The following is a 52,559-nucleotide window of genomic DNA, read 5'->3' on the forward strand; positions in this document are numbered from 1 at the left end:
GGTGGGGCCGGGGCAGGCGTCGGCGGGTTCGGTCGACCGGCCGACGCGGGCGAAGCTGGCCCGCGGCCGCGTGCCGCTCGAGGCGCGCGTCGACCTGCACGGCATGACGCAGGCCGAGGCGCACGGGCTGCTCCTGTCGTTCCTGCGCCGCGCCCATGCCGGCGGGCTGCGCCACGTGCTGGTCATCACCGGCAAGGGCTCGGCGCCCGGCGACAGCGGCGTGCTCCGCCGGGCCGTGCCGCAGTGGCTCGCCACGACGCCCTTCCGGCCGCTCGTCTCCGGCGTGTCGGAGGCCGGCCGCCGGCATGGCGGCGGCGGCGCGCTCTACGTCCGGCTGCGCCGGACCGGGAGCGAGCGGCCGTGACCCCGTTCGGCGAGCGTGTGCGCCAGTTGCGGCGCGAGCGCGGCATCTCGCAGCAGGCGATGGCCGAGGCGCTCGGCGTCAGCGCCGGCTACCTGTCGGCCCTCGAGCACGGCCGGCGCAGCCCGCCGAACTGGGCGATGGTGCAGAAGGTGATCGGCTTCTTCAACGTCATCTGGGACGAGGCGGAGGAGCTGGAGCGGCTGGCGCGCGTTTCGCATCCCCGCGTCGCCGTCGACACCGCCGGTCTGTCGCCGCGCGCCACCGCGCTCGCCAACCGGCTGGCCGAGACCGTCGGCGAGCTCGACGAGACGGCGCTGGAGCGGCTGACCGAGCAGCTCGAGACGGCGCTGCGCGGCAGCCGCCGGCGGGCCCGGCGCCGTTCATGACGGGGCGAGCAGCGCCTCCAGCTCCTCGAGCTTGTCGTTGACCAGCCAGCCGTAATAGTTCTCCTGCGGCAGCCGCGGCCGGCGGCCGGTCCGCCGGCGCTCGGCGTTCTCGGCGGCCAGCGTGCGGGCGCGCGCCTCCGGATTGCCGAGATTGTAGAGCGTGGCGGTGATGCCCGGATTGCCGGAGATGTCGTAGCCGGCGATCTCCTCATAGGCCTCGATCGCGGCCTTCAGCGTCGCCGCGACATAGGCGAGCGTCATGTCGGGGTCCATGATCGTGCGGTAGACGTCCTGCGGCTGCCGGTGGTCGAGCTTCGGCAGCTTCGAGGTCTCCGCCACGCGGTCGGTCATCTGCAGCGCGGTCAGCGGGTTGAGCTGGCCGATGCCGAAGGTCTGGCCGGCATAGAAGGGCTGGAAGAAGACGGCCGAGAAGCGGTCGTCGGGAAACGCGCTTCCCTCGACGGTCCTGCCGCGGAAGCTCGTCTCCCACACCGCCTCGCGACAGCTCCACAGCGCGTAGCTGTCGTCCATGTCGCAGCCGGCGAACTGCGGCCGCGCGATGAAGTCGTCGATGTCCTCGCCGCCATGGGCGAAGGCGAAGCGGCTGTTCAGGTAGGACACCGCCTTGACGTAGTAGGTCTGCAGCCGGTCGTAGGCGTCGACGTTGTAGCTGTGCTCGCCGACCAGCGCGCCGACGATGTGGATCGGCGCGATGTCGTAGTCGGCCGCCACCGCGCGGATCTTGCCGATCAGCGCCGGGTCGTTTTTCAAAAGGTCGTGGATCTTGCGGTATTTCGCCTCGTAGGTCGTCTTCAGCGCCTGCGTGCGCCGTGCCGAGGCACCGGGCACCGGCGGCTGCTCCGCATTGCGGTTGCCCGGCGGCACAGGGGTCGCCGCCACGGCCGGCGCGGCGGCCAGCCATGCAAGGCACAGGGCGATGAGGAGCGGTCGGATCGGCATCGGCAGGTCGGTTCGCAAGCGCGTCGGGCGCAGCAAACTAGGCGCTGCGCGCCGCCGAGTCGAGGCGCCGGCGCATGCCGGCGGCCGGCCGTGCCCTTTCGGCCACAGCCGGCGGCGAGCCCGCGCTACAGGATGAAGCGCGACAGGTCGGTGTTCTTGGCCAGGTCGCCGACATTGGCGTCGACATAGTCGGCGTCGATCACCACGGTCGTGTCGGGGCGGTCGGGGGCCTCGAAGGAGATCTCGTCGAGCACCCGCTCCATCACCGTCTGCAGCCGCCGCGCGCCGATGTTCTCGACGCTCGCGTTGAGGTCGACGGCGATGCCGGCCAGCCGGTCGATGGCGTCGTCGGTGAACTCCAGGCTCACCCCTTCGGTCGCCATCAGCGCCACATACTGCTTGATGAGGCTCGCCTCGGTCTCCGTCAGGATGCGACGGAAGTCCTTCTTCTCCAGCGCCCTGAGCTCGACGCGGATCGGCAGCCGGCCCTGCAGCTCGGGCAGCAGGTCGGACGGCTTGGAGACGTGGAAGGCGCCCGAGGCGATGAACAGCACGTGGTCGGTCTTCACCGGGCCGTACTTGGTCGCCACCGTCGTGCCCTCGACCAGCGGCAGCAGGTCGCGCTGCACGCCCTCGCGCGAGACGCCGGCGCCGAGCCCGCCCTCGCGGGTGGCGATCTTGTCGATCTCGTCGAGGAAGACGATGCCGTCGTTCTGCGCCGTCGCCAGCGCCCGCTGGATCACCTGGTCCTGGTCGAGCAGCTTGTCGGACTCGTCGTCGATCAGGTGCTTGTAGGACTCCTTGACCGTGGTCTTGACGGTTTTCTTCTGGCCGCCGCCCATCGCCTTCGACAACAGCTCGTTGATGTTGAGCACGCCAATGTTGGCGCCGGGCATGCCGGGAATGTCGAGCCCCGGCATGCCGGGATTGCTGTCCGACACCTCGACCTCGATCTCCTTGTCGTCGAGCTCGCCGTTGCGCAGCTTCTTGCGGAAGCTGTCGCGCGTCGCCGGGCTGGCCTGCTTGCCGACCAGCGCGTCGACCACCCGCTCCTCGGCGTTGAGATGGGCCCTGGCGCGCACGCCCTCGCGCATCTTCTCGCGCGTCAGGCCGATCGACACCTCGACCAGGTCGCGGATGATCTGCTCGACGTCGCGGCCGACATAGCCGACCTCGGTGAACTTGGTCGCCTCGACCTTGATGAACGGCGCGCCGGCCAGCCGCGCCAGGCGGCGCGAGATCTCCGTCTTGCCGACGCCGGTCGGGCCGATCATCAGGATGTTCTTGGGCATCACCTCCTCGCGCAGCCCGGCCTCGAGCTGCTGGCGCCGCCAGCGGTTGCGCAGCGCGATCGCCACCGCCCGCTTGGCGTCCTTCTGGCCGATGATGTAGCGGTCGAGCTCGGAGACGATCTCGCGCGGGGAAAACGTGGTCATGGCTGCGTCTCGTGGTTCGTGTCGTGGTGCATGATGTCGGGCGGCGCGCCGCGGCCGGGCCGCCGGCGCAGGCCGGGCCTACGCGGCATCGAGGGTTTCCACCACGATCGAATCGTTGGTGTAGATGCAGATGCTGGCGGCGATCTGCATCGCCTTGCGGGCGATCGCCTCGGCGTCGAGATCGCTGTCGAGCAGCGCCCGCGCGGCGGCCAGGGCGTAGTTGCCGCCCGAGCCGATGGCCATCACGCCTTCCTCCGGCTCCAGCACGTCGCCGTTGCCGGTCAGCGCCAGGGTGATCGACTTGTCGGCGACCAGCATCATCGCCTCCAGCCGGCGCAGGTAGCGGTCGGTGCGCCAGTCCTTGGCGAGCTCCACGCAGGCGCGCATCAGCTGGTCGGGATACTGCTCGAGCTTGCCGTCGAGCCGCTCGAGCAGGGTGAAGGCGTCGGCGGTGGCGCCGGCGAAGCCGGCGATCACGTTGCCCTTGCCGATGCGGCGCACCTTGCGCGCGTTGCCCTTCATGATGGTCTGGCCCATGCTCACCTGGCCGTCGCCGGCGATCACCGCCTTGCCGCCCTTGCGCACGGTGACGATCGTGGTGGCATGCATCGAGGTCTGACTGTCCATGGGATACTCCGTCGCGCCGACCGGCCGGCTGCCGCGCCGGTCGAGGGCCTTATGTATGTGGCATGGCCGTGATTGCAAACCGCGCCGGCGCGGCCGCCGCGCGCCCGGCGATGGCTCTGGCCATGGCGGGCGGCCGCTGCTAGAAGGCACACCTCCTCGCAACGGAGCGCACGCTTCATGGCATCCGGCAGCACGGCGCGCACGGCCAGCATCACGCGCGGCACCAACGAGACCGCGATCGCGGTGACCGTCGATCTCGACGGCACCGGCCGCTTCGACATCGCCACCGGCGTCGGCTTCTTCGACCACATGCTCGAGCAGCTCTCGCGCCATGCGCTGATCGACGTGACCTTGAAGGCGGAGGGCGACCTGCACATCGACGACCACCACACGGTGGAGGATTGCGGCATCGCGCTCGGCCAGGCGATCGCCCGCGCGCTCGGCGAGCGGCGCGGCATCGTGCGCTACGCCTCGCTCGACCTGGCGATGGACGAGGCGCTGACGCGCGCGGCGATCGACGTGTCGGGCCGTCCCTTCCTGGTGTGGAACGTCGCGTTCCCGGCCGCCAAGATCGGCAGCTTCGACACGGAGCTGGTGCGCGAGTTCTTCCAGGCACTGGCCCAGAACGCCGGCCTCACGCTGCATGTGAGCAATCTCTACGGCGCCAACGCGCACCACATCGCCGAGACCTGCTTCAAGGCGGTGGCGCGCGTGCTGCGCGCGGCCATCGCGCCGGACGACCGCCAGCCCGGCGCGATCCCCTCGACCAAGGGCACGCTCGGCGGCTAGGACATCATGCGAGAGAGCGGGGCCGGGTTTTTCGCAGATAGCGATGCGACCACAAACAGACAGCGCACACGTTCCGATTCCGTCAGAACGCATTGTGCTCGAGAGCGTTTGCAGGCGAAGTGGAAACCGGTTCGCCGTTGGCGAACGCATTGAAACGACAACTCGGAGCCGGTCTGCGTTTCCCTGAAGGGCAGATCGGCTCCGGAGCGTGATCGCGGGCGGTCGTTGCCGCGGCCGGTCGCGGGTGCACCACACAGGCAGAGGCCGGCCGCCGCACGGGCGGGACGGCCGCTGCGCAACGATCGACAGGACGAAGAGATCCATGGCCAGCTACGTCGTCATGGTCCCGCCCGACGGGGCGGCCGCCGCACCAGAGGAGCGCGCCCAAGCGGTGCGCGACGGCTTCGCCGTCTTCGCCTTCCTGGCGCCGTTGCTGTGGTTCCTGTGGCATCGCATGTGGATCGAGGCGCTGGCCACGCTGGTGGTCGCCGTCGGTCTCGGCCTGCTGTCGCGCGTCGACGCCGTGTCGGCCGCGCTGCCGGTGATCTCGCTCGCCGTCTCGGCGCTGTTCGGGCTCGAGGCGCAGACGCTGCGCATCGCCGCCCTGCGGCGCCGCGGCTGGCGGAGCTGGGGTGTCGTCGAGGCCGGCTCGCGCGACGAGGCGGAGGCGCGCTACGTGGCGGAAGCGGTCGCCGCGCAGGAGGCGCGCGCCGCATCGCCCGCGCCGGCGCGGCCGGCCGTCGCCAATCCGCCGGCCGGCGTGCCCGGCCGGCCGCCGCGCACCGGCCCCGCCTTCGGCCTGCTCGACTACCCCTGGAAGCGCTGACATGCGCGTCGCCATCATCGACTACGGCTCGGGCAACCTGCGCTCGGCGCTCAAGGCTTTCGAGCGCGCCGCGCGCGAGGCCGGGCTCGCCGCCGAGATCGAGCTGACGGCCGAGGCCGAGCGCGTGCGCACCGCCGACCGGGTGGTGCTGCCGGGCGTCGGGGCGTTCGCCGACTGCCGCGCCGGTCTCGACGCCGTGCCCGGCATGGTCGAGGCGCTCGACGAGGCGGTGCGCGGCCGCGGCCGGCCTTTCCTCGGCATCTGCGTCGGCATGCAGCTCCTGGCGACGCGCGGTCTGGAAAAGACGGTCACCCCCGGTCTCGGCTGGATCGCCGGCGACGTGCGGCTGATCGAGCCGGCCGACGCCAGCCTGAAGATCCCGCAGATCGGCTGGAACACGCTCGACCCGCGCCGGCCGCATCCGCTGTTCGACGGCATCGCCACCGGGCCGGACGGCCTGCACGCCTATTTCGTCCATTCCTACTGGCTCGATGCGCGCGAGCCCGGCGACGTGGTCGCGGTCACCGACTATGGCGGTCCGCTGACGGCGGTGGTGGCGCGCGACAACGTGGCCGGCACCCAGTTCCACCCCGAGAAGAGCCAGACGCTCGGCCTGGCGCTGATCGGCAACTTCCTGCGCTGGGCACCCTAGAGAGGCATGCGGCCGATCGCCGACGGCAGCCCGGCCTGCCTCAGGGCGTGTGCCGCATGACCGCGCCGCCTGGCCTCGGCGCCCGGCGGCATCGAACGTAAGCGGAGACATGACAATGACGAAAAAGGGCTACTGGATGGCGATGGTCGACATCGACGACGCGGAGACCTATCGCCGCTACGTCGAGGCCAACGCGGCGGCGTTCGAGAAGTACGGCGCCCGCTTCCTGGTGCGCGGCGGCCGGCACGACGACCCGGAGGGCCCGAGCGGCGACCGCCATGTCGTCATCGAGTTCGAATCCTACGAAACCGCGCTCGCCTGCTACCGCTCGCCGGAGTATCAGGCGGCGGCGCGGATCCGGGCGCCGGCCGCGCGGGTCCGCTTTGCCATCGTCGAGGGTGTCTGACCGCATGATCCTGTTTCCCGCCATCGACCTGAAGGACGGCGCCTGCGTGCGCCTCGAGCTCGGCGACATGGAGCGCGCCACCGTCTACGGCACCGATCCGGCGGCCCAGGCGCGCGCCTTCGAGGAGGCCGGTTTCTCCTGGCTGCACGTCGTCGACCTGAACGGCGCCTTCGCCGGCCGCAGCGTCAATGCCGAGGCGGTCGAGGCCATCCTCGGCGCGACGAGCAACCCGGTGCAGCTCGGCGGCGGCATCCGCACCATGGCCGACATCGAGCGCTGGCTCGGCAAGGGCCTGGCGCGCGTCATCCTCGGCACCGTCGCCGTGCGCGACCCCGACCTGGTGCGCGCCGCCTGCAAGGCCTTTCCCGGCCGCATCGCGGTGGGCATCGACGCGCGCGGCGGCAAGGTGGCCGTCGAGGGCTGGGCCGAGGCATCGGAGCTGACGGCGCTGGAGCTCGCCCGGCGCTTCGAGGGCGCCGGCGTGGCGGCGATCGTCTACACCGACATCGACCGCGACGGCGTGCTGACCGGCATCAACTGGGAAGCGACGATCGCGCTCGCCGACGCGGTGTCGGTGCCGGTGATCGCCTCCGGCGGCCTCGCCTCGCTGGCCGACGTCGTGCGCATGACGATGCCCGACGCCGCGCGCCTGGAAGGCGCGATCTCCGGCCGCGCGCTCTATGACGGCCGCATCGACGTCGCCGAGGCGCTGCGCATCCTGCGCGAAAGGCCAACCGGATAAATACCTTGCTGCCTCAGGCTATCTCCTTGAAAGAAATAGCTTATCTTGACAGCAGGCCCTCTTCGTCCTAGATTAGGTGAAATGGATTGGGGTTTCCCGGTCGGCGTCGGGCCTTGGAGTATTCCGAGGCCTTTCGCTTTTCTATGGCACGAAGATGCCCGGCGCCGGCTTCGAGGCTCGTGGGTCGCGATACAGTTTCGGCGCGATGAGGGCGAGGGCGCGGTTGGGTTGGTTGCGTCGAAAGGCGCTGAGCCCGAGCGGACGTGCGGTCAGATCGGCGATCTGCATCCCCGTCGAGTTGTTTTTCTTGTCCACGAAGCGGATGTCGAAACCGGTGAACGGTACCGCCAGATCGTTCTGGCCGTCGACGACGCGACGAAATTCCAACTCCAGTTCGAAGTCTTCCCGTCTGCCCCGCTTCTCGAAAAGGAAGTGCGTGCGCTTGCCGCTCTGCCGCCTGCGCTTTAAGAAGCGGAACGCCTGTTGCAGACATATCCGCAGCGAGATGGCGTAGGGATTCACGGGGAAGAGGTCGAGCTTCAGGTCCGGCTTCAGGATCACGGTGCTGAAGATGGTGAACGGACTCGCCTGAAGGCAAGTGGCCAGATCGTCGAGGAAAGCTTTCCGGCGTCTCACATCCGTCAGGATACGGAAATCCTTCGACTGCTTTCGAATGTCATGTTCATGAAGAACAACCGCATCATGCCCGAAATAGCAGAATTTCAGTCTCTGGAAACGTGGGACGATTCGGGAGCAGTAGATCTTCTTTCTGAACGCACAAAGCGACAAGGAAAAGACCGGATAGTCCGGATCGACGGAAGTCAGCGAATGATCGCCGCTTTCGTCGGCATAGAAAATGAATTCGCTGTCGCTGGAACATGAGTCCATTGCGCAAGTCTATTGGACCGCTCATCCCCATGCAAAGCCGAGTGAATCGCCGAGCCGGCAGCACGATCGTGCCCGTTTCGGCAGGCAGCCCTGCGTGGCACGCGGCCGTCGAAGGCACTGGCCGGCCCGTTGCCACGCCATGCGAGGACACCGCCCGATGACCCTGAAGGCCCGCGTCATTCCCTGCCTCGACGTCAAGGACGGCCGCGTCGTCAAGGGCGTCAATTTCGTCGACCTGGTCGATGCCGGCGATCCGGTCGAGGCGGCCAAGGCCTACGACGCGGCAGGCGCCGACGAGCTGTGCTTCCTCGACATCACGGCGAGCCACGAGGAGCGCGAGACGATCTTCGACGTGGTGGCGCGCACCGCCGAGCAATGCTTCATGCCGCTGACGGTGGGCGGCGGCGTGCGCACGGTGGCCGACATCCGCAAGCTGCTGCTGGCCGGTGCCGACAAGGTGTCGATCAACACCGCCGCCGTCGCCGAGCCGCAGTTCGTCGCCCGTGCGGCCGACAAGTTCGGCGACCAGTGCATCGTCGTCGCCGTCGATGCCAAGCGCGTGTCGGAGGCCGGCGGGGCGCCGCGCTGGGAGGTCTTCACCCATGGCGGGCGCCGCGCCACCGGGCTCGACGCGGTCGACTACGCCCGCCGCGTCGTTGACCTGGGTGCCGGCGAGATCCTGCTCACCTCGATGGACCGCGACGGCACCAAGTCCGGCTACGACATCGCGCTGACGCGCGCGGTGGCCGATGCGGTGCGCGTGCCGGTCATCGCCTCGGGCGGCGTCGGCACGCTCGATCACCTGGTGGAAGGCATCCGCGACGGCCACGCGACGGCGGTGCTGGCCGCCTCGATCTTCCATTTCGGCACCCACAGCATCGCCGAGGCGAAGGCGCACATGGCGGCCGCCGGCCTGCCGGTGCGCCTCGATGCGCCGGCCGTGGCGGAGGCGGGCCGATGAGCGGCTTCGATCTCGCCGCCCTCGAGCGCATCGTCGCCGAGCGCGCCCGCTCCGGCGCTGCGGACTCGTGGACGGCCCGGCTCTATGCCGCCGGCATGGACAAGGCCGCCAAGAAGCTCGGCGAGGAGGCCGTCGAGACGGTGATCGCAGCGGTCGGCGGCGACCGCGACGCGCTCGTTTCGGAAAGCGCCGATCTTCTCTATCATTGGCTCGTGGTGCTGGCGCTGGCCGACGTTCCGCTCGAGGCCGTGCTCGACGAGCTCGAGCGGCGCACGGCCCGCTCCGGCATCGCCGAGAAGGCGGCCAGACCGCGGGACTGACAGGTGGCAGCAGAACCGGAGGTTGCACGCGCGATGGACCAGGCCGCCCCCGCCGAGGCCTATTCGCCCTATCGCGTCTTCTCGGCCGAGCGCTGGGCGCAGTTCCGCGCCGACATGCCGCTGACGCTGACCGAGGACGAGGTGCGCCGGCTGCGCTCGCTCAACGACCCGGTCGATCTCGAGGAGGTGCGCCGCGTCTACCTGTCGCTGTCGCGGCTCCTGTCGGCGCATGTCGAGGCGAGCCAGCTCCTGTTCGAGCAGCGCAAGGTGTTCTTCAACTCCGACAACGCGGTCAAGACGCCCTTCATCATCGGCATCGCCGGCTCGGTGGCGGTCGGCAAGTCGACGACGGCGCGCGTGCTCAAGGAGCTGCTCGCCCGCTGGACGTCGAGTCCCAAGGTCGATCTGGTCACCACCGACGGCTTCCTGCTGCCGAACGCCATCCTGCGCCGCGACAATCTGATGGAGCGCAAGGGCTTTCCCGACAGCTACGACGTCGGCGCCATCCTGCGCTTCCTGTCGGCCATCAAGGCGGGCGTGCGCAATGTGCGCGCGCCGCTCTACTCGCACATGACCTACGACGTGCTGCCCGGCGCCTTCGTCACCATCGACCAGCCGGACATCCTGATCTTCGAGGGCATCAACGTCCTGCAGACGCGCGACCTGCCGAGCGACGGCAAGGTGGTGCCCTTCGTGTCGGACTTCTTCGACTTCTCGATCTACATCGACGCCGACGAGGCGCTCATCCACCGCTGGTATGTCGACCGCTTCATGCGGCTGCGCGAGACCGCTTTCCGCAATCCGGATTCCTTCTTCCACCGCTACTCGCAGCTCTCGGCCGATGCCGCGCACGCCATCGCCGAGGGCCTCTGGAAGAACATCAACCTGAAGAACCTGAAGGAAAACATCCTGCCGACCCGCCCGCGCGCCGACCTGATCCTGCGCAAGGGCGAGGACCATCTGGTCGAGGAGGTCGCCCTCAGGAAGCTGTGAGATACCGTCAGGTGGCGCGCGGCGCCGGCGCCGGCAGCGCCCCCGGCGCGGTGCGCCGGCCGGCCGGCGCGGCGGCGCGGCGCACGGCCAGATAGATCGCCGCGACAAGCGGCACTGCGACGTAGGCATCGATCGCGTAGTGCCAGGCGAGATAGACCGAGCTCGCCGCGATCACCGCCAGATAGGCGCACATGAAAAGGCCGAGCCGGCGCGACACCTCGAAGGCGAAGAAGGTGTTGAGCGCGGTCAGCGCCACATGCACGCTGGGGAAGGCCGAGATGCCGGAGCCGAAGCCGGCGCGGCCCGACTCGTGCAGCCGCCACAGATAGTCCTGCAGCACCACCGCCGCGTTGGCCGCGCTGTCGCTGCGCGCCAGGAAGGCGAGCTGCTCGCCGAAGCGCGCCGCATCGCCGGTCACCAGGCCGTAGAAGGCCGGTCCGGCCGACAGGAAGAGCCCGGCGAGGAGATTGCCGACGACCACCCAGACCAGCATGAAGCACAGCACGTAGCGGCCGCGCAGCGCCGCCGCCCTGGGCGAGGTGGCGACGAAGAACAGCGTCGCGAAGGTCAGCACCAGCCAGCCGACATTGTAGTTCCACTGCACCGCCTCGCGCAGCCAGTCGCGGCCGGCCAGCGCCATCAGCGGCCGCCACGGGTCGACGCCGAAGTGCAGCCATCGGTCGATGTCGGCATGCAGCCGGTCGTACGGAAAGCCGCCGTGCCACACCGGCAGCGCGTTCTTGACCGAGGTGAAGGTGCCCTGGAAGACCATCAGCCCGGTCAACAGCGCGATGCCGCCGGCCATGTGCGCGAAGCGGCGGGCCGAAAAGATGCGCCGGGCGGCGAGCCGGCGGCGCCGGTCGAAGCGGTGCACCAGCATCACCGCATCGAAGACCAGCGCCACCGCCGGCATGAACAGCGCGAACAGCACGGTCCACTGCACGACGTAGCGCGAATAGGCGAGCCGGTCCCAGGCGCCGGCCGCGATCACGAAGGCGAGGCCGGCGAGCGTGTAGAGCGCGATCGCCAGATAGAGCCCGCCGTCGCGGCGCAGCGCGGCGCCGAGCGTCGGGACGAAGCGCGTCTGCCTGCCGTCGGCCTGTGCCATCCTCACGCGTCCTTCACCGGTCGGTCCGGTGTAGGGCGAAAACCTCAAGATTTGCTTAGGGGACGGGGCGGCGGCGCCGGGCCGGAGCGCGGCCCGCGAAGCGGCGCCGCTTTTCAAGCCGGGCGATTTCCGCCATACCGGCCGTCGCCGGCCGGCGCAGCGCCTGCCGGCACGGCCAGCGGAGCGGCGACAATGAGCCTCAGCGAAAAGCGCATCCTGCTCGTCATCGGCGGTGGCATCGCCGCCTACAAGGCGCTCGACCTGATCCGCCGGCTGAAGGAGCGTGGCGCGGCGGTGCGCTGCGTGATGACGGCGGCCGCGCAGCAGTTCGTGACGCCGCTGGCCGCCGGCGCGCTGAGCGCCGATCAGGTGTTCACCGAGCTGTTCGACCGCCAGGCCGAGCACGACGTCGGCCATATCCGTCTGGCCCGCGAGGCCGACTTGGTGGTGGTGGCGCCGGCGACGGCCGACCTGATGGCCAAGCTCGCCAACGGGCTGGCCAACGACCTGGCCTCCGCCATCCTGCTCGCCACCGAGACGCCGGTCCTGATGGCGCCGGCGATGAACCCGCGCATGTGGGCGCATCCGGCGACGCGCCGCAACCGGGAGCGGCTCGCCGCCGACGGCGTCGCCTTCGTCGGCCCCGGCCGCGGCGAGATGGCCGAGGCGGGCGAGGCGGGCGAGGGCCGCATGGCCGAGCCGCTGGAGATCGCCGCCGCTGTCGAGCGGTGTCTCGGTGCGGCCGACCGGCCGCTCGCCGGCCGCCGCGCGATCGTCACCTCCGGCCCGACGCACGAGCCGATCGATCCGGTGCGCTACGTCGCCAACCGGTCGTCCGGCCGCCAGGGCCATGCCATCGCCGCCGCCCTCGCCGGTCTCGGCGCCGAGGTGGTTCTGGTGTCGGGCCCCGTGGCGCTCGCCGACCCGCCGGGCGTCACCGTCGTGCATGTCGAGAGCGCGCGCCAGATGCGCGACGCGGTCGAGGCCGCACTGCCGGCCGATGCCGGCATCTTCGTCGCCGCCGTCGCCGACTGGCGCCCGGAGACGCACGCGGCCGAGAAGATGAAGAAGACGCCGGACGGCGCGCCGCCGGCGCTCGCCATGGTGGAGAACCCGGACATCCTGGCCACCGTCGGCCACCACGCGCAGCGTCCACGGCTCGTCGTCGGCTTCGCGGCGGAGACGCAGAACCTGCTGGAGAACGCCGCCGCCAAGCTCGCCCGCAAGGGCGCCGACCTGATCGTCGCCAACGACGTCTCGCACGACAGCGGCATCGGCCCCGGCGGCGTGATGGGCGGCGCGCGCAACCGGGTCCGGCTCGTTTCGGCCGACGGCGTCGAGGATTGGCCGGAGATGGACAAGCAGGCGGTGGCCGAGCGCCTCGCCCGGCTCGTCGCCGAGCGGCTCGCGTGAGGCAGCCGGCGGCCGGCCGCTGCGCGGCGCCGGTGCTGGAGACCGAGCGGCTGGTGCTGCGCGCCCACCGGGCCGACGATCTCGACGCCTATGCCGCCATGTGGGCCGACCCCGAGATGGCGCGCTATGTCGGCGGCCGGGCCTTCACCCGCGAGGAGGCCTGGACGCGCCTGCTGCGCCATCGCGGCTCGTGGGCGCTGCTCGGCTTCGGCTTCTGGGTGGTCACCGAGCGCGCCGGCGGCCGGCTGATCGGCGAGGCCGGCGTGCAGGAGATGCAGCGCCGGATCGACCCGCCGATGACGGGCATGCTGGAGGCCGGCTGGGGCGTGCTGCCGGAGGTTCAGGGGCGCGGCCTGGCGCGCGAGGCCGCACGCGCCGTGCTCGGCTGGGCCGAGGCGCGGTTTCCCGGCCGACCTTTCGCCTGTCTGATCGACGCCCGCCACGCGGCCTCGATCCGGCTTGCCCGCGACCTCGGCTTCCGCGATTTCGCCCTGAGCCGCTACGAGGGCGACGAGGTGGTTATCCTGCGCCGCTGACCGCCGCGATGCCCTCTCAGCGCGCCTCGAAGATCTGGATGAGGTTGCCGCATCCGTCCTCGAACAGGGCGGTGGCGGGTGACCCTGCGATCTCCGTCGGCGCGCCGCGGAATGTCACGCCTTCGGCGCGCAGCCGTTCATACTCGGCGCGGATGTCGTCGGTGGCGAAGGCGGCGGCGGGAATCCCCGCCTCGAACAGCGCCTTCTGGTAGCTGCGCGCGAAGTCGTGGCCCACCGGCTCCAGCAGCAGCTCCGTGCCGCCGCTCTGCCCGGGCGTCGTCACCGTCAGCCAGCGCGCCGCGCCGACCGGAAAATCCTGCTTCTTCTCGAAGCCCAGAATCCCGGTATAGACTCGCTCGGCCTTCTCCTGGTCGTCGACCGGCACGCTGGTCAGCGCGATTCGCAACATGGTTTCCTCCATCGGCGTGAAGCGGCCGGACGGCCGCGCGAGAGCGTCTGCAGGCGGCGCGGACCCCGCTCCGCCGTCCGAACGCGGTGACACGGCGACATCGGGCCGACCGGCGATTCCGCGGGCGGTGGAGCGGCGCGAGCGGCCGGCCTGGCGTTCTACTGGCGCGAGAAGCGTTCTCTGTAGTCCGCCTCCAGCGCCGTGATGCGCGACCAGAAGGGCGGCGTCGGGGCGCCGGCCAGGACGGCCGCAAGCACGGCGAGATGGGCGTGCCAGCCGCTCGAGACGTTGGCCATCGCATCGCCATCGGCGAGGCGGCTGTGGGTGATCACAAGCAGGGTCCGGTCGCCGTCGGGAAAGAGCTCGAAGCGCACCACGCTGCTCTCGCCGTCGCCCGGCCAGGTCATGGCGAGGACGCGCGGCGGATCGCATTCCAGAATGCGGCCTTCGCAGGCGACGCCGGTCTCGTTCATCGCGCGATAGCGCGCCGGCGGATCCTCGTCGGTGAAGTTGGCGTGGCGGAAGACGAGACGGGCCGTGCCGCCGGGGCGGAGGTCCATCGTGCCGTCGGCGAGCCATTGCCGGCGCTTGTCGGGCTGCGTGAGATAGGCCCAGATCCGCTCGGCCGGCCCCGGCAGGCGACGCTCCAGGCGCACCGTGTCGGAGGCGGTGGCCACGCCGTAGCTGTCATCGGACATCGTCGGTCCTTTCCCGGTTGCGTGAAGGGGCGGAGCGCGCCGGCGTGTCCCGTTGCGCTGCAGCCGGCGCGTCCTCGGCCGCGAGAAGCGTTTCGAGACGGTCGAGCCGGCGGCTCCAGAAGCGCTCGTAGTGCTCGAGCCAGGCCTGCGCCTCGGCCAGCCGTGCGGCCTCGAGCCGGCACAGATGCGTGCGCCCGCGCACCTCGCGCCGCACCAGGCCGGCGCGTTCCAGCACCTTCACGTGCTTGGCCGCGCCGGCGAAGCTCATCGCATAGGGGGCGGCGAGGTCGCCGATGCTGAGCGCGCCGTCGCAGAGCCGCGCGAGCATGCCGCGCCGCGTGCGATCCGAAAGGGCGTGAAAGACGATGTCGAGCGCGTCGCGTTCTTTTTCAACCATGAGGTTGAATTACATCCGGGCGGAGCAATTATCAACCGTTCGGTTTAATGATGGGATCGAGAAAAGGCCGGTGCGTGGACCGGCCTTTCGTCATTTTGCCGGCGCCGTTCGGCTTCTCACGGAAGCGCAGATCGGCTCCGGGCGGTCGTTTCAGCGCGTTTCGCGCGCGGCGGAGCGGCGTCCGCTCGGCTCGCGAACGCGCCCGCGGCGCCGGTTCAGGCGGACGGCTGCTTGGTCTTGCGCAGATAGGGCAGCACGGTCTCGAACGTGCCGAACTTCTCCTTCGCCGCGTCGTCGGAGAACGAGGTCGGAATGATGACGTCCTCGCCGACGTTCCAGTTGGCCGGCGTGGCGATGGTGTGCTTGGCCGCCGCCTGCAGGGCGTCGAGCGCGCGCAGCACCTCGGCGAAGTTGCGGCCGACATTCATCGGATAGGTCATCGACAGCTTGAGCTGCTTGTCGGGTCCGATGATGAAGACCGAGCGCACCGTGGCGCTGTCGTTCGGCGTGCGGCCGTCGGGCAGGTAGGCCTCGGCCGGCAGCATGTCGAACGCCTTGGAGACCTCGAGCTTGTCGTCGGCGATGATCGGGAAGCCGGCCTTGCTGCCGCCGACCTTCTCGATGTCGCCCTTCCACTTCTTGTGGTCCTCGACATTGTCGACCGAGATGCCGATCACCTTGGTGCCGCGCTTGGCCCACTCGTCGGAGAGCTGGGCGACGGCGCCGAACTCGGTGGTGCAAACCGGCGTGAAGTCCTTCGGATGCGAGAACAGGATCGCCCAGCTGTCGCCGATCCAGTCATGCAGCTTGAAGGTGCCCTGGTCGGTCTCGACGGTCAGGTTCGGAATCGTGTCGTTGATGCGCAGTCCCATGGCGCTACTCCTTTGTCGATTTGCACCGGAATATGAGAGGTGGCCCCGCCGGGGGCAAGGATCAACTTTTCAGTCCGCGTCCGGTGGTCGCGGGCGGTCTGCGAAATGCGCCTTGAGCCGCGCAATATCGTTCCCGTCCCAGCCCTGCGGCTCGGTCAGCGAGATCCAGGCGTCGATGTAGTCCTCATGCGCGTAGACGTGGCCGAAACCGGTCGGCGTCGTCGTCGCGAGGGCCATGTCGAGCGCCAGTTGCAGCTGCGTCACCACCGGCGTCCAGCGCAGCGCGTCCGACACGTCCGGCGCGCGCGCCCCCCGCATCCAGGCGGGTTCGCGGTAGACCGCCGTCGGCTCGAAGAAGGTCACGGGATCGCTGGCATATTGCAGGAACACGATGCGCAGCGGTCCCCAGGGCGCGAAGCCGTCGTCGAGGTGGTTCTGCTGGTTGGTGAAGCGCATCACCGAGCCGTCGCGAAAGCGCGGCAGCCAGGCCGGTGAGCCGGGCTGGCGGTCGGCCACGGCGGCGTTCCAGGTCGGCGTGGAGAACGGCGGTCCGCTCCACAGCGCGCCCTGGAACGGCTCGCCGACGATGTCGAACAGGTCGACCGACAGGTCGGAGTTGAGCGCGCCGAGGCTGAGCCCGTGCAGATAGAGCCGCGGGCGCTCGTCCTGCGGCAGGTCGCTCCAGTGCCGGTAGACGGCCGTGAACAGCGCCCGCGTGGCATCGGCGCCGTAGCCCGGCTCGATCAGCAGCGCCAGCCAGCTCGTCAGATAGGAGTACTGCACGGCGACCGAGGCGACGTCGCCGTCGTGGAGATATTCGAGCGGGTCCATGGCGGCCGGGTCGATCCAGCCGGTGCCCGTCGGGGTGACGAGGACGAGCACGCTGCGCTCGAAGGCGCCGACCCGGATCAGCTCGGCGAGCGCGAGCCGCGCGCGCGCGGCGTGCGTCGGCGCCGAGTTGAGCCCGACATAGACGCGGATCGGCTCCCTGGCGGCGCGGCCGGAGACCGCCGCGATGTCCGCGGCGCCGGGACCCGAGGCGACGAAACGCCGGCCCATCCGGCCGAGATCGTCCCAGCCGATCAGCGAGGCGGCGCTGCCGGTCTTGAAGGCCGCGCCGGGCGGCGAGAACTCGCTCTGCATCAGCGCGTCGAGCTGCCGGAAGGAGGTGTCGGCGGCCCGCAGTCCGAAGCGGAATAGCACGCCGTCGACCACCGACCAGAAGACGAGCCCGGCCAGCAGCACCGCCAGCACGTTGGCGATGCGCGGCGGGATGAAGCGCTTCATGCGCCGCGACGAGGTCGCGTGGACGAGCGTGAACAGCCGCGCCACCATCAGGATGGCGAAGAACACGGCGGCGGCGATCAGGCCGACCTCGAGCGGCCGCGCCGTCTCGACCGGGTCGAGCCCCATCGGCACGCGGATCGAGTTCTGCCATTCCGACGCCGTCCACAGGAAGCTGGCGACGACGGCGCCGCCGAACAGCGCCGCCGACCAAGTCGTCAGCCGCTCCGTCCGCGCCGAGAACGGCGGCAGCCCCATGTAGAACCAGAGCCAGCGCAGGAAGACGCCGATCGCATAGCCGGCCGCGAAGGAGCAGCCCGACAGAACACCCTGAAGCAGGAAGGAGCGCGGCACCAGGCTCGGCGTCAGCGACGCGGCGAAGAAGAGCGTGCCGATCAGCACGCCGACCGAGCAGAGCGACCGGCCGATGCGCCAGAACCTTTGGATCATCGTTCTCCCCGCATCGTCGGCGGCGCGCCGTGTCGGCAAGCCTACCGTGCCGACGGCCGCTGGCAAGGCGGCGTGCGGGCGGTCAGGCCGCTTTCTCGCGCGGCTGGTAGTCCTTGACCGCGTCGAAGCGGATCGCCGTCCAGCGCTCGGCCTCGTAGTTGAGGCCGAAGGCGTGCGGTGCCAGGAACACCGGATCGCCGTCGAGGTCGCGGGCGATGTCGCCGCGATGCGCGTTCATGAAGCGCTCGAGCTCGGCCTCGTCCGGCGCCGAGATCCAGCGGCAGACGGAGAACCGCGCCACCTCGAAGTCGACCGGCAGGCCGTACTCCACCCTCAGCCGCTCGCGCAGCACGTCGAGCTGCAGCGCGCCGACCACGCCGACGATGGCCGGCGAGCCGTCCTCCGGCGAGAAGAGCTGCACCACGCCCTCCTCGGCCATCTGCTGCAGCGCTTCCTTGAGCTTCTTGGCCTTCATCGCGTCGCCGAGGCGCACGCGCCGCAGGATCTCCGGCGCGAAGTTGGGCACGCCGCGAAAGCGCAGCTCCTCGCCCTCCGTCAGCGTGTCGCCGATCCGCAGCGTGCCGTGATTGGGGATGCCCACCACGTCGCCGGCGAAGGCCTCGTCGGCGGTGACGCGCGTCTTGGCGAAGAAGAACTGCGGCGCCGTCAGGCTGATCGGCTTGCCGGTGCGCACCAGCTTGGCCTTCATGCCGCGCGCCAGCCGGCCCGAGCACACGCGGGCGAAGGCGATGCGGTCGCGGTGGTTGGGGTCCATGTTGGCCTGGATCTTGAAGACGAAGGAGGTCATGCGCTCCTCGCCGGCCTCCACCTTGCGGCTGTCGGCCTCCTGCGCGCGCGGCCGCGGCGCGAAGCGGCCGAGCGCCTCGATCAGGTCGCGCACGCCGAAATTGCGCAGCGCCGAGCCGAAATAGACCGGCGTCAGGTGCCCCTCGCGGAAGGCCTCGACGTCGAACGGGCGGCACGCCTCGCGGGCGAGCTGCATCTCCTCCACGAAGGCCGCGCGCTCATGCTCGGGCAGTCCGCCGGACACGGCGTCGGCCTCCGGCCCGTTGACGGCGATCGGCTCGACGTCGGCATCGGAGCGGCGCATCGTGTTGTCGGCCAGGTGGTAGGTGCCGGCGAAGGAGCGGCCGCGGCCGATCGGCCAGGTCACCGGCGCGGTGTCGAGGGCCAGCTTCTGCTCGATCTCGTCGAGGATCTCGAACGGATCGCGGCTTTCGCGGTCGAGCTTGTTGACGAAGGTGACGATCGGGATGTCGCGCAGCCGGCACACCTCGAACAGCTTGAGCGTGCGCGGCTCGATGCCCTTGGCGGCGTCGATCACCATGACCGCCGAATCGACCGCCGTCAGCGTGCGGTAGGTGTCGTCGGCGAAGTCCTCGTGGCCCGGCGTGTCGAGCAGGTTGAAGACGTGGTCGCCATACTCGAACGTCATCACCGAGGTGACGACGGAGATGCCGCGCTCGCGCTCGATCTTCATCCAGTCCGAGCGCGTCTGGATGCGGTCCTTCTTCGCCTTGACCTCGCCGGCGAGCTGGATCGCGCCGCCGAACAGCAGCAGCTTCTCGGTCAGCGTCGTCTTGCCCGCGTCGGGGTGCGAAATGATCGCGAAGGTGCGGCGGCGTGCCACCGCGTCGGAAATCGTCTCGGCCATGGGCGGAAATCTCGTGTTCGCGCCGGCTTTTAGCAAGGCCGGCGCCGCGTGTCGAACGCGAAATCCCGCCGGCGGGGCGCGCGCCCCCGGCCATTCGCCCCGGCCTCAGCGCCCGCGGTTGTGCGTGCGCTCGGCCAGCTCGCGCACGATGCGGCTCGCCGTCGTCTCGAACAGGAAGGGCAGCAGCGCGTGCGTCAGCGCCGCGCCGGCGGCCAAGGTCAGACGCGAGCCGAACCACAGCGCGAAGCGCATGTGGCCGAAATAGCTTTCGCCGACCGAGCCGGGGTGTGCGGTGAACAGGCGGGCAAGGCGAGCCGTCACGGCGGTCTCCTGTCGTCGGGTTTTTCGCGAAAGCGCGACGCGATGGCCGAGACTGGCACGCGCGCGCCGGGAATGGGTCCCATTTCGTCCTTGTTATCCGCCAGATATTGGGACATTGTCCCACGAATGGCCGAGGAGATCGACGCAATCGACCGCCGCCTGCTCGCCGAGCTGCAGCGCGACTGCAGCCTGTCGGTCGATCAGCTTGCCGCGCGGGTGAACCTGTCGCGCAATGCCTGCTGGCGCCGCGTGCGCCGGCTCGAGGCGGACGGCGTGATCGCCGCCCGGGTGGCGCTGGTCGACGCCGGCAAGCTCGGCCTCGGCCAGTCGGTGTTCATCCTGGTGCGCACCTCGCGGCACGACCCGGACTGGCTGGCGCGCTTCCGCGCCGCCGTCCTGTCGTTTCCCGAGATCACCGGCGTCTTCCGCATGTCGGGCGATCTCGACTACGTGCTGCGCGCCCGGGTGGCCGACGTGAAGGGCTACGACCGGCTCTACCAGAAGCTGATCGCCGCCGTGCCGCTGTCGGACGTCGCCGCCTCCTTCGTCATGGAGGAGATCAAGGACACCACCGTGCTGCCGACGGAAATCCGTTGATCGCCGCCCCGGCGGCTTGACGCGGGCGCGCGGCGGCGCGATGGGACACCCGCCATGACCGCTTCCGATCTTCCCGTGCTTGGACCCGTCGTCGGCGTCGTGCGGCTGCCGCACGGCGCCGGCCTCGAGCTGCCGGCCTATGCCAGCGCCGGGGCCGCCGGCCTCGACCTGCGCGCCGCGGTGCCCGACGACCGGCCGCTGCTCCTCCTGCCCGGCCGCCGCGCGCTGGTGCCGACGGGCCTGGTGCTGGAGCTGCCCGAGGGCTTCGAGGGCCAGGTGCGGCCGCGCTCGGGGCTCGCCCACCGGCATGGCGTCACCTGTCTCAACACGCCGGGCACCATCGACGCCGACTACCGCGGCGAGGTGAAGGTGCTGCTGGTCAATCTCGGCGACGACGATTTCGCCGTGGAGCGCGGCATGCGCATCGCCCAGCTCGTGGTCGCTCCGGTGGTGCGTGCCCGGCTCGAGGAGCGCGCCGCGGCCGGCGCCTCCGGACGCGGCACGGGCGGTTTCGGCTCGACCGGGCTCGCCTGAGCCGGCGCTTCCTCCGATCTCCCTTTGCCGCGGCGCTGCGCGCCGCGCAGCCATTTGCCGTTCGTGATCGAACCGCGGGCCGGGTGCGTGCGTTGAGCGGGCTGACCTTTCAACCAAAAGCGGCAAGCAAGGAGGCCCGCCATGCCCGCCATCAGCGACGCCAGGATCATGATCCTCGCCACCAACGGCTTCGAGCAGTCCGAGCTCGAGGTGCCGCGCGACCGGCTGAAGGAGGCCGGCGCCACCGTCCACGTGGTCGCACCGCAGGACGGCGAGATCACCGGCTGGGACAAGACCGACTGGGGCAACGCCGTGCCGGTCGACCGCACGCTCGACGCGGTGTCGCCGCAGGACTACGACGCGCTCGTGCTGCCCGGCGGCCAGATCAACCCGGACCTGCTGCGCGTCGAGGCCAAGGCGGTCGACTTCGTGCGCGCCTTCGCCGGCACCGGCAAGCCGCTCGCCGCCATCTGCCACGCGCCGTGGCTGCTGATCGAGGCCGGCGTCGCCGAGGGCCGCCGGCTCACCTCCTACAAGTCGATCGTCACCGACCTGAAGAACGCCGGCGCCGACTGGCAGGACGGCGAGACGGTGGTCGACGGCAACCTGATCACGGCGCGCAACCCCGGCGACCTGGAGCCGTTCTCGCGCGCCATCGTCGAGGCGGTCGAGGCCGGCCCGCAGCGGCAGGCGGCCGAGTAGCCGCCGCCGATCCGCCCGGCAGCGCGCGTGGCTGCCACAGGCGTGCCGCGGCGCTGCCGGGCGCCGCACGCAGGAGGCCCGGCAGCGTCCGCACCGCGCGTTCCCGCCGCATGCGGGTGAGGCCGCCGGCCGGCGAGGGCCGGCTTGACGCTCTCGCGGGCGCGGCCTAGTTTGGAATGATTCTAAACTAGATCGCCGCGCTCATGTTCACCCGCCTTTTCGGTTTTTCCCGCCGCTCCTTCGCCTCGCTGTCGGAGCAGGAGGTTCTCGCGCTCGCCATCTCCTCGGAGGAGGACGACGGCCGCATCTACCGCGCCTATGCCGAGGGGCTGCGCGACGACTATCCCGCCTCGGCCGCCGTGTTCGACGAGATGGCCGAGGAGGAGGACCGCCATCGCGCCGCGCTGATCGAGCTGCACCGCGCCCGCTTCGGCGAGCGCATTCCGCTGATCCGCCGCGAGCACGTGCGCGGCTATTACGAGCGCAAGCCGGACTGGCTGGTGCGCCCGCTCGGGCTGGAGACCGTGCGCGCCCAGGCCGAGGCGATGGAGGCGCAGGCGCATCGCTTCTATCTCGAGGCGGCCAAGCGGACGAGCGATGCGGCGACGCGCAAGCTGCTCGGCGATCTCGCCGCGGCGGAGAAGGGTCACGAATCGCTCGCCCGCCGGCTGAGCGACAGGCATCTCGGCGAGGACGTGCGCAGCGAGGAGGACGCCACCGCCCGCCGTCAGTTCATCCTCACCTATGTGCAGCCGGGGCTGGCCGGCCTGATGGACGGCTCGGTGTCGACGCTGGCGCCGATCTTCGCCGCCGCCTTCGCCACCGGCGACACCTGGCAGACCTTCCTCGTCGGGCTGGCCGCCTCGCTCGGCGCCGGCATCTCGATGGGCTTCACGGAGGTCGCGTCCGACGACGGCGTGATCTCCGGCCGCGGCTCGCCGATCAAGCGCGGCCTGGCGACCGGCATCATGACCACGGTGGGCGGCCTCGGCCACGCGCTGCCCTACCTGATCCCCGACTTCTGGACGGCGACCACGGTCGCCGTCGTGGTGGTGTTCATCGAGCTGTGGGCGATCGCCTACATCCAGAACCGCTTCATGGAGACACCGTGGAACCGGGCGATCTTCCAGGTGGTGCTCGGCGGTGCTCTGGTCTTCGCCGCCGGCATGCTGATCGGCAACGCGTAGCGCGCGCCGAGGCGAAGGGCGACCCCGGCCGCGCTCGGAAGACGGGGCGAGGCAACAGGGTCCGCGCCGAACTGCGCTCCGGTGGAAGGCGGACCGGCCCCGCCGCAGCGCGCAGCAAAACGGCCGGGCACCGGGCCCGGCCGTTCCTTCCGCAAGCCGGACGGCGCCCGGCGGGCGATGCCGGCCGCCGGGGCGCGTCCGCGGCGCCTTACTCGGCGGCCGCCAGGTTGACGCGCTCCTCGGCGATCCGGTTGAGCTTGTCGTCGGCCGCCTTCTCCTCCTGGAGCGTCTTCTTCAGGACCTCGGCGCAGTCGTGCCGGCCGAGCTCCTTGGCCCAGGTGACGAGCGTGCCGTAGCGCGTCATCTCGTAATGCTCCACCGCCTGCGCGGCGGCCACCAGCGCGGCGTCGAGCACGCGCTTGTCGTCGACCTCGCCGGCCACCTCGTCGGCTTCCTTGAGGATGCCGTCGATCGCCGGGCAGTCGGTGCCCTTGGCCTCGACGCCGTGCATGCGGAACACCTCCTCGAGGCGCTCGACATGGCCCTTCGATTCCTCGAGATGCGACTCGAAGCCCTTGCGCAGCTCGGGATTGGTCGCCTTGTCGATCATCTTGGGCAGCGATTTCACGATCTGCTGCTCGGCGTAGTAGATGTCGCGCAGGGTGTGGACGAACAGGTCGTCCATGGTCTTGATGTCCTTGCTGAAGATACCCATCGGTCGTGGCCTCTTTGCTGTTGCGTGTGTTGGCGTGACGCGTGTGTCGTGACGCTTGTCTGGTGTGCGAGCCGAACGGCGGTTCCCCTCCGGGGCGGGAAGCCTCGCCGCTCCGCCCGGCTCGTCTGCGAAACGCGGTGAGGCGTGGCGCGTTCCCGGCCGCGCGGCGCCGGGGCGAAATTGTTCGCGGTGAGACCAAGCCGCCGCGCCGCCCGGCCGCATTCATCGACCGTTCACTCTTGTGTGGCAGGATGAAAGCCGGGAAGGGACTCCCAGTCGGGATCGCAAACGATGGCATTGTGGAAGTGGTTGGCCGGCCGCGCGTCGGCGCTGCGCGGGCTGATGGCGCCGCGCTATCACCCGGAGCGGCACTACATGCGCGGCCCCGGGCCGGCCTGCGCGCGCCGCGGCTCCGGCAGCCAGCCCGCCACCTGACGACGCGCCCCGCCGCGGCGTTGGGGCCGTTCCGCTTGTCGCGGACGCTTAGAGTCGATCTGCGTTTCACGGAATCGCAGATCGGCTCTAACTCATTGTTTTCACGCGTTTCCGGTCGGCGAACCGGTTTCCCGTCGCCTGCAAGCGCTCTCTAGCCGCCGGCGCAGGGCCGGATCGTCACCGCCTCGCCCGCCGCCGCGCCCAGCTCGCGGCAGGTGCCCGCCGCGCACAGCCGCCAGCCGCCGCCGGTCGCCCCCGAGGCGGCGAGCCGCAGCGCCGGCAGCGGCGCGATCGCCGGACGATAGCGCCACCATCCGTTCTCGAAGACGGCGTCCGCCGGCGGTTCCATGCCGGCGCCGGAGCCCTGCACGCGTGCCTCGACCAATTCGAGGCCGGCCGGCGTCACGCGCCAGTCCTCCTGCCATGCCGTCTTCTCGACCGAGTGCGTCCAGCCGAGCGTGAAGGCGGAGACGGCGAGCGTCAGCGCCTGGCCGGCGGCCGCCACGCACAGCGCCATCGCCAGCCCCGCCCGCTCAGGCCGGCACGCTGCGCCGCGCCCGCCACCAGTGCAGGCCGAGGAACGCGGCGGCGAGCGCGAAGCCGATCTCGTCGGTGATCGGCAGCGCGGCGATCAGGGTGAAGGCGGCGGCCGCTGCCAGCGCCCGCTCCCACGGCGCCACCGGGCCGCGCAGGTGGCCGATGACGGCCGCCCCCCACAGGCCGATGGCGAGCGCCGCCTTGAAGACGATGTAGGCGACGGCCGCCGGATAGCCGATCGTCTCGGCCAGCGGACCGCCGTCCTGCAGCATCAGCGCCGGCGTGTAGACGGCCATGAAGGGGATGACGAAGCCGGCCGCCGCCACCTTGACCGCCTCGAAGGAGATCTTCAGCCCGCCCTCCTTGGCGATCGGCGCGGCGGCGAAGCAGGCGAGCGCCACCGGCGGCGTGAGGTCGGCCAGGATGCCGAAGTAGAACACGAACATGTGGCTGACGATCAGCGGCACGCCGAGGTCGAGCAGCGCCGGGCCGGCGATCGACGAGGTGATGATGTAGTTCGGGATCGTCGGGATGCCCATGCCGAGGATGATGCAGGTGATCATCGTCAGCACCAGCGACAGGAACAGCGACGTCTCGCCGACCGACACGATGTACTGGCCGAAGGTGTTGGCCACGCCGGTCAGCGTCATCGTGCCGATGATGACGCCGACGACGGCGCAGGCCACGCCCACCGGCAGCGCCGTCTTGGCGCCCTCGGCGAGCGAGTCGCGGCACAGCGCCAGGGTCCGGCGGCCGCCGTCGACGAACAGGTTGGCGAGGATCAGCAGCGCCGCCGCGGCCAGGATGGCGCCGATGCCGATGCGAAAGAAGCTCGCCGCCACCAGCCCGAGGCCGATCCAGAACACGACGCGCAGCACCTGCGAGGGCAGGCCGAGCGCGACCGAGCCGCCGAGGATCAGCAGCACCGTCAGCGCCAGGCCGATGGTGCCGGCGTAGAGCGGCGTGTAGCCGGAAAACAGCAGATAGACGAGCACGGCGAGCGGCAGCACCAGGTACCAGCCGGCCTTGAGCGCGCGCAGCGGCGACGGCAGCTCGGCGCGCGGCAGGCCCATCAGGCCGTGCTTGCCGGCCTCCAGATGCACCATCCAGAAGGCCGAGGCGAAGTAGAGCATCGCCGGGATGAGCGCCGCCTTGACCACCTCGTAATATTCGACGCCGAGCGTCTCGGCCATGATGAAGGCGACCGCGCCCATCACCGGCGGCATGATCTGGCCGCCCATCGAGGCGGTCGACTCGACGCCGCCGGCGAAGGCGGCGCGGTAGCCGAAGCGCTTCATCAGCGGGATGGTGAACTGGCCGGTGGTCACCACGTTGGCGACGCCGGAGCCGGAGATCGTGCCCATCAGGCCGGACGAGATCACCGACACCTTGGCCGCGCCGCCGCGCGCATGGCCGACGAAGCCGAGCGAGACGTCGGTGAACAGGCGGATCATGCCGGCCCGCTCGAGGAACGAGCCGAACAGGATGAACAGGAAGATGTAGGTCGCCGACACGTAGGTCGGGATGCCGTAGATGCCTTCCGTGCCGTAGGCCAGGTGGTCGATCACCTGGCCGAAGCCGTAGCCGCGGTGGTTGAGCGGCGCCGGCAGGTACTCGCCGAACAGGCTGTAGAGAAGGAAGGCGCCGGAGATCAGCGGCAGCGCCAGGCCCATGATCGCGTAGGCGGCGAGAAACACGGTGGCCAGCGCGACGACGCCGAAGACGATGTCGCGCTGCAGCGGGTCGCCGGCGCGCAGCAGCAGCGGCTCGTACTCGACCCACTGGTAGAGCGCCACCGCGACGCCGGCCAGCGCCAGCCCCCAGGCGACGGCCTTGCCGGACAAGCTGCGGCCGGTCGCGGCGGCGACCAGCGGAAAGGCGAGCAGCGTGAGAAAGCCGACGTGGAAGGCGCGCACCAGCTGGCTCGGCAGGCTGATGACATGCGCCGCCACGGCGATCTGGTAGAGCGAGAAGACGACGGCGATCCAGAACAGGAGCCGCCCCTCGCGCGTGCCGGGAAAGCCGCTGCCGGTCGGATCGTGCAGCGTCGCCGTTACCTCGGCCTCGTGTTTCGTGCTGGTCATCGCGCCCCGCGCCTCCCCGCGCGCTCGGCCCGCCCGCCCGGCCGGGTGCCGTGACCCGGCCGGGCGGTGCGGTCGCGGTCGGTGCCTACATCAGGCCCTTTTCGCGATAGTAGCGCTCGGCGCCCGGATGCAGCGGCACCGGCACGCCCTTCGGCCCCGCCTCCAGGCTGATCGCCTTGGCCGCGGCGTGCGCGGCGACCATCTCGTCGAGGTTCTCGAAGAGCTGCTTGGTCATCTGGTAGGCGGTTTCCTCCGAGACGTCGGAGTGGGTGACGAGGATGTTGGTGATGGCGAGCGTCGGCACGTCCTCCGCCTGGCCCTCATAGGTGCCGGCCGGGATCGTCGCGGCCTGGAACGGCGCGCCGAGCGTCTCGGCCACCGAGGCCGGCACCGACACGACCGTGATCGGCAGCGACACCGACAGGTCCTTGATCGACGACACGCCGAGGCCGGCCGACTGCAGCGTGGCGTCGAGCTGGCGGTTCTTGATGAGCTCGACCGACTCGCCGAACGGCAGGTACTCGACCTTGCCGAGATCGTCGTAGCTCATGCCCATGGCGTCGAAGATGCGCCGCGCATTGAGCTCGGTGCCCGACTTCGGCGCGCCGACCGACAGGCTCTTGCCCTTGAGGTCCTCGAAGCTGGTGATGCCGGATTCCTGCGAGGCGACGACCTGGATGTAGTTGGGGTAGATGGCGGCGATGCCGCGCAGCTTGTCGAGCGGCTGGGCGAAGCCCGCTTCCTCCTCGCCCTCCCAGGCCGACTTGACCGAATCGCCGAGCGCGAAGGCGATCTCGCCGCGGCCCTGCTGCAGCAGGTTGAGGTTCTCGACGGAGGCCTTGGTCGACTGCACCTGGGTGCGGGCGCCCTCGATGGTCTCGCCGTAGATGTTGGAGAGCTGCGCGCCGAGCGGATAGTAGACGCCCGAGGTGCCGCCGGTCAGCACGTTGATGAACTCCTGCGCCTTGGCGCCGGCCGTACCGAGGCCGAGCGACAGCGCGACGGCGCCCGCCGCGAGCGCCCCTGATCGGATGAAATGCATGCGAAACCTCCCTGTTTGGTGGCGCCGGCGCCGGGCCGCGCGGACCCGGGCGCTTGCGTCGCCGGAAGGTTGCATTGTCGAAGACCGCAACGCAAATGCAAGCGATTGTTGCGGCATTCTGACGCTGGGTCAGCGCACCAGGAAGCCGCCGCCCAGCGGGTCGTCGTCCTCCACCACGAGCTCCGCGCGGCCGCAATAGTGCGCCTTCCCTGCGATCCGCGCGACGATCGCCGGCCGGTCGCCTGCCGTCGTCGTGCGCGCCACCGCGCCGGTGAAGGTGGAGCCGACGACGCTTTCGAAGACGCGCCGCTCGCCCGGCGCGACCAGCCCCCTGGCATGCATGGCGGCGAGCCGGGCGGTGACGCCCGAGCCGGTCGGCGAGCGGTCGACCTGGCGGTCGGCGAACACGCAGATGTTCTTCAGCGCGCGGTCGGGGCCGCCCGCCTCGCCGTCGGTCAGGATCGAGCCGTAGAGGAAGGCGAGGTCGTCGTGATCGGGATGCGACAGCGGGATCGCCGCCTTGACCGCTTCCGTCAGCGCGGCCGCCGCCGCGACGAAGGCGGCGGGCCGCTCGCGGCCGAAGGCGAGCCCGAACCGGCCGGCCTCGGCGATGGCGTAGAAGGCGCCGCCATAGGCGATGTCGAAGGTGACCTTGCCGTAGCCCGGCACCTCGAGCGTGCTGTCTCGGGCGAACAGGAAGGCCGGCACGCTGTCGAAGGCCACGGTGCCGGCGCGGCCGTCCTCGACCGACACCTCGGCGCGCACCAGGCCGCACGGACACTCGATGGCGACCGGCGTCACCGGCGCGCGCGGCGTCACCAGCCCGTGGTCGAGCGCGTAGCGGCCGAGCGCGATGATGGCGTGGCCGCACATGGTCGAGTAGCCCTCGTTGTGCATGAACAGCACGGCGAGGTCGGCCTCCGGCAGCTCGGGCTCGACCAGCAGCGCGCCGTACATGTCGGCATGGCCGCGCGGCTCGAACATCAGCATGCGGCGCAGCGCGTCGTGCCGCGTGCGCACATGGGCGCGCTTTTCGAGAATGGTGCCGGCCGGCAGCGGCGGATAGCCGGCGGTGACGATGCGCAGCGGCTCGCCCCCGGTGTGCATGTCGACGACGGAGAAGGTCCTGGGCATGGCGGTCCTGCGGTGCGTTCGGCCGGCGGCGGCTGCCGCGTTTGATAGAGCGTTTCCAGGCGAAGTGGAAACCGGTTCGCCGTCCGGGAACGCGTCAAGTCAACGGGCCAGGGCCGATCTGCGATTCCGTGACGGGCAGAACGGCTCCAGCCGGCCGCGCCGCCGCGGCCGGGCGGCCCGGCGCGTCAGTCGAGCGTGCGGCGGAAGCGCAGCAGCGCCAGGCTGGCGTAGATCAGGATGAACAGGCCGAGCACCGCCGTCTCCGTCGCCACCTCGGGCGCGGCCGCGCCCTTCAGCATCACCGCGCGCACGACGCGCAGGAAATGCGTCAGCGGGAAGATCTCGCCGAGCCACTGGGCCCATTGCGGCATGCCGCGGAACGGGAACATGAAGCCCGACAGGAGCAGCGACGGCAGAAAGAAGAAGAAGGTGAGCTGCAGCGCCTGCATCTGCGTGCGCGCCAGCGTCGAGATGGTGTAGCCGAGCAGCACGAGCGCCAGCACGAAGGCGAGGATGGCGAACAGGAGCAGCGCCAGCGAGCCGACGAAGGGCACGCCGAACAGCAGCGCGGCGGCGGCCAGCACCACGACCACCTGCACCGCGCCGACCACCAGATAGGGCAGGATCTTGCCGAGCATGATCTCGAGCGGCGTCGCCGGCATGGCGAGCAGGTTCTCCATCGTGCCGCGCTCGGTCTCGCGGGTCAGCGCGATCGAGGTCATCATCACCATGGTCATCTGCAGGATGACGCCGAGCAGGCCGGGCACGATGTTGTATTGCGAGATGCCTTCCGGGTTGTAGCGCCGGTGCACGATCACCGCGAGCCGGTCGGACGGTCCCGGCGCGGCCGCCGCCAGGCCGCGCTCGCGCGTCAGCGCCTCGGCGGCCACCGTGCCGAGCGTCGAGATGGCGCCGCTCGCCACCGCCGGGTCGGTGGCGTCGGCCTCGATCAGGATCTGCGGGTCGTCGCCGCGGTCGACGCGCCGCGCGAAGTCGGACGGGATGGTGACGACGAAGACGACGTCGCCGCCGGCCATCAGCGCCTCGGCCTCCGCCGCGCTGTCGGTGACGTGCTCGAAGCGGTAGTAGCCGGTGGTCTCCAGCGCGGAGACCATGGCGCGCGTGTAGTGGTCCTGGCTGACGGCGACGAGCGCGGCCGGCAGCGCCTTGGGGTCGTTGTTGATGGCATAGCCGAACAGCACGAGCTGCATCAGCGGCACGCCGAGCATCATGCCGAAGGTGATGCGGTCGCGCCGCATCTGGATGAACTCCTTGACCAGCAGCGCGCCGAGCCGGCCGAGCGAGAACAGCCGGCTCACAACGGTGGTCTCCGGCATCGCCCGGCGGCGGCGCGCCGGCTGGCGGGCGCCGCGCTCATGCCGCCCGCCCGCCGGCCATGATGTCCTGCGCGCCGGCCATGAACTGGATGAACACGTCCTCGAGGCTGGTCTCGCCGCGGCTCACCGCGACGCCGGGACGTTCGCCGAGCGGCGTCAGCGTCGCCTCCAGCGCGGCCGCGTCGGTGCCGACCACGTGCAGCGAGGCGCCGAACGGCGCCACCTGCTCGACGCCCGGCCGGCCGGCGAGCTCGGCGGCGATCGCGTCGAGGCCGGGGCCGGTGACGACATAGGTGACGAGGCCGGCGTCGCGCACCACCTCGGCCACCGTGCCGGCGGCCAGCATGCGGCCGTAGGAGATATAGGCGATGCGGTGGCAGCGCTCCGCCTCGTCCATGTAGTGGGTCGACACCAGCACCGTCAGCCCGCCGGCTGCCAGCCGGTGGATCTCGTCCCAGAACTCGCGCCGCGCCTTGGGATCGACGCCGGCGGTCGGCTCGTCGAGCAGCAGCAGCTTCGGCTTGTGCATGATGCACGCGGCGAGCGCCAGCCGCTGCTTCCAGCCGCCCGACAGCGTGCCGGCGAGCTGGTCGCGGCGCGCCGTCAGGCCGAGCTCGTCGAGCGTCCGGCCGACGTGCCGGCGCACCGGCCTGAGCCGGTAGAGCCGTGCCACGAAGGCGAGGTTCTCGGCGATCGTCAGGTCCTCGTAGAAGGAGAAGCGCTGCGTCATGTAGCCGACCTCGCGCTTGATCCTGAGCGGCTCGCGCGTCAGGTCGTGGCCGAGCACCGTGCCGCCGCCGGCGTCGGGCGTCAGCAGCCCGCACATCATGCGGATCGTGGTCGTCTTGCCGGAGCCGTTGGGGCCGAGAAAGCCGACGATCTCGCCGCTCTCCACCGTCATCGACACGCGGTCGACGACGGTGCGTCCGCCGAAGCGCTTGACCAGCCCGTGCACGTCGATCGCGCTCATGGCGGGTCGCGCGCCGGGGCGACGTCGACGATCTGGCCGGGCTTCAGCCGGCCGGCCTCTCCCTCGGGCCGGGCCTCGACCAGGTAGACGAGCTTCTGGCGCGTCTCCAGCGAGTAGATGACCGGCGGCGTGAACTCGGGATCGGGCGACACGTAGGAGACGCGCGCCGCCAGCCCGTCCGGGCAGCCGTCGCAGCGCACCGCCAGCCGGTCGCCGACCGCCAGCGCCGAGAACGCCGTCTCCGGCAGGTAGAGCTTCAGCTTGATCGCGCCGTCGGGCAGCATCGAGATGACCGGCGCCGACGGCCCGGCGATGTCGCCGGCGCTGCGCACCACGTCGTCGATGCGCCCGGCCGCGGGCGCGGCGATGGTGCGTTCGCCGAGCCGCCAGCGCGCCTGGTCGAGCGCGGCGGCCGCCTGGTCGCGGCGGTAGCGGGCGGCCGCGATGGTCTCGGCGCGTGCCGGCAGCCGGGCGACGGCGAGGTTGGCGTCCGCCTGGCCGAGCTTGGCGGCGGCCAGCGCCTGCGCCGTCGTCGCCTTGTCGAGCTCGGCCTGCGTGGCGATGCCGCGCTCGAACAGGTCGCGCGTGCGCGCCAGCACGCGCTCGGCCTCCGCGGCCTCGGCGCGGGCGGATTCGCGCGCCGCCTCGAGCACGGCGATCTCCTCCGGCCGCTTGCCGTGCTTGAGGTCGGCGAGATGCGCCTCGGCCTCGGCCAGCGCCGCTTCCGCCTGGGCGACGGCGAGCGCGACGCCGCGCTGCTCCATGCTGGCGACCGGCTGGCCGGCCGCGACCCGGTCGCCGCGGCGCACCGCGACCGAACGCACCTGCGCGACCTCGGTCGGCGCCAGCAGCACGTATTCGCCCTCGACATAGCCGACGGCGAGCGGCGCCTCCGGCGGGCAGGTCGACAGGAGCCCGGCGACCAGCGGCAGGGCGCACAGCCAGCTCATGACGGGGGCCTGACGCGGGCGGCGAGCATGGCCTCGAGATTGGCCCGCGCGGCGGCGGCCACGGCGGCGGCCTCCGCCTCGCCGACGCTCTGCCAGCCCATGCGCCGGCGCACGCCCTCGCCGGCGATGCGGAAATAGAGCACCTGGCCGATCAGCGTGAAGACGGCGAGCTTGGTCGCGTCGGCCTCCGCCGGTTCGCCGGTCGCCGCCGCCCACACCGCGCACAGCCGCCGGTGGATCGGCGCGAACAGCCCGTCATAGATGGTGTCGAGCGCGCTAGTCGGCTGCGCCAGCTCGCGCAGCACGAAGGGCACGATCTCGCCCGCCTCCGGCCGCGCCACGACGAAGCGCGCCATCGTCTCGACCAGCCGGCCGAGCACGGCGCGCGCCTCCTGCGGCCCGGCCGGCGGCGCCGCCTCGCCGGCCGGCAGCACGCTGCCGGCAATGGCCCCGACCGTGTCGACGACATAGACCGCGCAGGCCGCGCGCAGCCCCTGCTTGCCGCCGAAATGATAGGCGATCGAGCCGATGTTGGCGCCGGCCGCCGCCGCGATGTCGCGCGTCGTGGCGCCCTCGAAGCCCTTCTCGCCGAAGGCGACGAGCCCGGCGCGCACCAGCGCGCGGCGGGTGTGCTCGGCGCCGGTCAGGCGGTTGGCGGTGGCCGGGTGCGGTGCGGACGGGCTGGTCATGGCATCGTTTAATCAATCGATTGATTAATTGTCAAGCGCCGATGCTGCGCCCCGCGCCCCGCGCCCCGGTGCGGCGACGTGACGGTGCGGCGCTCGGTCTCCTCCCTTGCACGGCTGCCGCTGCCGCGCTTTGATGCCGCGCATGGTCAAGGAGGTGGAACGCAAGTTTCTGGTGGCGGACGAACGCTGGCGGGCGGATGCCGAGCCGGCCGGCGCGCTGCGTCAGTTCTATCTCGCCGCCGCGCCCGACCGCTCGGTGCGCGTGCGCATCAAGGACGGCCGTTCGGCCCGCCTCACGCTCAAGTTCGGCGCCGGCGCGCGCGAGCGCGACGAGTTCGAGTACGACCTGCCGCTCGGCGAGGCGCGTGAGATGGAGCGTTTCGCGCTCGGCAACGTCATCGAGAAGACGCGCAGCCTGGTGCGCCACGACGGCCACGTCTACGAGGTCGACGTCTTCGCCGGCGCGCTGGCCGGCCTGGTGGTGGCGGAGCTCGAGACCGAGGCCGAGGTGCCCGACGCGCGCCTGCCCGGCTGGCTCGGCCGCGAGGTGACCGGCGAGCCCGGCTACTACAACGCAGCGCTGGCGCTGGAAGGCCTGCCGGACGCCGCGCCGTGAGCTACCGCATCGACCCCCGGCTGCCGCTCGCCGCGGAGATCGGCCGCATCGCCTCGGAGGAGGCGCGCGCGGCGATCGCGCTGCTCGCCGTGGCGGCCGAAGGCGGCGCGCCCGACCTGCACGCCACCCGCAAGCGGCTGAAGAAGCTGCGTGGCCTGCTGCGCCTGGTGCGCGACGGCGATCCCTGTTTCTACGCAACCGAGAACGCCCGCTACCGCGACGTCGCCGCCAGCCTGTCGGCGGCGCGCGACGCCGGCGCGCTGGTCGAGACGGCCGACCGCTTCCTGCGCGATTTTCCCGAGGCCGCGCAGCCGCTCGGCCGGCTGCGCGCCGCGCTCGCAGAGCGGCATGCCACCGCCGAGGCCGATGCCGATCTGCGCGCCGCCGTGCGCGCCGCGGTGACCCGCCTCGAGGCGGGGCTGCGGGCGCTGGAGCATCTCTCGCTGCCGCAGGAGCCGGAGGCGGCGGCGCACGTGCTGCGCGCCGGGCTGGAACGGACGCTGCGCCGGGCCCGCCGCCAGATCGCCGCGGCGCGGCGGCAGAAGTCGGCCGAGCCGCTGCACGAGCTGCGCAAGTCGGTCAAGCATCACTGGATGCATGTCGGGCTGTGCCGCGCGGCGTGGCCGGGTTCCGCCGGCAAGCAGCGCACGCGGCTGAAGGCGCTCGGCGAGCGTCTCGGCGAGCTCAACGACATCGACGTGCTGCGCGCCGCGCTCGAGCGCGAGGACACGGCGCTGGTCGCGGCCGACGACCTGGCGACCGTGCACGCCCTTCTGGCGCGGCAGGAAAAGGCGCTGCGCAAGCGCTGCCTCGCCGGCGCACGGCGGCTGTTCGACGAGAAGCCGGCCAAGCGCGCCGCGCGCGTCGCCCGGCGCTACCGCAAGGCGGCGCGCCGCGCGGCGGGCAAGCCGCGGCTCGCGCCGCCGGTCGGCGCGCTGCGCCGGGCGTGAGCGGCGGGCGCGCCGGCATGCTTTGCCCCGCCACGGTTCTTTCTGCTACAGCGCCGTGCGATGGCGGATCGGCGCGTCGCGCCGGACCGTGAAGCCACGCCGGCCCGCGGGCCGGCAGGCTCCGAGGCGCGGTGACGCAGGGCGCGGCAGCAGGACGGCGGGCGGCAATGGCGGAAGCAGGCGACACGATCCTCGACCGGTTCGGCCGCTTCCTGGCGCGCCGGCTGCAGAGCGAATCCTCCGGCTACGAGCCCTACACCCCGTCCGACACCGAGACGCTGCACCGCACGCTGCAACCCGGCGACGTGCTCCTGGTCGAGGGCAACCAGCGCATCTCGGCCGCCATCAAGTATCTCACCCAGTCGACCTGGAGCCACTCCGCGCTCTATGTCGGCGATGCGCTGCCCGAGTCGCCGGACGGCGCGGAGCGGCCGCGCCTCGTCGAGGTCAATCTCGGCGAGGGCTGCGTCGCGGTGCCGCTGTCGAAATACGCCACCTACAACACCCGCATCTGCCGGCCGAGCGGGCTGACGCCGGACGACCGCAAGGCGGTGGTCGGCTTCATGGTCGAGCGGCTGGGGCTGCGCTACGACATGCGCAACATCTTCGACCTGCTGCGCTATTTCTTTCCGACGCCGCCGGTGCCGGTGCGCTGGCGCCGCCGCATGATCGCGCTCGGCTCGGGCGATCCGACGCGCGCCATCTGCTCCTCGCTGATCGCGCAGGCCTACCAGACGGTCGGCTATCCGATCCTGCCGGACCTGCGCAAGGTGCGCGGCCGGGCCTACGCCCGCTCGGCCTATTCGCGCCGCGAGATCCTGCACATCCGCCACCACTCGCTGTTCGTGCCGCGCGACTTCGACCTGTCGCCCTACTTCCTGATCGTCAAGCCGACGCTGGCCTTCGGCTTCGATTACAAGCGGCTGCGCTGGGCGCCGCAGGCGGGCGAGGGCGAAGGCGAGGCCGGCAGCGCGGCGCCGGCCGGCGCCGCGGCCTCCGGCGGGGTGGCGGAGACCGACCGGGGCTGAGCCGGTCGGCGCCCCGGCTTCAGGCGGCGGCCGGCCGGTCCGCGCGCAGCGCCGCCAGCGCCGTCGCCACGTCGGGCGCGAACTGCACCTGCGGCGGGCGGGCGCCGTGGCTTTCCAGCATGTGGCGGATCTGCGGCGCCGCGCCGGCGACGACGAAGCGGATGCCGTGGCTTTCGGCGCGCGCCGCCGCTCCGGCGATGACGTTGGCGGCGGTGGAATCGAGCAGCGGCAGGTCGCCGCAGTCGAGCACGAAGCTGCGCCGCCGGTCGGCAATGCGGTCGAGCACCGAGCCGACGGTGGCGGCCGAGCCGAAGAAGAAGGCGCCGGAGATGCGGTAGACGACGATGTCGGGATCGCTGGCGCGGCCCGGATCGTAGGCCTCGCGGCCGGTCGCGGCGCTGCCGTCGGCGACGTCCTCGGCGACGCGCGGCACCACCGCTTCCACGCTGACGCTGCCGGCCATGCGGGCGATGAACAGCACCGCGCCGATCGCCGAACCGACGACGATGCCCTCCATCAGGTCGCGGAAGACGACCAGCGCGAAGGTGACGATGAGCACCAGCGCATCGCCGCGCGAGCTCCGGGCGAGCGCCCAGAAGGCATGCTTCTCGACCATGTTCCAGGCGACGTAGACGAGCACGCCGGCGAGCGCGGCGAGCGGGATGTAGGCGGCCAGCGGCGCGGCGACCAGCATGAAGGCGAGCAGGAACAGCGCGTGCAGAATGCCGGCCACCGGGCCGTGCGCGCCGGCGCGCACATTGGTGGCGGTGCGCGCGATGGTGCCGGTCACGCAGATGCCGCCGAACAGCGCCGAGCCGATATTGGCCGCGCCCTGCGCGACGAGCTCGCAGTTGGAGCGGTGGCGCCGTCCGGTCATGCCGTCGGCGACGACGGCCGACAGCAGCGATTCGATCGCTCCCAGCAGCGCGAAGGCCGCCGCGTCGGGCAGGACGGCGAGCACCAGGGCGAGGTCGAACTCGGGCAGCGCCGGCGCCGGCAGCGCGCGCGGGATGCCGCCGAAGCGCGAGCCGATGGTCTCCACCGGCAGGCCGAGAAGCGCGGTGACGAGCGCCGCCGCGGCGACCGCGATCAGCAGCCCTGGCCAGGCCGGGCGCCAGCGCTTGAACCCCGCGATGACGGCGACGGTGAGCACGCCGAGCGCCAGCGCCGCCGGCGTCACCGTGCCGGCGGCGGCCGCCAGCGCGGCGAGCTTCGGCGCCAGCGCCGCCGGCTCGTCGCCGCCGAGCGTCAGGCCGAAGAACGGCCGCACCTGGCTCGCCAGGATGATGACGGCGATGCCCGCGGTGAAGCCGACGGTCACCGGGTAGGGGATGTACTTCACATAGGTGCCGAGCCGCAGGAAGCCGGCCGCCATCAGGAACAGGCCGGAGATCGCGGTCGCCAACAGCAGGCCCTCGATGCCGTGCCTGGCGACGGTCGCGGCGACCAGCACGATGAAGGCGCCGGCCGGGCCGCCGATCTGGAAGCGGCTGCCGCCGAGGGCGGAGACCAGCGCGCCGCCGACGATGGCGGTGTAGAGGCCGTGCTCCGGCGGCACGCCCGACGCGATGGCGATCGCCATCGACAGCGGCAGCGCGACGATGGCGACCGTCAGTCCGGCGAGCGCGTCGGCGCGCAGCGCGCCCGCGCCGTAGCCCTCGCGCAGCACGGTGACGAGCTTGGGCGTGTAGAGCTCCCGGAAGTTCGGCCCGGGTGCCGGCTGGCCGATCGCATCGGGCATGGCGGCGTCTCCCTGCTCGGGCCGCGCCGGTGGTCGCCGCCGCCCGCCCCGCTGCATAGCCGCTGCGCCGGCCGCGACCAAGGCCGGGCGATTGGTCCAGCGGCCGGGCGCGGTCGGCGCCGTCGTCTTGTGGCTGTCGTCGGCCATGCGGTAAGCTGGCCGCCGGGGGAAACGGACGGCCGCGGAAAGAGGAGCGGACAGGTGCTGCGCAGAGTGTTCACCCCGGTCGCCGGCCTGGCCCGCATCGTCGTCGCGGCGCTGGCCCTCGGCCTGGCGGCCGGCCCGGCCGCCGCCTTCGATCCCTTCCTCGACCTTGCCGTCGGCGAGGCGGTGGAGGTCGGCGACACCGACCGCGCCGTGCGCCTGCTCGAAGACGCCATAGCGGCGGCCGACGACCCCCGCGTCGTCGAGGATCTGCTGCGCCGGCTGGCCGAGCTGCACGCGGCGGCCGGCGACGCGGCGGCGGCCGCCGCCGCCTGGCAGCGGCTTGCCGGCGCGCTCGCCGCGGCGGCGGGAGACGACGCGCCGGAGCGCGTGCCGGCGCTCGACCGCGCCGCGGCGCACTATCGGGCCGCCGGCATGGCCGATGCCGCGGTCGACGCGCTCGACGAGGCGCTGCGCGTGCTCGCGGTGGCCGGCCTCGCCGAGGCGCAGGGCGCCCCCTTCGTCGCCCGCCTCGAGGCGCTGGCGGAAGACCGCGCGGCGGCGGCCGCCGCGCTCGCCCGCCACGAAGAGCGGCTGGCCGAGACCGTGCGCATGTTCGCCGTCGATCCCGAGCAGGGCTATGCGACGGTCCGCATCTACTACGCGACCGACCGCCAGCGCTCCGGCAGCACGCTGCCCAACGAGTTCTACGGCGGCGAGCGCGGCATGCTGGAGATGGGCACCGCCGAGGTCTCGATCCCGCCGCGTCACCTGCCCGGCAAGATCGAGAAGCCGACCATCTGGACCTTCGACTTCCGCGAGGACCCCGAGCGCCACGTCGTGCTGCAGAGCGTGACGCCCGATGCCGACGCGGCGGTGTTCGCCGCCATGCGCGCCCAGGTCGCCGAGACCGGCAACACCGAGGCCTTCGTCTTCGTGCACGGCTTCAACGTGCCGTTCCACGAGGCGGCCAAGCGCACCGCGCAGATGGCCTACGACATGAATTTCGACGGCCTGCCGATCCTGTTCTCCTGGCCCTCGCGCGGCTCGATCCTGTCCTACATCGCCGACACGGCGGTGGTGAACCTGAGCGGCCGGCGCCTCACCGTCTTCCTCGAGGAGGTGGTGGCGCGCTCCGGCGCCGAGCGCATCCACCTGATCGCCCACTCGATGGGCAACCGCGCGCTGACCGACGCGCTCGAGCTCTACGCGCTGCGCCACGCCGGCGAGCCGCCCGCCTTCGACCAGGTGCTGTTCACCGCGCCCGACCTCGACGCCGGCCTGTTCGCGGCGATGGTCGAGACGATGCGGCCGACGGCCCGCCGCATCACGCTCTACGCCTCGAACCGCGACTGGGCGCTCGCCGTGTCGCGCCGGCTGCACGGCGATTCGCCGCGTGCCGGCCAGGGCGGCGACGGCATCCTGCACCTGGCCGAGGTCGATTCCATCGACATGACCAGCATCGGCGAGGACATGCTGGCGCACAGCTACTACGCCAACAACCCCTCGGCGCTGACCGACATCCTGTCGCTGTTCTGGCGCGACGCGCCGCCCGACGACCGCTGCGGCATGACGCGGGCGCGCGGCGCCAACGGCAGCTACTGGCAGTACACGCCGGAGATGTGCGACAGCGACGCGCTGCTGTCAACGCTGTCCTACCTGCGGCGCGGCGAGGTGGCGACGTTCAACGAGGCGCGGCTGTTCATGAACCGCTTCATCATCCCCTCGACCATCGATCCGGGCGAGCGCTCGCGGCTGGAAGAGGCGCTGGTGCGGCTGTTCGGCGACTGAGGCCGGCGCCCGGCCGCCCCGGGTGGTCAGCGGTGCGACAGCACGTTGATCAGCCGGCCGGCCGGATCGCGCAGGAAGAAGCGGCGCACGCCCCACGGCTCGTCGGCCGGGCCGTAGACGATCGCGTGCCCGGCCGCCACGGCGCGCGCATGCAGCGCGTCGACGTCCTCGACCTCGATGGACAGATCGGGCACCGGCGTGCCGTTGCCGCCCTCGCTGGCGAAGCCGAGCTGCGCGCGGTGCGTGCCGCTGCCGGCGAGCGTCAGGATCCAGCCGTGATCCATCACCGTCTCCAGCGCAAACAGGTCGCGGTAGAAGGCGGCGAGCGCGGCCGGCTCGCCGGCCGGCAGATTGGCGACGATGCGTTTGACGGTCATGACGGTCTCCTCGGTTACTCCTCGAAGCCGGCCAGCACGCCGACCGCGTTGACGCCGATCGCCTCCACCGCATAGCCGCCCTCCATGACGAACACGGTGGGCAGGCCGAGACGGGCGAGGCGGCGGCCGATGCGCGGGAAATGTGCGCTGTCGAGCCGGAAGCGGCTGATCGGGTCGCCGGCGAAGGTGTCGACGCCGAGCGAGACGACGAGCGCGTCGGGCCGGTGCCGCGCCACCTCGTCGCAGGCGGCGTCCAGGGCGTCGGCCCAGGCCTCCCAGCCGGTGCCGGCCGGCAGCGGCAGGTTGCGGGTGAAGCCGGCGCCGGCCCCCGTCCCGGTCTCGTCGGCATGGCCGAGAAAGAAGGGGAACTCGGTCTTCGGATCGCCGTGGATGCTGACGAAGACGACGTCGTCGCGGGCGTAGAAGATGTCCTGCGTGCCGTTGCCGTGGTGGTAGTCGATGTCGAGCACGGCGACGCGCGCCGCGCCGCGCTCGCGCAGCCGCTCGGCGGCCAGCGCGGCGTTGTTGATGTAGCAGTAGCCGCCCATGAAGCGGGCGCCGGCGTGGTGGCCGGGCGGCCGGCCGAGCGCGAAGGCGGCGGGCGCGCCGTCCGCCACCAGATCGGCCGCCGTCAGCGCCACGTCGTGCGCGGCGCGGATCGCCGTCCACGTGCCGGCGACGAAGCTCGCCCCGCCGTCGAAGGAATGGAAGCCGAGCCGCGCGTCGATGCGCTCGGGCTCGACGTCGCGCCGCAGGCCCGGCACCGGCCAGGCGAACGGCATCGCCGGCCCGTGGCGCCCCTCGGCCCGCCACAGCGCCCAGACCTGCGGCAGGAAGGCGAGATAGGCCGCGTCGTGCAGCTTGTGCGCGGTGGCGAGCGTCTGCGCGGCCGGCGGCACGACCGGCCCGAGGTCGACCTCGTCGATGCGCGCGCGGATGATCTCGGCGCGCTCGGGTTTCTCGAAGCCCGGCACGATGGCCCCGGCGACCAGCTCGCCATGCCCCGAATGGCCGCGATGGGCCTCGCTGTAGACGGTCTTCACGCCTGGCTGCCTCCGCTTGCGCCGGCCGCCGCCGGCTGCGCCCTTCCCAGAGCCGTGCCGCACGACAGCGGATCGCGGCCCGGGCTTCAACCCCGGTCTTCAACCCCCGGCCTTCAACCCCCGGCCTTCAACCCAACGTCTCGTCGCGCTTGTGGACGGCGGCCGGTGTCCGCCTCGCCTTGGACCGCTATAGCGCAAGCTGCCGCCGCGTGGCACCGTCCGCGGTCGCAAGTCTGCGGCGGCACCAAAGAAAAGGGCCCCGCGGTTCGTCCGCGGAGCCCCGATCCTGCCGGCTGGCCGCCGGGTCACATGCGCGACAGCCAGTCGTCGATCTCCCGGTCGGCCTCGTCCTGCGCCTTGCCGTAGCGCTCCTGGATGCGGCCGGCCAGCTCGCGCCGGTCGCCCTTCACCACGTCGAGATCGTCATTGGTGAGCTTGCCCCACTGCTGCTGGGCGCGGCCCTTGAATTGCTCCCAGTTGCCTTCGATCTGGTTCCAGTTCATCGTCGTCCTCGCATCGTTCGGTTTGTCCGGTCTTGCTGGCGTCATCGCCCGCGCGGCGGGCGAGCCGCCGTCGCCGCAACAACGCCGGCACGCCGCGGCCGGTTCCGCCGCGGCCGCGGCAACCCGCGGCAGGCCGCGGCAGGATGTCCGGCGGTTTGAACGGCCGCGCGCGCAGACCTAGATTCGGCGCAATGCGAGGAGCTTCATGGACACCACGCCCGCCCCCTTCGTGCCGCCGGCGCCCGAGCCGCGCACCAAGCCGCCGACGACGCTGCAGATGATCCGCATCGTCTACCGCAATCCGCTCGAACTGTGGGGCGAGCCGTCGTTCAACGAGCCGGTGATCCACATCAAGACCGGCATCGGCGGGCCGCTGGCGATCGTCAACGACCCGGCGCTGATCCGCCGCGTGCTGGTCGACAACGCGCAGAACTACAAGATGGCGCGGGTGCGCCAGAAGATCCTGCGGCCGATCCTGCGCGACGGGCTGCTGACGGCGGAAGGCCAGGTCTGGAAGCGCTCGCGCAAGGCGATGGCGCCGGTCTTCACGCCGCGCCACATCGCCGGCTTTGCCGGGCCGATGCTCGCACGCGCCGAGGCCTTCGCCCGCCGCTACGAGATCGCGACGGAGCCGGTCGACGTCGCCCGCGACATGACGGTGCTGACCTACGAGATCCTCGCCGAGACGCTGTTTTCCGGCGAGGTGGCGGGCGAGGCCGACGGCTTCGCCAAACAGGTCGACCGGCTGTTCGAGACGATGGGCCGCGTCGATCCGCTCGACCTGCTCGGCGCGCCCGACTGGCTGCCGCGCATCACCCGGCTGCTCGGCCGCAACTCGATGGCCTTCTTCCGCGGCATCGTCGCCGACACGATGGCGCAGCGCCGCGCGCGGCTCGAGCGCGAGGCCGACGCCGCGCCCGAGGACTTCCTCACCCTGCTGCTCAGGGCCGAGGGGCCGGACGGCCTCAGCCGGGCCGAGATCGAGGACAACATCATCACCTTCATCGGCGCCGGGCACGAGACCACCGCCCGCGCGCTCGGCTGGACGCTCTACTGCCTGGCCGAGGCGCCGTGGGAGCGCGAGCCGATCGAGGCGGAGATCGACGCGGTGCTCGCGCGCGAGCCCGACCCGGTGAAGTGGCTCGACGCGATGCCGCTGACGCGCGCCGCCTTCGAGGAGGCGATGCGGCTTTATCCGCCGGCGCCGTCGATCAACCGCGAGGCGATCGCCGACGACCGCCTCGGCGACCTCGCCATCGCCCGCGGCACCCAGGTGCTGGTCATGCCGTGGACGGTGCACCGCCACAACGCGCTGTGGCAGAAGCCGCGCGCCTTCATGCCCGAGCGCTTCCACCCGCAGAACCGCGAGCGGCTCGACCGCTTCCAGTACCTGCCCTTCGGCGCCGGGCCGCGCGTGTGCATCGGCGCGACCTTCGCCATGCAGGAGGCGGTGATCGCGCTCGCCGTGCTTCTGTCGCGCTACCGCTTCGACACGCTGCCGCAGACCCGGCCGTGGCCGGTGCAGAAGCTGACGACGCAGCCCGAGGGCGGCCTGCCCATGCGGGTGACCCCGCGGCGCTGACGGCGCGCGCCGCCGGTGCCGTGCGGCGGCCGGCCGTTGCGTTCCTACACCAGCGCCATGACGCGCGTCGGTCCGCCGGTGCCGCCGCGCACCTTCGGCGCGCCGACGACGAGCGTGGCGCCGGTCGCCGGCAGTCGGTCGAGGCCGGCGACGCATTCCAGCCCCCAGCGGCCCGACGGCAGCCAGGCGTAGTGCACCGCAAAGTCGGGCGACGGCCCGTGGTCGAGCGACAGCGTGTCGACGGCGATGCCGCGCACGTCGGCCTCCTCCATCAGCATCTGCGCGGCCTCCAGGTGGAAGCCGGGGAAATGCATCGTCTGGCCGTCCTCGCCGACATTGCGGAAGCGCGCGCCGTCGACATGCGCGTCCCAGCCCGAAAGCATCGCCACGCAGGCCCCTTCGGGGATGTCGCCATTGGCTGAGATCCATGCCGCGAGATCGTCCGGCGTCACCTGCGCGTCGGCGTTCTCGGCCGCCCGGTCGCGGATGTCGACGATCGCGAGCGGGCAGATCAGCGCGCCGACCGGCAGCTCGGCGACCGAGGCGCCGTCGGCCGAGAAGTGCAGCGGCGCATCAATATGCGTCCCGGTGTGCTCGTTGATGCGCCACTCCTTCAGGTTGAAATTGTGCTCGGCGAAGGTGAACTTGTCCTCGACGAAGAGCTGCTGCTCGCCGAAAAAGGTGGGAAAGGCCTCGTGCAGCGTGTGCGTCAGGTCCTCCGCGCGGCGCGGCAGCGCCTGCTGGGCGAACAGCGGTGCCGGGGCGGCGACGGTGGCGGCGGCCGCGCCCGCCAGCGCGGCGCCGCGGAACACGTCGCGCCGGCTGAGCATGCGCGCCTTGACGCTTTCGGTGACGCAATGATGGCACATGATGTCTCTCCCGCTGTGCAGGGTTGTGCCGCATCGCGGTCAGGATGGCCCACGCCGCCCTGCGACGCAAGGCCGCAGGGTCGGCTCAGCCGCGGCCGTCGAACAGGCGCGGCACGTGCACCGGCCAGCGCCGCGGCAGGATGGCGACGAGGTCGAAGCGCAGCGACAGCCGCGCCCGGTCGGGCCGGCGCGCCAGCCACAGGTCGGCCGCCGCCTCGATGCGCCGCTGCGCGGCCGGCGTCACCGCGTCCATCGCCGCCGCGAGGCTCGGCCGCGCCTTCACCTCGACGATCAGCACCAGGTCGCCGCGCCGGGCGATCAGGTCGATCTCGCCGAGCCGCGTGCGGTGGCGCATGGCCAGGATGCGGTAGCCCTTGACCAGCAGCGCCAGCGCGGCGCGCCATTCGCCGCTGCGGCCGCGGCGCAGCGCCCGGCGCCGCCGCGCGCGGCCGCTATCGGCCATCGCCGGCGTCCTTGAGCGCGAGCAGCCGGCGGTAGAGCTCGCCCTTGGGCCGGCCGGTGCGCCGTGCCGCTTCGGCGGCCGCGCGCGCCGCCGGCATGTCGACGATCAGCGCGCGCAGCAGCGCCTCGACGTCGGCCTCGTCCGGGGCCGCCTCCTCGCCGGGCGGCGCCACGCACACCACCACCTCGCCCTTCGGCGGACCGGCCTCGGCATAGCCGGCGGCGAGCGCGCCGAGGGTGTCGCGGCGCACCTCCTCGAAGGCCTTGGTGAGCTCGCGGGCGACGGCGGCCGGCCGGTCGCCCAGCGTCTCGTGCATGGCGGCGAGCGTGGCGGCGAGCCGGCGCGGCGATTCGAAGAAGACCAGCGTGCCCGGCACCGCGGCGAGCGCGGCCAGCCGGCTGCGCCGCTGCCCCGCCTTGCTCGGCAGGAAGCCGGCAAAGAAGAAGGAATCGCTCGGCAGGCCGGACACCGCCAGCGCCGCCAGCACGGCCGAGGCGCCCGGCACCGGCACCACCTTGATGCCGCGCGCCAGCGCCTCGCCGACCAGCCGGTAGCCGGGATCGGAGACGAGCGGCGTGCCGGCGTCGGAGGCGAGCGCGACGGAGCGGCCCTCGCCGAGCGCGGCGAGCAGCGGCGGCCCGGCGCGCGCGGCGTTGTGCTCGTGATAGGCGGTCAGCCGGCGGCGGATGCCGTAGCGCTCGGCCAGCACCCGCGTCACCCGGGTGTCCTCGCAGGCGACGATGTCGGCGCCGGCCAGCGTCTCCAGCGCGCGCAGCGTCACGTCGCCGAGATTGCCGATCGGCGTGGCCACCAGATAGAGCGCCGGCTCGAGCGGCCGCGCCGCGACCACCGTGCCGCCGACCACAAAGCTGCCGCCTGTCTCCGCCACCGCGCGTCCCCCTGCCGCCATGCGCCGTGCCGGCGGCCTTCGCCCATTCCTGTCGCATGCCGCGCTCGGCCTTGCCAAGGTCGCGGCGCGGCGCCTCGCGGCGCAGGCGGAATCCGCAAGCGCCCTAGCGCGCCAGGTCGGCGACCACTGCGTCGAGCACGATCATGCCGGCCGGCGTAGCGCGCAGCCGGCGGTTGCCGAGGCGGGCGACGAGGCCGGCATCCTCGAGCTGGGCGACGCGCTCGGCCGCCAGCGGCCGGCCGGCGAGCGCGGCATGGCGCTCCAGGTCGATGCCCTCGACCAGCCGCAGCCCCATCAGCAGGAACTCGTCGGCCTCCTGGCCGCGCGTCAGCCGTTCGCCGTCGACGACCCCGTGACCGCGCGCCTCGACCAGGTTGAGCCAGGTCTCCGGCATGCGCTCGGCGACGGTGACGACGCGCCGGCCCTCGGCCACGAAGCGGCCGTGCGCGCCGGGCCCGGCGCCGACATACTCGCCGTAGCGCCAGTAGACCAGGTTGTGGCGGCTTTCCGCGCCGGGCCGCGCGTGGTTGGAGATCTCGTAGGCGGGCAGGCCGTGCGCCGCCGTCACCGCCTGCGTCGTCTCGTAGAGCGCGGCCGCCGCGTCGCCGTCCGGCACGGCGAGCCGGCCGGCCGCGTGCAGCGCGTGGAACGGCGTGCCTTCCTCGATGGTGAGCTGGTAGAGCGACAGGTGGTCGGCGGCATGGCCGATCGCCGTTTCCAGCTCCGCCGCCCAGGCCTCGGGCGTCTGGCCGGGCCGCGCATAGATCAGGTCGAAGGACAGCCGCGGAAAGGTCTCGCGCGCCAGCCGCACCGCGCTGAGCGCCTCGGCCGTGTCGTGCAGCCGGCCGAGCGTCTTCAGCGCCCGGTCGTCGAGCGCCTGCACGCCGAGCGAGACGCGGTTGACGCCGGCCGCGCGGTAGCCGCGGAAGCGTTCCGCCTCGACCGAGGTGGGGTTGGCCTCGAGCGTGATCTCGGCGTCGCCGGGCAGGTGCCAGTGGCGCGCCACCGCATCGAGCAGCGCCGCCACCGTCGCCGGCGCCATCAGCGACGGCGTGCCGCCGCCGAGAAACACGCTGGTCACCGTGCGCGGCCCGCTGCGCTGGCGCATCGCGGCGAGCTCGCGCGCGAAGGCGGCGGCGAAGCGCGGCTGGTCGACCGCGGCGTGGCGGACATGGCTGTTGAAGTCGCAATAGGGGCATTTGGCCGCGCAGAACGGCCAGTGCAGATAGACGCCGAAGCCCGGCGCCGTGTCGGCGGCCTGGTTCACCCGACGCCGAGCCGCTGCCGGGCGAAGCGCTCGAAGGCGCGCGCCCGGTGCGACAGCGCCGGCCCGCCGCCCGGCTGCCAGCCGTGCTTTTCCCGCGCCGTCATCTCGCCGAAGGTGACGGCGTGGCCGTCCGGCTGGAACACCGGGTCGTAGCCGAAGCCGTCGGTGCCGCGCGGCGGCCACACCAGGCGGCCTTCCACCTCGCCGCGATAGTACTCGGTCTCGCCGTCGGGAAAGCACAGGCACAGCACGGCGACGAAGCGGCCGGTGCGCGTTTGTGGCGTGTCGGCGCCGCGCGCGGCGAGCAGCTTCTCCGTCTTCTCCATGGCCATCATGAAGTCGCGGCTGCCGTCTTCCCTGGTCGCCCAGTCGGCGGTGTAGACGCCCGGCGCCCCGTCCAGCGCGTCGACGCACAGGCCCGAATCGTCCGACAGCGCCGGCAGGCCGGTCGCCTCGGCGGCGGCCAGCGCCTTGATGCGGGCGTTCTCCTCGAACGTCGTGCCGGTTTCGGCCGGCTCGGGCAGGCCGAGCTCGGCGGCGGAGCGCACCGTGTAGCCGAAGGGCGCGAGCAGGTCGGCGAACTCGCGCAGCTTGCCCGCATTGTGGCTGGCCAGCACGAAGGTCTTGTCGGCGATCGCTCTCAATCCAGCCCCCAGATGCGCGGCTCGGCGAACTCCAGCGAGTTGCCGAAGGGATCGCGGAAATAGATCGACCGCCCGCCCTTCGGCCATTCGAACTCGGCCTCGATGGCGATGCCGTGCGCCTCGAGATGCGCCTTCCAGCGCACGATCTCGTCCGCCGTGGCGGCGAAGCACAGATGGCCCGGGCCGCGCGCGCCGTGCGGCGGCACCGGCAGCCGGGCGTCCGGCGCCGGCGGCTCGGACGTGGCATCGGGATCGAACAGCAGCACGACGCTCGCCCCGCAGCGGAAGAAGACGTGCCGGCCCTCGACGCGCTGCAGCCGCTCGAGCCCGAGCACCGCGCCGTAGAAGCGCTCGGCCTCGTCGAGGTCGGACACGTAGAGCGCGGATTCCAGGACGGCAGAGGGTCGCATCGGCGGCTTCCTCAGGCGATGGCCATCTTCTGCAGCTCGACCAGCCGGCCGATGCCCTTGCGGGCGAGCCCGACCATGGCGAGGAACTCCTCCTCCGAGAACGGCCGCGTCTCGGCCGTGCCCTGGATCTCGACGATGCCGCCGGAGCCGGTCATGACGAAATTGGCGTCGGTCTCGGCCGAGGAGTCCTCGGCGTAGTCGAGGTCGAGCACCGGCGTGCCGTCGACCAGCCCGCACGAGACCGCCGCGACGTGGTCGCGCAGCACCTTGTCGAGGCCGACCATCTGGCGCGCCTGCATCCAGGCGAGGCAGTCGTAGAGCGCCACGAAGCCGCCGGTGATCGCCGCCGTGCGCGTGCCGCCGTCGGCCTGCAGCACGTCGCAGTCGACGGTGATCTGCATCTCGCCGAGCGCGCGCAGGTCGACGACGGCGCGCAGCGAGCGGCCGATCAGCCGCTGGATCTCGAGCGTGCGGCCGCCCTGCTTGCCGGACGAGGCCTCGCGGCGCATCCGCTCGCCGGTCGAGCGCGGCAGCATGCCGTATTCGGCCGTCACCCAGCCGCGGCCGGAGTTGCGCAGCCAGGCCGGCACCTTCTCCTCCAGGCTCGCCGTGCACAGCACCTGGGTGTCGCCGAAGCGCACCAGGCAGGAGCCCTCGGCGTGCTTCGACACGCCGCGCTCGAAGGAAATCGCGCGCATCTCGTCCGGATCGCGCCGTGAGGGTCGCATGCGGCCTTGGCCTCCGTCTCGAATCCCGTTTGCCGGCGGCTTGTAGCTTCGGCGCGCCCGCGACGCAAAGCATTTCCGGCCCGCCGCGCGCGCCGCCGGCGTTGTGTTCGCCGCCGTGCCGCCTATATTCTTGCCCCCAGGAGACGTGCCAGGGCCATGACCAAACCCGTGCTCGACCAGACGCTGCAGAGCCTCGACGCGCGATCGCGCGACATCTTCCGCCTGATCGTCGAATCCTACCTCAACGACGGCGAGCCGCTCGGCTCGCGCAACCTGTCGCGGCTGTTGCCGAGCGCGCTGTCGCCGGCCACCGTGCGCAACGTGATGAGCGACCTCGAGCAGCTCGGGCTGATCTATGCGCCGCACGTGTCGGCCGGCCGGCTGCCCACCCAGCAGGGTCTGCGCTTCTTCGTCGACGCCTTCATGGAGATCGGCGACCTGTCGGACGAGGAGCGGCGGGTCATCGAGGCGCAGGTCAAGGCGGCCGGCGCCGGCCCCTCGCTCGAGCATCTTCTGACCGAGGCGAGCCAGATGCTGTCCGGCCTGTCGCGCGGCGCCGGCATCGTCGTGGCGACCAAGACGGAGGCGGCGCTCAAGCACATCGAGTTCATCCCGCTCGAGCCGCGCAAGGCGCTGGCCGTGCTGGTGTCGCAGAACGGCGACGTGGAGAACCGCGTCGTCGAACTGCCCTCCGGCGTCACCTCCTCGCAGCTGCACGAGGCGACCAACTTCCTCAACGCCCACATCCGCGGCCGCACGCTGGTCGAGGCGCGCGTCGAGATCGCGCGCCTCAAGGAGGAGACGCGCGCCGCCCTCGACACGCTGTCGCAGGCGCTGGTCGAGACCGGGCTGGCCGTGTGGGCCGGGCCGGAGAGCGGCCAGCCGGCGCAGCTCATCGTGCGCGGCCGTGCCAACCTTCTGGAGAACGTCAAGGCGCAGACCGATCTCGAGCTGCTGCGCCACCTGTTCGACGATCTGGAGACCAAGGAAGGCCTGATCCAGCTTCTCGACGTTGCCGAGGCGGGGCCGGGCGTGCGCATCTTCATCGGCTCGGAGAACCGGCTGTTCTCGCTGTCGGGATCGTCGCTCGTGGTTGCCCCGTACCGTGACAAGGAGGCGCGCGTGATCGGTGCGCTCGGCGTCATCGGCCCGACGCGGCTCAACTATGCGCGCATCGTGCCGATGGTCGACTACACCGCCCAGGTGGTCGGCCAGATGCTGCGCTGAGCGGCCGCGCGGCCGGGCGGTTCCCGCGGCCGCCCTTGATTTTCCCGGCCCGAAGCTCGATATCGGGCGCAATTCCCTGATCTGTCGACAAACGGACACGCAATGACCAACCAGGCAAAGCACGACCGCGCGCCGCAGCGGGACGAGACCGAGAACGAGGCGAACGCCGCGGCCGGCGATCCGGCTGCCGGCACCCAGGCCGGTGCGGCGGAGACCGGCGCCGACGAGGCGGCGCGGCTGACGGCGGAGAACGAGGAGCTGAAGGACCGCGCCCTGCGGCTCGCCGCCGAGATGGAGAACCTGCGCAAGCGCGCCGCCCGCGACGTACACGACGCGCGCGCCTATGCCATCGCCGCCTTCGCCCGCGACATGCTGTCGGTGTCCGACAATCTGCGCCGCGCGCTCGAGGCGGTGCCGCAGGACGCGGCCGAGAACGGCGACAGCCTCAAGGCGCTGGTCGAGGGCGTCGAGATGACCGAGCGCGCCATGCTGTCGGCGCTCGAGCGCCACGGCGTCAAGCGCATCGAGCCGGAGGGCGAGCGCTTCGATCCCAACTTCCACCAGGCGATGTTCGAGGTGCCGAATCCCGACGTGCCGGCCAACACGGTCGTGCAGGTCGTGCAGACCGGCTACCTGATCGGCGAGCGGGTGCTGCGGCCGGCCATGGTCGGCGTCGCCAAGGGCGGCCCGAAGCCGGGCGAGACGCCGGCCGGCGGCGAGGCGACGGCCGAGCCCGGCCCGCCCGATCCGCGCGCCGAAAAGGACGCCTGAGCCGGCGCCGCGCCATGCGCCCCGCGCGCGCGGGAACCGCCGTTCGGGCCGGCGGCAGGTGAGCGCGCTGTTCCTGCTCGACTATGCCGGCGTGGCGGTGTTCGCCGCCACCGGCGCGCTGGCCGCCTCGCGCAAGCAGCTCGACATCATCGGCTTCCTGTTCTTTGCCGGCGTCACCGGTATCGGCGGCGGCACGCTGCGCGACCTGGTGCTCGACGCGCCGGTCTTCTGGGTCGCCGATCCGGGCTATCTCGTCGTCTGCGCCGCCGTGGCGGCGGTCGTCTTCTTCGCCGCGCCGCTGGTCGAATCGCGCTACCGGCTGCTTCTGTGGTTCGATGCGCTCGGCCTGTCGGCCTACGGCGTGCTGGGCGCGGCCAAGGGGCTGGCGCTGACCGGCTCGGCCACCGTGGCGCTGGTCACCGGCATGCTGACGGCGACCTTCGGCGGCGTGCTGCGCGACCTGCTGGCCGGCGAGCCCTCGGTGCTGCTGCGGCCGGAGATCTACGTCACCGCGGCGCTGACCGGCGCCGGCGTCTACACCGCGGCGACGCTCGCCGGCCTGCCGGTTGCCGCGGCCGCGCCGCTCGCCTTTGCCGCCGCGCTTGCCGTGCGCGGCGGGGCGCTGGTCTTCGGCTGGCGCATCCCGCGCTACCGGGCCCGGCCCGGCCGGCCGCCCGACGCCTCCGGTTGAAACGTTTCCAGGCGGTGTGGAAACCGGTTCGCCGTTCGCAACGCGTCAAGGCGACAAGCTGGAGCCGATCTGCGATTCGGTGAAAAGCGGAGCGGCTTGGCGCGTTCTTCCTGGCACGGCGGGACCCGGAGCGCCGCGCCCGCGGCGTCAGATCAGTCCGGCCTGCTCGGCCTCTTCGCGCAGGTTCTTGTGCGGCCGCGGGCCGATCTGCTGGATCACCAGGCCGGCGGCGAGCGAGCCGAGCCGGCCGCAGTCGGCGAGCGGCCGGCCGCTCGTGTAGCCGAACAGGAAGCCGGCGGCGTAGAGGTCGCCGGCGCCGGTCGTGTCGACCAGCTCGTCGATCGCGATCGCCCTGACGGCGATCGTCTGCTCGCGCGCCACCACGATCGAGCCGTGCTCGGAGCGCGTGACGGCGGCCAGCCGGCAGTCCGCGCGCACCGCGTCGAGCGCGCTGTCGAGCGACGCCGTCTGGTAGAGCGACATCAGCTCGTGCTCGTTGGCGAACACGATGTCGACCGTGCCCGAGCGCATCAGCCCGAGGAACTCCTCGCGGTAGCGGTCGACGCAGAACGGGTCGGACAGCGTCATCGCCACCTCGCGTCCGGCGGCGTGGGCGATCTCCGCCGTCTGCCGGATCGCCTCCTTGGCGCGCGGCGGGTCCCACAGATAGCCCTCGAAATAGGTCACCTTGGCGCCGGCCGCCTTGTCCGCCTCGACGTCCTCCGGCCCGAGCTCGACGCAGGCGCCGAGATAGGTGTTCATCGAGCGCTCGCCGTCCGGCGTGACGAAGATCATCGAGCGCGCCGTCGGCGGGTCGCCGGCCAGCGGCGCGGTGTCGAAGGCCACGCCCTGGGCGCGGATGTCGTGCGTGTAGATGTCGCCCAGCGTGTCGGACGAGACCTTGCCGAAGAAGGCGGCGCGCCCGCCGAAGCTGGCCACCCCGGCCGCCGTGTTGCCGGCGCTGCCGCCGGAGGCCTCGATGGCCGGGCCCATGCGCGCATAGAGCAGCTCGGCCCGCTCGCTGTCGATCAGGTTCATGCCGCCCTTGACGATGCCGTTGTCGCGCAGGAACGCCTCGTCGCAGCGGGCGAGGATGTCGACGATGGCGTTGCCGATGCACAGGACGTCGTAGGCGGCACTCATGGGCGGCTCCGGGAAACGGTTCGGGCGGGTCCCGTCCCTTAGCCGCTCAGCCCCGCTTTGCAAAGGCTGCCGCCGCCGCCGCCCGTCCGCCCGCCTTGCGGCGGCGCCGGCCAGCCCCTATCTCGCGGAGGCCCGCCGGGTGGGCGGGGCAAGGAGCACGCATGATCCTCGACTCGGCCCGCGCCGCCGCCTCAAACCTGGTCTCGCCGGCCTTCCGCACGGTGTTCTTCAAGACGCTGGGCCTCACGCTGCTGATGCTGGCGGGGCTGTGGTTCGGCCTGCGCGAGCTGTTCGACGCGCTGGCGCTGCCCTGGCTGCAGGCGCTGCTGCCGGACCTGCCGGACTGGGCCGGCTGGCTCGGCTTCATCGCCGCCGTGCTGGCCGGGCTCGGGCTGGCGCTCGCCCTGGCGCTGCTCGTCGCGCCGGTCACCGCGCTGGTTGCCGGCCTGTTTCTCGACGATGTCGCCGAGCACGTCGAGCGCGCCGACTATCCCGGCGAGCCGGCCGGCCGGGCGCTGCCGGCGATGACCGCGCTGTGGCTGTCGCTCAAGTTCCTCGGCGTCGTCGTCCTCGGCAACATCGTGGCGCTGCTGCTCCTGCTGGTGCCGGGCATCAACGTCGCCGCCTTCTTCCTGGTCAACGGCTACCTGCTCGGCCGCGAGTTCTTCGAGTTCGCCGCCATGCGTTTCCGCCCGCCCGAGGAGGCCAGGGCGCTGCGCCGCACGCATGCGCTGACGGTCTTCGTCGCCGGGCTGGTGATCGCCGGCTTCCTCGCCGTGCCGCTCTTGAACCTGCTGACGCCGCTGTTCGCCGCCGCCATGATGGTGCACCTGCACAAGGCGATCGCGCGCCAGGACGGGCCGGCGGCGGCCGCCGCGTCGCGGGCGTAGAGCCGTTCTGCTTTTTACCGAACCGCAGATCGGCTCCAACGTGTGGTCTTGACGCGGTTCCGGATCGCGACCCGGTTTCCGCGTCGCCTGGAACTGCCTAGCCCGGCACCGGCTCGTCGCCGGCGAGCGGCGCGATCTCGACGAGCGGCGCCGGCACGTCGGTCGTCTTTTCCGGCGCCTTGCAGAGGTCGGCGATGACGCAGGCCGGGCAGTCGGGCCGGCGCGCCTTGCACACATAGCGACCGTGCAGGATCAGCCAGTGATGGGCGTGCCGCAGATAGGGCTCCGGGATGACCGCGAGCAGCGCCGCCTCCACCGCGTCCGGCGTCTTGCCCGGCGCCAGGC

At 71.9% G+C, this 52,559-nt stretch carries 60 protein-coding genes (1 of these 60 running past the window's edge); 26 read left to right on the plus strand and 34 right to left on the minus strand.

What is annotated here, in order from left to right:
* Positions 1 to 364, plus strand: a 364-nt coding sequence (locus N1F89_RS09270; RefSeq protein WP_290083618.1) for a Smr/MutS family protein, incomplete at its 5' end; no start/stop codon positions are given.
* Positions 361 to 750, plus strand: a complete 390-nt coding sequence (locus tag N1F89_RS09275) for a helix-turn-helix transcriptional regulator (RefSeq protein ID WP_290083620.1) — start codon at positions 361 to 363, stop codon at positions 748 to 750. The genes N1F89_RS09270 and N1F89_RS09275, both read left to right, overlap by 4 nt.
* On the opposite strand, the gene N1F89_RS09280 is transcribed toward N1F89_RS09275, so the two are convergent.
* From N1F89_RS09280 to hslV, 3 genes are all read right to left on the minus strand, one after another.
* Positions 745 to 1,710, minus strand: coding sequence for a DUF1402 family protein (locus tag N1F89_RS09280; RefSeq protein WP_290083622.1), 966 nt, complete (start codon positions 1,708 to 1,710; stop codon positions 745 to 747). The genes N1F89_RS09275 and N1F89_RS09280 overlap by 6 nt on opposite strands.
* 125 nt (positions 1,711 to 1,835) lie before the next feature.
* Positions 1,836 to 3,146, minus strand: a complete 1,311-nt coding sequence (gene hslU, locus N1F89_RS09285) for an ATP-dependent protease ATPase subunit HslU (RefSeq protein ID WP_290083624.1) — start codon at positions 3,144 to 3,146, stop codon at positions 1,836 to 1,838.
* A gap of 78 nt (positions 3,147 to 3,224) precedes the next feature.
* On the minus strand, positions 3,225 to 3,773 hold the full coding sequence (gene hslV, locus N1F89_RS09290; RefSeq protein WP_290083626.1) for an ATP-dependent protease subunit HslV: 549 nt from the start codon (positions 3,771 to 3,773) through the stop codon (positions 3,225 to 3,227).
* 177 nt (positions 3,774 to 3,950) lie between these two features.
* Here hslV and hisB point away from each other — a divergent pair, with 177 nt between their 5' ends.
* The 5 genes from hisB (at position 3,951) to hisA (ending at position 7,188) form a co-directional block, all read left to right on the plus strand.
* Entirely contained in the window at positions 3,951 to 4,562 is a 612-nt protein-coding gene (gene hisB, locus N1F89_RS09295; protein WP_290083628.1) for an imidazoleglycerol-phosphate dehydratase HisB, read from the plus strand.
* Positions 4,563 to 4,884: 322 nt separating this feature from the next.
* The gene (locus N1F89_RS09300) at positions 4,885 to 5,388 is read left to right on the plus strand and encodes a DUF2628 domain-containing protein (RefSeq protein WP_290083630.1); all 504 of its coding nucleotides are present in this window, start codon (positions 4,885 to 4,887) and stop codon (positions 5,386 to 5,388) included.
* A gap of 1 nt (position 5,389) precedes the next feature.
* Positions 5,390 to 6,040 carry an imidazole glycerol phosphate synthase subunit HisH gene (gene hisH, locus N1F89_RS09305; protein ID WP_290083632.1) on the plus strand — a complete coding sequence of 217 codons (651 nt, stop codon included), beginning with the start codon at positions 5,390 to 5,392 and terminating at the stop codon, positions 6,038 to 6,040.
* A 115-nt stretch (positions 6,041 to 6,155) separates the two neighbouring features.
* Positions 6,156 to 6,446 (plus strand): DUF1330 domain-containing protein, encoded by a 291-nt coding sequence (locus tag N1F89_RS09310; protein ID WP_290083708.1) that lies wholly within the window; start codon positions 6,156 to 6,158, stop codon positions 6,444 to 6,446.
* 4 nt (positions 6,447 to 6,450) lie between these two features.
* On the plus strand, positions 6,451 to 7,188 hold the full coding sequence (gene hisA, locus N1F89_RS09315) for a 1-(5-phosphoribosyl)-5-[(5-phosphoribosylamino)methylideneamino]imidazole-4-carboxamide isomerase (RefSeq protein ID WP_290083634.1): 738 nt from the start codon (positions 6,451 to 6,453) through the stop codon (positions 7,186 to 7,188).
* A 141-nt stretch (positions 7,189 to 7,329) separates the two neighbouring features.
* On the opposite strand, the gene N1F89_RS09320 is transcribed toward hisA, so the two are convergent.
* Entirely contained in the window at positions 7,330 to 8,076 is a 747-nt protein-coding gene (locus N1F89_RS09320; protein ID WP_290083636.1) for a DUF3800 domain-containing protein, read from the minus strand.
* A gap of 157 nt (positions 8,077 to 8,233) precedes the next feature.
* Here N1F89_RS09320 and hisF point away from each other — a divergent pair, with 157 nt between their 5' ends.
* From hisF to coaA, 3 genes are read left to right on the plus strand one after another with little or no spacing between them, the layout of a single operon-like run.
* Entirely contained in the window at positions 8,234 to 9,037 is an 804-nt protein-coding gene (hisF, locus tag N1F89_RS09325; protein ID WP_290083638.1) for an imidazole glycerol phosphate synthase subunit HisF, read from the plus strand.
* Positions 9,034 to 9,357, plus strand: a complete 324-nt coding sequence (locus tag N1F89_RS09330; protein WP_290083640.1) for a phosphoribosyl-ATP diphosphatase — start codon at positions 9,034 to 9,036, stop codon at positions 9,355 to 9,357. Before hisF ends, N1F89_RS09330 begins: the two co-directional genes overlap by 4 nt.
* 33 nt (positions 9,358 to 9,390) lie before the next feature.
* Positions 9,391 to 10,350 (plus strand): type I pantothenate kinase, encoded by a 960-nt coding sequence (gene coaA, locus N1F89_RS09335; RefSeq protein ID WP_290083641.1) that lies wholly within the window; start codon positions 9,391 to 9,393, stop codon positions 10,348 to 10,350.
* A 7-nt stretch (positions 10,351 to 10,357) separates the two neighbouring features.
* Here the strand turns inward: coaA and N1F89_RS09340 are convergent, their stop codons facing one another.
* Positions 10,358 to 11,458: a phosphatase PAP2 family protein gene (locus N1F89_RS09340; protein ID WP_290083643.1), complete on the minus strand. Its 1,101-nt coding sequence runs from the start codon at positions 11,456 to 11,458 to the stop codon at positions 10,358 to 10,360.
* 192 nt (positions 11,459 to 11,650) lie between these two features.
* On the opposite strand from N1F89_RS09340, the gene coaBC reads away from it, so the two are divergent.
* Both coaBC and N1F89_RS09350 read left to right on the plus strand, forming a co-directional pair.
* Positions 11,651 to 12,871 (plus strand): bifunctional phosphopantothenoylcysteine decarboxylase/phosphopantothenate--cysteine ligase CoaBC, encoded by a 1,221-nt coding sequence (gene coaBC / locus N1F89_RS09345; protein ID WP_290083645.1) that lies wholly within the window; start codon positions 11,651 to 11,653, stop codon positions 12,869 to 12,871.
* On the plus strand, positions 12,868 to 13,407 hold the full coding sequence (locus N1F89_RS09350) for a GNAT family N-acetyltransferase (RefSeq protein WP_290083647.1): 540 nt from the start codon (positions 12,868 to 12,870) through the stop codon (positions 13,405 to 13,407). The genes coaBC and N1F89_RS09350 overlap by 4 nt, the downstream gene beginning before the upstream one ends.
* Before the next feature lie 16 nt (positions 13,408 to 13,423).
* Here the strand turns inward: N1F89_RS09350 and N1F89_RS09355 are convergent, their stop codons facing one another.
* The 7 genes from N1F89_RS09355 to N1F89_RS09385 all read right to left on the minus strand — a co-directional run bounded on the left by N1F89_RS09355 (position 13,424) and on the right by N1F89_RS09385 (position 19,513).
* Entirely contained in the window at positions 13,424 to 13,816 is a 393-nt protein-coding gene (locus N1F89_RS09355) for a VOC family protein (protein WP_354670316.1), read from the minus strand.
* A gap of 158 nt (positions 13,817 to 13,974) precedes the next feature.
* Positions 13,975 to 14,514 (minus strand): SRPBCC family protein, encoded by a 540-nt coding sequence (locus N1F89_RS09360; protein ID WP_290083649.1) that lies wholly within the window; start codon positions 14,512 to 14,514, stop codon positions 13,975 to 13,977.
* Entirely contained in the window at positions 14,504 to 14,911 is a 408-nt protein-coding gene (locus N1F89_RS09365; RefSeq protein WP_290083651.1) for a metalloregulator ArsR/SmtB family transcription factor, read from the minus strand. The genes N1F89_RS09360 and N1F89_RS09365 overlap by 11 nt, the downstream gene beginning before the upstream one ends.
* Positions 14,912 to 15,126: 215 nt before the next feature.
* Complete coding sequence (locus tag N1F89_RS09370) at positions 15,127 to 15,783, minus strand: peroxiredoxin (RefSeq protein ID WP_290083652.1); 657 nt, start codon at positions 15,781 to 15,783, stop codon at positions 15,127 to 15,129.
* Positions 15,784 to 15,852: 69 nt separating this feature from the next.
* The gene (locus N1F89_RS09375) at positions 15,853 to 17,517 is read right to left on the minus strand and encodes an alpha/beta-hydrolase family protein (protein WP_290083654.1); all 1,665 of its coding nucleotides are present in this window, start codon (positions 17,515 to 17,517) and stop codon (positions 15,853 to 15,855) included.
* An 82-nt stretch (positions 17,518 to 17,599) separates the two neighbouring features.
* Entirely contained in the window at positions 17,600 to 19,192 is a 1,593-nt protein-coding gene (locus tag N1F89_RS09380; protein WP_290083656.1) for a peptide chain release factor 3, read from the minus strand.
* Positions 19,193 to 19,297: 105 nt separating this feature from the next.
* Positions 19,298 to 19,513: a DUF6356 family protein gene (locus N1F89_RS09385; protein WP_290083657.1), complete on the minus strand. Its 216-nt coding sequence runs from the start codon at positions 19,511 to 19,513 to the stop codon at positions 19,298 to 19,300.
* Between the two features lie 126 nt (positions 19,514 to 19,639).
* Between N1F89_RS09385 and N1F89_RS09390 the strand changes: the two genes are divergently transcribed.
* The 4 genes from N1F89_RS09390 to mbfA all read left to right on the plus strand — a co-directional run bounded on the left by N1F89_RS09390 (position 19,640) and on the right by mbfA (position 22,533).
* Entirely contained in the window at positions 19,640 to 20,110 is a 471-nt protein-coding gene (locus tag N1F89_RS09390) for an Lrp/AsnC family transcriptional regulator (RefSeq protein ID WP_290083659.1), read from the plus strand.
* A 54-nt stretch (positions 20,111 to 20,164) separates the two neighbouring features.
* Positions 20,165 to 20,644, plus strand: coding sequence for a dUTP diphosphatase (gene dut, locus N1F89_RS09395; protein ID WP_290083660.1), 480 nt, complete (start codon positions 20,165 to 20,167; stop codon positions 20,642 to 20,644).
* 141 nt (positions 20,645 to 20,785) lie between these two features.
* Positions 20,786 to 21,346, plus strand: a complete 561-nt coding sequence (locus N1F89_RS09400; RefSeq protein ID WP_290083662.1) for a type 1 glutamine amidotransferase domain-containing protein — start codon at positions 20,786 to 20,788, stop codon at positions 21,344 to 21,346.
* 203 nt (positions 21,347 to 21,549) lie between these two features.
* Positions 21,550 to 22,533 (plus strand): iron exporter MbfA, encoded by a 984-nt coding sequence (gene mbfA, locus N1F89_RS09405; RefSeq protein WP_290083665.1) that lies wholly within the window; start codon positions 21,550 to 21,552, stop codon positions 22,531 to 22,533.
* Between the two features lie 208 nt (positions 22,534 to 22,741).
* On the opposite strand, the gene N1F89_RS09410 is transcribed toward mbfA, so the two are convergent.
* Entirely contained in the window at positions 22,742 to 23,248 is a 507-nt protein-coding gene (locus N1F89_RS09410; RefSeq protein ID WP_290083667.1) for a ferritin-like domain-containing protein, read from the minus strand.
* A gap of 291 nt (positions 23,249 to 23,539) precedes the next feature.
* On the opposite strand from N1F89_RS09410, the gene N1F89_RS09415 reads away from it, so the two are divergent.
* Positions 23,540 to 23,683: a hypothetical protein gene (locus tag N1F89_RS09415; protein WP_290083669.1), complete on the plus strand. Its 144-nt coding sequence runs from the start codon at positions 23,540 to 23,542 to the stop codon at positions 23,681 to 23,683.
* Between the two features lie 151 nt (positions 23,684 to 23,834).
* Here the strand turns inward: N1F89_RS09415 and N1F89_RS09420 are convergent, their stop codons facing one another.
* From N1F89_RS09420 to N1F89_RS09455, 8 genes are all read right to left on the minus strand, one after another.
* The gene (locus N1F89_RS09420; RefSeq protein WP_290083670.1) at positions 23,835 to 24,200 is read right to left on the minus strand and encodes a DUF1850 domain-containing protein; all 366 of its coding nucleotides are present in this window, start codon (positions 24,198 to 24,200) and stop codon (positions 23,835 to 23,837) included.
* A gap of 16 nt (positions 24,201 to 24,216) precedes the next feature.
* A complete protein-coding gene (locus N1F89_RS09425; protein ID WP_290083672.1) occupies positions 24,217 to 26,304 on the minus strand; it encodes a TRAP transporter permease in 2,088 nt (695 codons plus the stop codon).
* 85 nt (positions 26,305 to 26,389) lie between these two features.
* Positions 26,390 to 27,346 carry a TAXI family TRAP transporter solute-binding subunit gene (locus tag N1F89_RS09430; protein ID WP_290083673.1) on the minus strand — a complete coding sequence of 319 codons (957 nt, stop codon included), beginning with the start codon at positions 27,344 to 27,346 and terminating at the stop codon, positions 26,390 to 26,392.
* Between the two features lie 129 nt (positions 27,347 to 27,475).
* A complete protein-coding gene (locus N1F89_RS09435; RefSeq protein ID WP_290083674.1) occupies positions 27,476 to 28,480 on the minus strand; it encodes a proline racemase family protein in 1,005 nt (334 codons plus the stop codon).
* A 185-nt stretch (positions 28,481 to 28,665) separates the two neighbouring features.
* Positions 28,666 to 29,799 carry an ABC transporter permease gene (locus N1F89_RS09440; RefSeq protein ID WP_290083710.1) on the minus strand — a complete coding sequence of 378 codons (1,134 nt, stop codon included), beginning with the start codon at positions 29,797 to 29,799 and terminating at the stop codon, positions 28,666 to 28,668.
* 55 nt (positions 29,800 to 29,854) lie between these two features.
* Positions 29,855 to 30,787, minus strand: a complete 933-nt coding sequence (locus N1F89_RS09445; RefSeq protein ID WP_290083675.1) for an ABC transporter ATP-binding protein — start codon at positions 30,785 to 30,787, stop codon at positions 29,855 to 29,857.
* Positions 30,784 to 31,737, minus strand: a complete 954-nt coding sequence (locus N1F89_RS09450; protein ID WP_290083676.1) for an HlyD family efflux transporter periplasmic adaptor subunit — start codon at positions 31,735 to 31,737, stop codon at positions 30,784 to 30,786. The genes N1F89_RS09445 and N1F89_RS09450 overlap by 4 nt, the downstream gene beginning before the upstream one ends.
* Positions 31,734 to 32,426 carry a CerR family C-terminal domain-containing protein gene (locus N1F89_RS09455; protein WP_290083677.1) on the minus strand — a complete coding sequence of 231 codons (693 nt, stop codon included), beginning with the start codon at positions 32,424 to 32,426 and terminating at the stop codon, positions 31,734 to 31,736. The genes N1F89_RS09450 and N1F89_RS09455 overlap by 4 nt, the downstream gene beginning before the upstream one ends.
* Before the next feature lie 142 nt (positions 32,427 to 32,568).
* Between N1F89_RS09455 and N1F89_RS09460 the strand changes: the two genes are divergently transcribed.
* The 3 genes from N1F89_RS09460 (at position 32,569) to N1F89_RS09470 (ending at position 35,020) form a co-directional block, all read left to right on the plus strand.
* The gene (locus N1F89_RS09460) at positions 32,569 to 33,042 is read left to right on the plus strand and encodes a CYTH domain-containing protein (protein ID WP_290083678.1); all 474 of its coding nucleotides are present in this window, start codon (positions 32,569 to 32,571) and stop codon (positions 33,040 to 33,042) included.
* The gene (locus N1F89_RS09465) at positions 33,039 to 33,992 is read left to right on the plus strand and encodes a CHAD domain-containing protein (protein ID WP_290083679.1); all 954 of its coding nucleotides are present in this window, start codon (positions 33,039 to 33,041) and stop codon (positions 33,990 to 33,992) included. Before N1F89_RS09460 ends, N1F89_RS09465 begins: the two co-directional genes overlap by 4 nt.
* A gap of 167 nt (positions 33,993 to 34,159) precedes the next feature.
* Positions 34,160 to 35,020, plus strand: a complete 861-nt coding sequence (locus N1F89_RS09470; RefSeq protein ID WP_290083680.1) for a lipo-like protein — start codon at positions 34,160 to 34,162, stop codon at positions 35,018 to 35,020.
* A gap of 19 nt (positions 35,021 to 35,039) precedes the next feature.
* On the opposite strand, the gene N1F89_RS09475 is transcribed toward N1F89_RS09470, so the two are convergent.
* A complete protein-coding gene (locus N1F89_RS09475; protein ID WP_290083681.1) occupies positions 35,040 to 36,761 on the minus strand; it encodes a SulP family inorganic anion transporter in 1,722 nt (573 codons plus the stop codon).
* A 201-nt stretch (positions 36,762 to 36,962) separates the two neighbouring features.
* Between N1F89_RS09475 and N1F89_RS09480 the strand changes: the two genes are divergently transcribed.
* Positions 36,963 to 38,696: an alpha/beta hydrolase gene (locus N1F89_RS09480; RefSeq protein WP_290083682.1), complete on the plus strand. Its 1,734-nt coding sequence runs from the start codon at positions 36,963 to 36,965 to the stop codon at positions 38,694 to 38,696.
* A gap of 26 nt (positions 38,697 to 38,722) precedes the next feature.
* On the opposite strand, the gene N1F89_RS09485 is transcribed toward N1F89_RS09480, so the two are convergent.
* The 3 genes from N1F89_RS09485 to N1F89_RS09495 all read right to left on the minus strand — a co-directional run bounded on the left by N1F89_RS09485 (position 38,723) and on the right by N1F89_RS09495 (position 40,619).
* A complete protein-coding gene (locus N1F89_RS09485; RefSeq protein ID WP_290083683.1) occupies positions 38,723 to 39,073 on the minus strand; it encodes a VOC family protein in 351 nt (116 codons plus the stop codon).
* Between the two features lie 14 nt (positions 39,074 to 39,087).
* Positions 39,088 to 40,116 (minus strand): histone deacetylase family protein, encoded by a 1,029-nt coding sequence (locus tag N1F89_RS09490; RefSeq protein WP_290083684.1) that lies wholly within the window; start codon positions 40,114 to 40,116, stop codon positions 39,088 to 39,090.
* A gap of 305 nt (positions 40,117 to 40,421) precedes the next feature.
* On the minus strand, positions 40,422 to 40,619 hold the full coding sequence (locus N1F89_RS09495) for a CsbD family protein (RefSeq protein ID WP_290083685.1): 198 nt from the start codon (positions 40,617 to 40,619) through the stop codon (positions 40,422 to 40,424).
* A 205-nt stretch (positions 40,620 to 40,824) separates the two neighbouring features.
* On the opposite strand from N1F89_RS09495, the gene N1F89_RS09500 reads away from it, so the two are divergent.
* On the plus strand, positions 40,825 to 42,201 hold the full coding sequence (locus tag N1F89_RS09500; RefSeq protein WP_290083686.1) for a cytochrome P450: 1,377 nt from the start codon (positions 40,825 to 40,827) through the stop codon (positions 42,199 to 42,201).
* A gap of 44 nt (positions 42,202 to 42,245) precedes the next feature.
* On the opposite strand, the gene N1F89_RS09505 is transcribed toward N1F89_RS09500, so the two are convergent.
* The 7 genes from N1F89_RS09505 to rph form a co-directional block, all read right to left on the minus strand.
* Positions 42,246 to 43,070: a cyclase family protein gene (locus N1F89_RS09505; RefSeq protein ID WP_290083687.1), complete on the minus strand. Its 825-nt coding sequence runs from the start codon at positions 43,068 to 43,070 to the stop codon at positions 42,246 to 42,248.
* 85 nt (positions 43,071 to 43,155) lie between these two features.
* On the minus strand, positions 43,156 to 43,533 hold the full coding sequence (locus tag N1F89_RS09510; RefSeq protein WP_290083688.1) for a YraN family protein: 378 nt from the start codon (positions 43,531 to 43,533) through the stop codon (positions 43,156 to 43,158).
* Positions 43,523 to 44,422, minus strand: a complete 900-nt coding sequence (rsmI, locus tag N1F89_RS09515; protein ID WP_290083689.1) for a 16S rRNA (cytidine(1402)-2'-O)-methyltransferase — start codon at positions 44,420 to 44,422, stop codon at positions 43,523 to 43,525. Before rsmI ends, N1F89_RS09510 begins: the two co-directional genes overlap by 11 nt.
* 124 nt (positions 44,423 to 44,546) lie before the next feature.
* Entirely contained in the window at positions 44,547 to 45,710 is a 1,164-nt protein-coding gene (hemW, locus tag N1F89_RS09520; RefSeq protein ID WP_290083690.1) for a radical SAM family heme chaperone HemW, read from the minus strand.
* Complete coding sequence (gene rdgB, locus N1F89_RS09525; RefSeq protein WP_290083691.1) at positions 45,707 to 46,354, minus strand: RdgB/HAM1 family non-canonical purine NTP pyrophosphatase; 648 nt, start codon at positions 46,352 to 46,354, stop codon at positions 45,707 to 45,709. Before rdgB ends, hemW begins: the two co-directional genes overlap by 4 nt.
* Positions 46,351 to 46,764, minus strand: coding sequence for a VOC family protein (locus N1F89_RS09530; RefSeq protein ID WP_290083692.1), 414 nt, complete (start codon positions 46,762 to 46,764; stop codon positions 46,351 to 46,353). The genes rdgB and N1F89_RS09530 overlap by 4 nt, the downstream gene beginning before the upstream one ends.
* 11 nt (positions 46,765 to 46,775) lie before the next feature.
* Positions 46,776 to 47,492 carry a ribonuclease PH gene (gene rph / locus N1F89_RS09535; RefSeq protein ID WP_290083693.1) on the minus strand — a complete coding sequence of 239 codons (717 nt, stop codon included), beginning with the start codon at positions 47,490 to 47,492 and terminating at the stop codon, positions 46,776 to 46,778.
* A 156-nt stretch (positions 47,493 to 47,648) separates the two neighbouring features.
* On the opposite strand from rph, the gene hrcA reads away from it, so the two are divergent.
* The 3 genes from hrcA (at position 47,649) to N1F89_RS09550 (ending at position 50,181) form a co-directional block, all read left to right on the plus strand.
* Entirely contained in the window at positions 47,649 to 48,719 is a 1,071-nt protein-coding gene (gene hrcA / locus N1F89_RS09540) for a heat-inducible transcriptional repressor HrcA (RefSeq protein WP_290083694.1), read from the plus strand.
* A 102-nt stretch (positions 48,720 to 48,821) separates the two neighbouring features.
* Positions 48,822 to 49,490 carry a nucleotide exchange factor GrpE gene (gene grpE, locus N1F89_RS09545; protein WP_290083695.1) on the plus strand — a complete coding sequence of 223 codons (669 nt, stop codon included), beginning with the start codon at positions 48,822 to 48,824 and terminating at the stop codon, positions 49,488 to 49,490.
* 58 nt (positions 49,491 to 49,548) lie between these two features.
* A complete protein-coding gene (locus tag N1F89_RS09550) occupies positions 49,549 to 50,181 on the plus strand; it encodes a trimeric intracellular cation channel family protein (protein ID WP_290083696.1) in 633 nt (210 codons plus the stop codon).
* 147 nt (positions 50,182 to 50,328) lie between these two features.
* Here N1F89_RS09550 and N1F89_RS09555 read toward each other — a convergent pair whose 3' ends face one another.
* Positions 50,329 to 51,324, minus strand: coding sequence for an adenosine kinase (locus N1F89_RS09555; protein ID WP_290083697.1), 996 nt, complete (start codon positions 51,322 to 51,324; stop codon positions 50,329 to 50,331).
* 161 nt (positions 51,325 to 51,485) lie between these two features.
* Between N1F89_RS09555 and N1F89_RS09560 the strand changes: the two genes are divergently transcribed.
* On the plus strand, positions 51,486 to 52,214 hold the full coding sequence (locus N1F89_RS09560; RefSeq protein ID WP_290083698.1) for a sulfate transporter family protein: 729 nt from the start codon (positions 51,486 to 51,488) through the stop codon (positions 52,212 to 52,214).
* A gap of 97 nt (positions 52,215 to 52,311) precedes the next feature.
* On the opposite strand, the gene nth is transcribed toward N1F89_RS09560, so the two are convergent.
* Positions 52,312 to 52,559: the end of an endonuclease III gene (gene nth / locus N1F89_RS09565; RefSeq protein ID WP_290083699.1), read on the minus strand. The gene runs 568 nt beyond the window's last position; the window shows 248 of its 816 coding nt (coding positions 569-816); its start codon lies beyond the right edge, outside the window — the gene reads right to left on this strand; it ends in the stop codon at positions 52,312 to 52,314.

This window comes from Aquibium sp. A9E412, assembly GCF_030398335.1.
Classification (GTDB): domain Bacteria; phylum Pseudomonadota; class Alphaproteobacteria; order Rhizobiales; family Rhizobiaceae; genus A9E412.

Excerpts from the sequence above, each read along its gene's own strand:
- N1F89_RS09280 (WP_290083622.1), bottom strand. The coding sequence starts at position 1,710 with ATGCCGATCCGACCGCTCCTCATCGCCCTGTGCCTTGCATGGCTGGCC.
- hslU (WP_290083624.1), bottom strand. The coding sequence starts at position 3,146 with ATGACCACGTTTTCCCCGCGCGAGATCGTCTCCGAGCTCGACCGCTAC.
- hslV (WP_290083626.1), bottom strand. The coding sequence starts at position 3,773 with ATGGACAGTCAGACCTCGATGCATGCCACCACGATCGTCACCGTGCGC.
- hisB (WP_290083628.1), top strand. The coding sequence starts at position 3,951 with ATGGCATCCGGCAGCACGGCGCGCACGGCCAGCATCACGCGCGGCACC.
- N1F89_RS09300 (WP_290083630.1), top strand. The coding sequence starts at position 4,885 with ATGGCCAGCTACGTCGTCATGGTCCCGCCCGACGGGGCGGCCGCCGCA.
- hisH (WP_290083632.1), top strand. The coding sequence starts at position 5,390 with ATGCGCGTCGCCATCATCGACTACGGCTCGGGCAACCTGCGCTCGGCG.
- N1F89_RS09310 (WP_290083708.1), top strand. The coding sequence starts at position 6,156 with ATGACGAAAAAGGGCTACTGGATGGCGATGGTCGACATCGACGACGCG.
- hisA (WP_290083634.1), top strand. The coding sequence starts at position 6,451 with ATGATCCTGTTTCCCGCCATCGACCTGAAGGACGGCGCCTGCGTGCGC.
- N1F89_RS09320 (WP_290083636.1), bottom strand. The coding sequence starts at position 8,076 with ATGGACTCATGTTCCAGCGACAGCGAATTCATTTTCTATGCCGACGAA.
- hisF (WP_290083638.1), top strand. The coding sequence starts at position 8,234 with ATGACCCTGAAGGCCCGCGTCATTCCCTGCCTCGACGTCAAGGACGGC.
- N1F89_RS09330 (WP_290083640.1), top strand. The coding sequence starts at position 9,034 with ATGAGCGGCTTCGATCTCGCCGCCCTCGAGCGCATCGTCGCCGAGCGC.
- coaA (WP_290083641.1), top strand. The coding sequence starts at position 9,391 with ATGGACCAGGCCGCCCCCGCCGAGGCCTATTCGCCCTATCGCGTCTTC.
- N1F89_RS09340 (WP_290083643.1), bottom strand. The coding sequence starts at position 11,458 with ATGGCACAGGCCGACGGCAGGCAGACGCGCTTCGTCCCGACGCTCGGC.
- coaBC (WP_290083645.1), top strand. The coding sequence starts at position 11,651 with ATGAGCCTCAGCGAAAAGCGCATCCTGCTCGTCATCGGCGGTGGCATC.
- N1F89_RS09355 (WP_354670316.1), bottom strand. The coding sequence starts at position 13,816 with ATGTTGCGAATCGCGCTGACCAGCGTGCCGGTCGACGACCAGGAGAAG.
- N1F89_RS09360 (WP_290083649.1), bottom strand. The coding sequence starts at position 14,514 with ATGTCCGATGACAGCTACGGCGTGGCCACCGCCTCCGACACGGTGCGC.
- N1F89_RS09365 (WP_290083651.1), bottom strand. The coding sequence starts at position 14,911 with ATGGTTGAAAAAGAACGCGACGCGCTCGACATCGTCTTTCACGCCCTT.
- N1F89_RS09370 (WP_290083652.1), bottom strand. The coding sequence starts at position 15,783 with ATGGGACTGCGCATCAACGACACGATTCCGAACCTGACCGTCGAGACC.
- N1F89_RS09375 (WP_290083654.1), bottom strand. The coding sequence starts at position 17,517 with ATGATCCAAAGGTTCTGGCGCATCGGCCGGTCGCTCTGCTCGGTCGGC.
- N1F89_RS09380 (WP_290083656.1), bottom strand. The coding sequence starts at position 19,192 with ATGGCCGAGACGATTTCCGACGCGGTGGCACGCCGCCGCACCTTCGCG.
- N1F89_RS09390 (WP_290083659.1), top strand. The coding sequence starts at position 19,640 with ATGGCCGAGGAGATCGACGCAATCGACCGCCGCCTGCTCGCCGAGCTG.
- dut (WP_290083660.1), top strand. The coding sequence starts at position 20,165 with ATGACCGCTTCCGATCTTCCCGTGCTTGGACCCGTCGTCGGCGTCGTG.
- N1F89_RS09400 (WP_290083662.1), top strand. The coding sequence starts at position 20,786 with ATGCCCGCCATCAGCGACGCCAGGATCATGATCCTCGCCACCAACGGC.
- mbfA (WP_290083665.1), top strand. The coding sequence starts at position 21,550 with ATGTTCACCCGCCTTTTCGGTTTTTCCCGCCGCTCCTTCGCCTCGCTG.
- N1F89_RS09410 (WP_290083667.1), bottom strand. The coding sequence starts at position 23,248 with ATGGGTATCTTCAGCAAGGACATCAAGACCATGGACGACCTGTTCGTC.
- N1F89_RS09415 (WP_290083669.1), top strand. The coding sequence starts at position 23,540 with ATGGCATTGTGGAAGTGGTTGGCCGGCCGCGCGTCGGCGCTGCGCGGG.
- N1F89_RS09420 (WP_290083670.1), bottom strand. The coding sequence starts at position 24,200 with ATGGCGCTGTGCGTGGCGGCCGCCGGCCAGGCGCTGACGCTCGCCGTC.
- N1F89_RS09425 (WP_290083672.1), bottom strand. The coding sequence starts at position 26,304 with ATGACCAGCACGAAACACGAGGCCGAGGTAACGGCGACGCTGCACGAT.
- N1F89_RS09430 (WP_290083673.1), bottom strand. The coding sequence starts at position 27,346 with ATGCATTTCATCCGATCAGGGGCGCTCGCGGCGGGCGCCGTCGCGCTG.
- N1F89_RS09435 (WP_290083674.1), bottom strand. The coding sequence starts at position 28,480 with ATGCCCAGGACCTTCTCCGTCGTCGACATGCACACCGGGGGCGAGCCG.
- N1F89_RS09445 (WP_290083675.1), bottom strand. The coding sequence starts at position 30,787 with ATGAGCGCGATCGACGTGCACGGGCTGGTCAAGCGCTTCGGCGGACGC.
- N1F89_RS09450 (WP_290083676.1), bottom strand. The coding sequence starts at position 31,737 with ATGAGCTGGCTGTGCGCCCTGCCGCTGGTCGCCGGGCTCCTGTCGACC.
- N1F89_RS09455 (WP_290083677.1), bottom strand. The coding sequence starts at position 32,426 with ATGACCAGCCCGTCCGCACCGCACCCGGCCACCGCCAACCGCCTGACC.
- N1F89_RS09460 (WP_290083678.1), top strand. The coding sequence starts at position 32,569 with ATGGTCAAGGAGGTGGAACGCAAGTTTCTGGTGGCGGACGAACGCTGG.
- N1F89_RS09470 (WP_290083680.1), top strand. The coding sequence starts at position 34,160 with ATGGCGGAAGCAGGCGACACGATCCTCGACCGGTTCGGCCGCTTCCTG.
- N1F89_RS09475 (WP_290083681.1), bottom strand. The coding sequence starts at position 36,761 with ATGCCCGATGCGATCGGCCAGCCGGCACCCGGGCCGAACTTCCGGGAG.
- N1F89_RS09485 (WP_290083683.1), bottom strand. The coding sequence starts at position 39,073 with ATGACCGTCAAACGCATCGTCGCCAATCTGCCGGCCGGCGAGCCGGCC.
- N1F89_RS09495 (WP_290083685.1), bottom strand. The coding sequence starts at position 40,619 with ATGAACTGGAACCAGATCGAAGGCAACTGGGAGCAATTCAAGGGCCGC.
- N1F89_RS09500 (WP_290083686.1), top strand. The coding sequence starts at position 40,825 with ATGGACACCACGCCCGCCCCCTTCGTGCCGCCGGCGCCCGAGCCGCGC.
- N1F89_RS09505 (WP_290083687.1), bottom strand. The coding sequence starts at position 43,070 with ATGTGCCATCATTGCGTCACCGAAAGCGTCAAGGCGCGCATGCTCAGC.
- N1F89_RS09510 (WP_290083688.1), bottom strand. The coding sequence starts at position 43,533 with ATGGCCGATAGCGGCCGCGCGCGGCGGCGCCGGGCGCTGCGCCGCGGC.
- N1F89_RS09530 (WP_290083692.1), bottom strand. The coding sequence starts at position 46,764 with ATGCGACCCTCTGCCGTCCTGGAATCCGCGCTCTACGTGTCCGACCTC.
- rph (WP_290083693.1), bottom strand. The coding sequence starts at position 47,492 with ATGCGACCCTCACGGCGCGATCCGGACGAGATGCGCGCGATTTCCTTC.
- hrcA (WP_290083694.1), top strand. The coding sequence starts at position 47,649 with ATGACCAAACCCGTGCTCGACCAGACGCTGCAGAGCCTCGACGCGCGA.
- grpE (WP_290083695.1), top strand. The coding sequence starts at position 48,822 with ATGACCAACCAGGCAAAGCACGACCGCGCGCCGCAGCGGGACGAGACC.
- N1F89_RS09555 (WP_290083697.1), bottom strand. The coding sequence starts at position 51,324 with ATGAGTGCCGCCTACGACGTCCTGTGCATCGGCAACGCCATCGTCGAC.
- N1F89_RS09560 (WP_290083698.1), top strand. The coding sequence starts at position 51,486 with ATGATCCTCGACTCGGCCCGCGCCGCCGCCTCAAACCTGGTCTCGCCG.